Origin of the sequence: Micromonospora sp. CA-244673 (assembly GCF_050948395.1) — a bacterium.
Classification (GTDB): domain Bacteria; phylum Actinomycetota; class Actinomycetes; order Mycobacteriales; family Micromonosporaceae; genus Micromonospora.
In genome coordinates this window covers 4988031-5044155 of the sequence record NZ_CP192019.1, presented here as the reverse complement: position 1 = coordinate 5044155, position 56125 = coordinate 4988031, and the positions used below count along the sequence as shown (strand labels likewise).

The 56125-nt window shown below is 74.1% G+C and carries 53 protein-coding genes and 1 pseudogene (2 of these 54 only partly in view); 23 read left to right on the top strand and 31 right to left on the bottom strand.

Annotation, left to right across the window (positions count from 1 at the left end):
• From ACQP12_RS23015 to ACQP12_RS23005, 3 genes are all read left to right on the top strand, one after another.
• Window positions 1–371, top strand: partial view of a L,D-transpeptidase family protein gene (locus ACQP12_RS23015; protein WP_433281937.1) — the 3' portion only. Its footprint begins 268 nt before the window's first position; the window shows 371 of its 639 coding nt (coding positions 269–639); the start codon falls outside the window, past its left edge; the stop codon is at window positions 369–371.
• Window positions 372–403: 32 nt separating this feature from the next.
• The gene (locus tag ACQP12_RS23010; protein ID WP_433281935.1) at window positions 404–1336 is read left to right on the top strand and encodes a rhomboid family intramembrane serine protease; all 933 of its coding nucleotides are present in this window, start codon (window positions 404–406) and stop codon (window positions 1334–1336) included.
• 73 nt (window positions 1337–1409) lie between these two features.
• On the top strand, window positions 1410–2111 hold the full coding sequence (locus ACQP12_RS23005) for an AMIN-like domain-containing (lipo)protein (RefSeq protein WP_433281933.1): 702 nt from the start codon (window positions 1410–1412) through the stop codon (window positions 2109–2111).
• 54 nt (window positions 2112–2165) lie between these two features.
• Here the strand turns inward: ACQP12_RS23005 and ACQP12_RS23000 are convergent, their stop codons facing one another.
• The 3 genes from ACQP12_RS23000 to ACQP12_RS22990 all read right to left on the bottom strand — a co-directional run bounded on the left by ACQP12_RS23000 (window position 2166) and on the right by ACQP12_RS22990 (window position 3803).
• Entirely contained in the window at window positions 2166–2441 is a 276-nt protein-coding gene (locus ACQP12_RS23000; protein ID WP_357948198.1) for a hypothetical protein, read from the bottom strand.
• 47 nt (window positions 2442–2488) lie between these two features.
• Complete coding sequence (locus tag ACQP12_RS22995; protein WP_357948201.1) at window positions 2489–2920, bottom strand: hypothetical protein; 432 nt, start codon at window positions 2918–2920, stop codon at window positions 2489–2491.
• 181 nt (window positions 2921–3101) lie between these two features.
• Entirely contained in the window at window positions 3102–3803 is a 702-nt protein-coding gene (locus ACQP12_RS22990) for a VOC family protein (RefSeq protein ID WP_433281930.1), read from the bottom strand.
• Between the two features lie 263 nt (window positions 3804–4066).
• Between ACQP12_RS22990 and ACQP12_RS22985 the strand changes: the two genes are divergently transcribed.
• Genes ACQP12_RS22985 through ACQP12_RS22970 form a run of 4 tightly spaced genes read left to right on the top strand, consistent with a single transcriptional unit; the run spans window position 4067 to window position 8403 of the window.
• Entirely contained in the window at window positions 4067–5353 is a 1287-nt protein-coding gene (locus ACQP12_RS22985; RefSeq protein ID WP_433281928.1) for an ABC transporter substrate-binding protein, read from the top strand.
• A complete protein-coding gene (locus tag ACQP12_RS22980; protein ID WP_433281925.1) occupies window positions 5350–6345 on the top strand; it encodes a carbohydrate ABC transporter permease in 996 nt (331 codons plus the stop codon). Before ACQP12_RS22985 ends, ACQP12_RS22980 begins: the two co-directional genes overlap by 4 nt.
• 1 nt (window position 6346) lies before the next feature.
• Window positions 6347–7183 (top strand): carbohydrate ABC transporter permease, encoded by an 837-nt coding sequence (locus tag ACQP12_RS22975; RefSeq protein ID WP_433281923.1) that lies wholly within the window; start codon window positions 6347–6349, stop codon window positions 7181–7183.
• Window positions 7184–7194: 11 nt separating this feature from the next.
• Window positions 7195–8403 (top strand): ABC transporter ATP-binding protein, encoded by a 1209-nt coding sequence (locus ACQP12_RS22970; protein WP_433281921.1) that lies wholly within the window; start codon window positions 7195–7197, stop codon window positions 8401–8403.
• 52 nt (window positions 8404–8455) lie between these two features.
• Here the strand turns inward: ACQP12_RS22970 and ACQP12_RS22965 are convergent, their stop codons facing one another.
• The 3 genes from ACQP12_RS22965 to ACQP12_RS22955 are packed head-to-tail and all read right to left on the bottom strand — an operon-like array spanning window position 8456 to window position 11604.
• Entirely contained in the window at window positions 8456–9559 is a 1104-nt protein-coding gene (locus tag ACQP12_RS22965; RefSeq protein ID WP_433281919.1) for a winged helix DNA-binding domain-containing protein, read from the bottom strand.
• Between the two features lie 12 nt (window positions 9560–9571).
• A complete protein-coding gene (locus ACQP12_RS22960) occupies window positions 9572–10990 on the bottom strand; it encodes an RNA-guided endonuclease TnpB family protein (protein WP_433281918.1) in 1419 nt (472 codons plus the stop codon).
• Entirely contained in the window at window positions 10987–11604 is a 618-nt protein-coding gene (locus ACQP12_RS22955; protein ID WP_433281916.1) for an IS607 family transposase, read from the bottom strand. The genes ACQP12_RS22960 and ACQP12_RS22955 overlap by 4 nt, the downstream gene beginning before the upstream one ends.
• Window positions 11605–11794: 190 nt before the next feature.
• Here ACQP12_RS22955 and ACQP12_RS22950 point away from each other — a divergent pair, with 190 nt between their 5' ends.
• Entirely contained in the window at window positions 11795–12190 is a 396-nt protein-coding gene (locus ACQP12_RS22950; protein WP_357948219.1) for a hypothetical protein, read from the top strand.
• A gap of 192 nt (window positions 12191–12382) precedes the next feature.
• On the opposite strand, the gene ACQP12_RS22945 is transcribed toward ACQP12_RS22950, so the two are convergent.
• Window positions 12383–12874, bottom strand: coding sequence for an N-acetyltransferase family protein (locus tag ACQP12_RS22945; RefSeq protein ID WP_433281914.1), 492 nt, complete (start codon window positions 12872–12874; stop codon window positions 12383–12385).
• A gap of 96 nt (window positions 12875–12970) precedes the next feature.
• Between ACQP12_RS22945 and wrbA the strand changes: the two genes are divergently transcribed.
• Window positions 12971–13588 (top strand): NAD(P)H:quinone oxidoreductase, encoded by a 618-nt coding sequence (gene wrbA, locus ACQP12_RS22940; RefSeq protein ID WP_433281912.1) that lies wholly within the window; start codon window positions 12971–12973, stop codon window positions 13586–13588.
• Between the two features lie 72 nt (window positions 13589–13660).
• On the opposite strand, the gene ACQP12_RS22935 is transcribed toward wrbA, so the two are convergent.
• Window positions 13661–15580: a chorismate-binding protein gene (locus ACQP12_RS22935; RefSeq protein WP_433281910.1), complete on the bottom strand. Its 1920-nt coding sequence runs from the start codon at window positions 15578–15580 to the stop codon at window positions 13661–13663.
• Between the two features lie 260 nt (window positions 15581–15840).
• Between ACQP12_RS22935 and ACQP12_RS22930 the strand changes: the two genes are divergently transcribed.
• The 3 genes from ACQP12_RS22930 to ACQP12_RS22920 all read left to right on the top strand — a co-directional run bounded on the left by ACQP12_RS22930 (window position 15841) and on the right by ACQP12_RS22920 (window position 20379).
• Window positions 15841–17223 carry an FGGY family carbohydrate kinase gene (locus ACQP12_RS22930; RefSeq protein WP_433281908.1) on the top strand — a complete coding sequence of 461 codons (1383 nt, stop codon included), beginning with the start codon at window positions 15841–15843 and terminating at the stop codon, window positions 17221–17223.
• 127 nt (window positions 17224–17350) lie between these two features.
• Window positions 17351–19960, top strand: coding sequence for a nitrate- and nitrite sensing domain-containing protein (locus ACQP12_RS22925; RefSeq protein WP_433281906.1), 2610 nt, complete (start codon window positions 17351–17353; stop codon window positions 19958–19960).
• Entirely contained in the window at window positions 19957–20379 is a 423-nt protein-coding gene (locus ACQP12_RS22920; RefSeq protein WP_433281904.1) for a roadblock/LC7 domain-containing protein, read from the top strand. The genes ACQP12_RS22925 and ACQP12_RS22920 overlap by 4 nt, the downstream gene beginning before the upstream one ends.
• Before the next feature lie 46 nt (window positions 20380–20425).
• On the opposite strand, the gene ACQP12_RS22915 is transcribed toward ACQP12_RS22920, so the two are convergent.
• Window positions 20426–21919 (bottom strand): GH1 family beta-glucosidase, encoded by a 1494-nt coding sequence (locus tag ACQP12_RS22915; protein WP_433281902.1) that lies wholly within the window; start codon window positions 21917–21919, stop codon window positions 20426–20428.
• 854 nt (window positions 21920–22773) lie between these two features.
• Here ACQP12_RS22915 and ACQP12_RS22910 point away from each other — a divergent pair.
• Entirely contained in the window at window positions 22774–25671 is a 2898-nt protein-coding gene (locus ACQP12_RS22910; protein WP_357948241.1) for a glycoside hydrolase family 48 protein, read from the top strand.
• A gap of 287 nt (window positions 25672–25958) precedes the next feature.
• Here the strand turns inward: ACQP12_RS22910 and ACQP12_RS22905 are convergent, their stop codons facing one another.
• Window positions 25959–26633 carry a DUF3159 domain-containing protein gene (locus tag ACQP12_RS22905; RefSeq protein WP_433289394.1) on the bottom strand — a complete coding sequence of 225 codons (675 nt, stop codon included), beginning with the start codon at window positions 26631–26633 and terminating at the stop codon, window positions 25959–25961.
• A gap of 94 nt (window positions 26634–26727) precedes the next feature.
• Between ACQP12_RS22905 and ACQP12_RS22900 the strand changes: the two genes are divergently transcribed.
• Window positions 26728–27615 carry a phosphatase PAP2 family protein gene (locus tag ACQP12_RS22900; RefSeq protein ID WP_357948247.1) on the top strand — a complete coding sequence of 296 codons (888 nt, stop codon included), beginning with the start codon at window positions 26728–26730 and terminating at the stop codon, window positions 27613–27615.
• A gap of 34 nt (window positions 27616–27649) precedes the next feature.
• Here ACQP12_RS22900 and ACQP12_RS22895 read toward each other — a convergent pair whose 3' ends face one another.
• From ACQP12_RS22895 to ACQP12_RS22880, 4 genes are all read right to left on the bottom strand, one after another.
• Window positions 27650–28102, bottom strand: coding sequence for a YbhB/YbcL family Raf kinase inhibitor-like protein (locus ACQP12_RS22895; protein WP_357948250.1), 453 nt, complete (start codon window positions 28100–28102; stop codon window positions 27650–27652).
• Between the two features lie 164 nt (window positions 28103–28266).
• Entirely contained in the window at window positions 28267–28911 is a 645-nt protein-coding gene (locus ACQP12_RS22890; protein WP_433281899.1) for a response regulator, read from the bottom strand.
• A complete protein-coding gene (locus ACQP12_RS22885; RefSeq protein ID WP_433281897.1) occupies window positions 28902–30077 on the bottom strand; it encodes a sensor histidine kinase in 1176 nt (391 codons plus the stop codon). Before ACQP12_RS22885 ends, ACQP12_RS22890 begins: the two co-directional genes overlap by 10 nt.
• Before the next feature lie 63 nt (window positions 30078–30140).
• A complete protein-coding gene (locus tag ACQP12_RS22880; RefSeq protein WP_433281895.1) occupies window positions 30141–30956 on the bottom strand; it encodes a DedA family protein in 816 nt (271 codons plus the stop codon).
• A gap of 156 nt (window positions 30957–31112) precedes the next feature.
• On the opposite strand from ACQP12_RS22880, the gene ACQP12_RS22875 reads away from it, so the two are divergent.
• Window positions 31113–31784 carry a maleylpyruvate isomerase N-terminal domain-containing protein gene (locus ACQP12_RS22875; RefSeq protein ID WP_433281893.1) on the top strand — a complete coding sequence of 224 codons (672 nt, stop codon included), beginning with the start codon at window positions 31113–31115 and terminating at the stop codon, window positions 31782–31784.
• 28 nt (window positions 31785–31812) lie between these two features.
• Here ACQP12_RS22875 and ACQP12_RS22870 read toward each other — a convergent pair whose 3' ends face one another.
• Entirely contained in the window at window positions 31813–32262 is a 450-nt protein-coding gene (locus ACQP12_RS22870) for a hypothetical protein (RefSeq protein ID WP_433281890.1), read from the bottom strand.
• Complete coding sequence (locus ACQP12_RS22865) at window positions 32255–33571, bottom strand: molybdopterin-dependent oxidoreductase (protein ID WP_433281888.1); 1317 nt, start codon at window positions 33569–33571, stop codon at window positions 32255–32257. The genes ACQP12_RS22870 and ACQP12_RS22865 overlap by 8 nt, the downstream gene beginning before the upstream one ends.
• Window positions 33572–33740: 169 nt before the next feature.
• Here ACQP12_RS22865 and ACQP12_RS22860 point away from each other — a divergent pair, with 169 nt between their 5' ends.
• Window positions 33741–34802 (top strand): NAD-dependent epimerase/dehydratase family protein, encoded by a 1062-nt coding sequence (locus tag ACQP12_RS22860; RefSeq protein ID WP_433281886.1) that lies wholly within the window; start codon window positions 33741–33743, stop codon window positions 34800–34802.
• Between the two features lie 89 nt (window positions 34803–34891).
• Here the strand turns inward: ACQP12_RS22860 and ACQP12_RS22855 are convergent, their stop codons facing one another.
• On the bottom strand, window positions 34892–36292 hold the full coding sequence (locus tag ACQP12_RS22855; RefSeq protein ID WP_433281884.1) for a hypothetical protein: 1401 nt from the start codon (window positions 36290–36292) through the stop codon (window positions 34892–34894).
• A gap of 144 nt (window positions 36293–36436) precedes the next feature.
• Here ACQP12_RS22855 and ACQP12_RS22850 point away from each other — a divergent pair, with 144 nt between their 5' ends.
• From ACQP12_RS22850 to ACQP12_RS22840, 3 genes are read left to right on the top strand one after another with little or no spacing between them, the layout of a single operon-like run.
• A complete protein-coding gene (locus ACQP12_RS22850; RefSeq protein WP_433281882.1) occupies window positions 36437–37111 on the top strand; it encodes a glycosyltransferase family 2 protein in 675 nt (224 codons plus the stop codon).
• Window positions 37108–37794: a TIGR04282 family arsenosugar biosynthesis glycosyltransferase gene (locus ACQP12_RS22845; RefSeq protein WP_433281880.1), complete on the top strand. Its 687-nt coding sequence runs from the start codon at window positions 37108–37110 to the stop codon at window positions 37792–37794. The genes ACQP12_RS22850 and ACQP12_RS22845 overlap by 4 nt, the downstream gene beginning before the upstream one ends.
• Complete coding sequence (locus ACQP12_RS22840; protein WP_433281878.1) at window positions 37791–38462, top strand: methyltransferase domain-containing protein; 672 nt, start codon at window positions 37791–37793, stop codon at window positions 38460–38462. The genes ACQP12_RS22845 and ACQP12_RS22840 overlap by 4 nt, the downstream gene beginning before the upstream one ends.
• A gap of 38 nt (window positions 38463–38500) precedes the next feature.
• Here ACQP12_RS22840 and ACQP12_RS22835 read toward each other — a convergent pair whose 3' ends face one another.
• From ACQP12_RS22835 to ACQP12_RS22805, 7 genes are all read right to left on the bottom strand, one after another.
• Entirely contained in the window at window positions 38501–39523 is a 1023-nt protein-coding gene (locus ACQP12_RS22835) for a sensor histidine kinase (RefSeq protein ID WP_433281876.1), read from the bottom strand.
• On the bottom strand, window positions 39516–40211 hold the full coding sequence (locus ACQP12_RS22830) for a response regulator transcription factor (RefSeq protein ID WP_433289392.1): 696 nt from the start codon (window positions 40209–40211) through the stop codon (window positions 39516–39518). Before ACQP12_RS22830 ends, ACQP12_RS22835 begins: the two co-directional genes overlap by 8 nt.
• 83 nt (window positions 40212–40294) lie before the next feature.
• On the bottom strand, window positions 40295–41668 hold the full coding sequence (gene tnpB, locus ACQP12_RS22825; RefSeq protein WP_433289389.1) for an IS607 family element RNA-guided endonuclease TnpB: 1374 nt from the start codon (window positions 41666–41668) through the stop codon (window positions 40295–40297).
• Between the two features lie 5 nt (window positions 41669–41673).
• Window positions 41674–41970 (bottom strand): hypothetical protein, encoded by a 297-nt coding sequence (locus ACQP12_RS22820; RefSeq protein ID WP_433281874.1) that lies wholly within the window; start codon window positions 41968–41970, stop codon window positions 41674–41676.
• A complete protein-coding gene (locus ACQP12_RS22815) occupies window positions 41970–42548 on the bottom strand; it encodes an IS607 family transposase (RefSeq protein ID WP_433281872.1) in 579 nt (192 codons plus the stop codon). The genes ACQP12_RS22820 and ACQP12_RS22815 overlap by 1 nt, the downstream gene beginning before the upstream one ends.
• 115 nt (window positions 42549–42663) lie before the next feature.
• Complete coding sequence (locus tag ACQP12_RS22810; RefSeq protein WP_433281870.1) at window positions 42664–43515, bottom strand: DUF1028 domain-containing protein; 852 nt, start codon at window positions 43513–43515, stop codon at window positions 42664–42666.
• Window positions 43516–43569: 54 nt separating this feature from the next.
• Complete coding sequence (locus tag ACQP12_RS22805) at window positions 43570–44805, bottom strand: low temperature requirement protein A (protein ID WP_433281868.1); 1236 nt, start codon at window positions 44803–44805, stop codon at window positions 43570–43572.
• Between the two features lie 187 nt (window positions 44806–44992).
• On the opposite strand from ACQP12_RS22805, the gene ACQP12_RS22800 reads away from it, so the two are divergent.
• The 3 genes from ACQP12_RS22800 to ACQP12_RS22790 all read left to right on the top strand — a co-directional run bounded on the left by ACQP12_RS22800 (window position 44993) and on the right by ACQP12_RS22790 (window position 47556).
• Window positions 44993–45973 carry an LLM class F420-dependent oxidoreductase gene (locus tag ACQP12_RS22800; protein ID WP_433289387.1) on the top strand — a complete coding sequence of 327 codons (981 nt, stop codon included), beginning with the start codon at window positions 44993–44995 and terminating at the stop codon, window positions 45971–45973.
• Window position 45974: 1 nt separating this feature from the next.
• The gene (locus tag ACQP12_RS22795) at window positions 45975–46775 is read left to right on the top strand and encodes an SDR family oxidoreductase (RefSeq protein ID WP_357948284.1); all 801 of its coding nucleotides are present in this window, start codon (window positions 45975–45977) and stop codon (window positions 46773–46775) included.
• A 73-nt stretch (window positions 46776–46848) separates the two neighbouring features.
• On the top strand, window positions 46849–47556 hold the full coding sequence (locus ACQP12_RS22790) for a hypothetical protein (RefSeq protein ID WP_433281866.1): 708 nt from the start codon (window positions 46849–46851) through the stop codon (window positions 47554–47556).
• A gap of 744 nt (window positions 47557–48300) precedes the next feature.
• On the opposite strand, the pseudogene ACQP12_RS22785 reads toward ACQP12_RS22790, so the two are convergent.
• A pseudogene (locus ACQP12_RS22785) lies at window positions 48301–48435 on the bottom strand (hypothetical protein); the annotation flags it as partial.
• Window positions 48436–48518: 83 nt separating this feature from the next.
• On the opposite strand from ACQP12_RS22785, the gene ACQP12_RS22780 reads away from it, so the two are divergent.
• Window positions 48519–49325: an SDR family oxidoreductase gene (locus ACQP12_RS22780; RefSeq protein WP_433281864.1), complete on the top strand. Its 807-nt coding sequence runs from the start codon at window positions 48519–48521 to the stop codon at window positions 49323–49325.
• Between the two features lie 57 nt (window positions 49326–49382).
• Here the strand turns inward: ACQP12_RS22780 and ACQP12_RS22775 are convergent, their stop codons facing one another.
• The 6 genes from ACQP12_RS22775 to ACQP12_RS22750 all read right to left on the bottom strand — a co-directional run.
• A complete protein-coding gene (locus tag ACQP12_RS22775; protein WP_433281862.1) occupies window positions 49383–50258 on the bottom strand; it encodes a hypothetical protein in 876 nt (291 codons plus the stop codon).
• A complete protein-coding gene (locus tag ACQP12_RS22770; RefSeq protein WP_433281860.1) occupies window positions 50255–50764 on the bottom strand; it encodes a SigE family RNA polymerase sigma factor in 510 nt (169 codons plus the stop codon). The genes ACQP12_RS22775 and ACQP12_RS22770 overlap by 4 nt, the downstream gene beginning before the upstream one ends.
• 165 nt (window positions 50765–50929) lie before the next feature.
• Window positions 50930–53275 carry a transglutaminaseTgpA domain-containing protein gene (locus tag ACQP12_RS22765; protein ID WP_433281858.1) on the bottom strand — a complete coding sequence of 782 codons (2346 nt, stop codon included), beginning with the start codon at window positions 53273–53275 and terminating at the stop codon, window positions 50930–50932.
• On the bottom strand, window positions 53251–54447 hold the full coding sequence (locus tag ACQP12_RS22760) for a DUF58 domain-containing protein (RefSeq protein WP_433281856.1): 1197 nt from the start codon (window positions 54445–54447) through the stop codon (window positions 53251–53253). Before ACQP12_RS22760 ends, ACQP12_RS22765 begins: the two co-directional genes overlap by 25 nt.
• A 3-nt stretch (window positions 54448–54450) precedes the next feature.
• Complete coding sequence (locus ACQP12_RS22755; protein WP_433281854.1) at window positions 54451–55446, bottom strand: AAA family ATPase; 996 nt, start codon at window positions 55444–55446, stop codon at window positions 54451–54453.
• A gap of 28 nt (window positions 55447–55474) precedes the next feature.
• Window positions 55475–56125: the 3' portion of a fibronectin type III domain-containing protein gene (locus ACQP12_RS22750; RefSeq protein ID WP_433289385.1), read on the bottom strand. Its footprint extends 1920 nt past the window's final position; only the last 651 of its 2571 coding nucleotides appear in the window; its start codon lies off the right edge, out of view; the stop codon is at window positions 55475–55477.

Genomic DNA, 56125 nt, shown 5'->3' with positions numbered 1-56125 from the left:
GCGTGCGCCACCCCTACCACCGGGTGGCCGTCGACGACTGGTGGAACGCCGAGCCGGACTCCCCGCACTACAACAGCTTCCAGCGCTCCGCCGCGCGGTTGGGCGGCCAGAGCGAGGCGCTGTGGCGGGAGGACCCGGCGTACACGCACTTCGCGGTGATCACCTACAACATGCCGCCGACCGTCCCGGCCCCGGTGCCCCACGCCGGCAGCGGCATCTTCCTGCACCAGTTCGGCGGCGCCGAGGGCAACCCCACAGCCGGCTGCGTGAGCCTGTCCCACGAGCACCTGGTCGCGGTGCTCACCTGGCTCGACCCTGAGGCGGCGCCGCACGTCGTGCTCAGCCCAGCCGAGTGCCTCGACCGCTACTGACCCGCCCCCACGAGCCGCCAGGACCGCCTCCGATGGACACGATCAGCACCGGCCAGCCGCCCGCCGGGAACGCCGCCAGCACCTGCTACCGACACCCGAAGCGGGAGACGCTGCTGCGCTGCAGCCGCTGCGACCGCCACATCTGCCCGGACTGCATGCGCGAGGCGCCGGTCGGCCACCGCTGCCCCGACTGCGTCCGGGCGGACAACCGTACGGTCCGGCAGGCCCGCACGGTCTTCGGCGGCCGCCCGGTCGCCCGGCCGCTGGTGACGTACGCGCTGGTCGCCCTCATCGTGCTGGCGTACCTGGTCGAGCTGGTCCACCCGGCCGTGCTCGACCGGTTCGACAGCCTGGGGACCGGGCTGGTCGACGACGCCGGCCAGCGCTACGTCGACGACGGCGTCGCCCACCCGGGGTACGAGCCGGTCGGGATCGCGCACGGCGAGTGGTACCGCCTGCTCACGTCGTCGTTCCTGCACCTGCTGCCCACCCAGGGCGTCCTCGGCTTCCTGCACATCACCTTCAACCTGTGGTGGCTGTGGGTGCTCGGCCGGGTGGTCGAGGACCGTCTCGGGCACGCCCGGTACCTGGCCGTCTACCTGCTCTCCGCGCTGGGGGGCGGGGTCCTGGGCTTCCTGGTCTCCCCGCACCAGGCGGCGGTCGGCGCCTCCGGCGCGGTCTACGGCCTGGCCGGCTGCTACGTGGTGCTCGCCCGGCGGCTGCACCACCACCCGATCGAGCCGCAGCGGGTGCTCATCCCGTTCGTGATCTGGATGGTGCTCTCCGCCGGCTGGACCTCCTGGGAGGGGCACCTGGGTGGCCTGCTGGCCGGGGGCCTCGTCGGCCTCGGGTTCGCGTACGCCCCGGCCCGGCGGCGGACCGCCGTGCAGGTGGCGGTCACCGCGGCGGTCGCCGTGCTGCTCGTCGCGCTGGTCGTCGTGAAGTCGCTCGCCCTCACCGGCTGACCGTCGCCGGGCGCCGCCGGCGGGCGGAGAAATGGCTCTGGTGGACGGGGGCGGCCCGGCGCGACACTGAACCATGACGCCTCAGCGCGTACCACTGCTCGCCGGCCTGGTCGTGCTGCTCGCGGCGGCCTGCACGGTGACCGACCACGACGGCGCCGCCCCGACGACCGCACCGGCGGCCGGCACCACGGCCGCCGCGACCACGCCCGCCGCCACCACCCCCGCCGCCACTCCGGCCGTGACCACCAGCGCGGCGCCCGTCGAGGGCGCCTGGCGGGTGACCTACGGCTGGGACGTGCCCACGGCACCCGCCCGGGTGACGCACCAGGTCCGGGTGCCGGTCACCCCGGCGCCGGGGGAGCCCCTGCCGGTCCTGGTCGAGGTGCGGGTCGGCGACCACCCGGCCGAGGGGTTCAGCCGGATAACCTTCGCCTTCCTCGGCCCGACACCGTCCTACCAGGTCGGCTACGTCCCGCAGGTGTGGACGGAGGGTCGCGGCGCGCCCGTCGACCTGCCCGGCACGGCCTACCTGTCGGTGCGGTTCGACCCGGCGCAGGCGCACGACGCCCGCGGCGCCGGGACGGCCGCCCTGCCGCCGGCGCGGATCGGCTACCCGACGCTGCGCGGCTGGGCCGCGGCCGGCGACTTCGAGGGCCACCTCAGCTTCGGCCTCGGGCTGCGGCCACCGGCGGGCGGGACGCTGCCGGTGCGGCTGGGCGAGGCCACCCGCCCCGACGGCACCCACGTCGTCGCGGTCGACGTGCGACGTGGCTGACGCGCGCGCGGACCGACCGCGCCGCCCGGTGGCCGGCACGGTCGGGCACGTGGGTCAGCCGACCTCGCCGCGGACGATGGCCACCGCGACCCGGCAGAACTCGTCCATGTCCGGGTTGAACCCCGCGGCGATGTCCGGGTGCAGCCCGGCGCGGGTCTCGTCGAGCAGCCGACGGCAGACCTCCTCCACGGGCTCACCCGCGTAGCCGGCGCGGACCCGGTCGGCGGCCGCCTGCAGGGCCGAGGTCAGCTGATCCTCCAACGGGCCGCGCAGCTTCTGCTGCACAGGGTCGAGCCCGCTCGGATCGAGCGTGACATGTGGCTCCGACATCGGCGCTCCCTTCTTCGGCGACCGCGGTACCCCACCGCGGTCGTCGGTCAAACCATCCTCGGTACGGCCGCCACCCGGACCTGGTACGAGAAGTCCTCCGCGGGCTCCTCGACGTAGGACAACCGGCGGATCTGCCGGTCGTCGGACCAGAGAGCGACGTCGACCAGCACCCCGAGGTGGGCCAGGCCGATGTTCGCCACCCGCTTCTTGTCCTGCAGCACCGCGCAGACCCCGCCCACCAGCGTGCTGGCGTCGGAGGTGCGGTGCCCGGGCGGGCAGCGCAGGGTCACGTCCACCTCGACCGGACCGGTGAGCGGCGTCCACCCCGTGCGCTGGGCCGCCGTGCAGGCGGCCTGGAGCAGGGCGCGGACCCTCGTCGCCTGCCGGTGCCCGGCGGCGAAGATGGACAGGGCCTCGGTCTTGACCGGGGGCAGGCCGCTCACCTCGAACGTCAAGGCGAGAGCGCGGGTGTCCTGCACGACGGCACCTCCTCGTGGGGATCCTGCCCAACCGGTGGGACCGCAGAAGGGAGTTCGCGCGAGAACCAACCGATCGGACGGGCTGGGGTCGGCCGGAGGCGTATCGACTTCGACGGCGACGCGCTGGCTGCGGAGCTACGGAAACGCTAGACCACCGGAAGCACGCTGGGTAGCTCGCCGTTCACTGCTTGGGACGGGCCGGGAAGGCGCAGAACTCGTTGCCCTCCGGGTCGGCCAGCACCCACCAGGAGGTCGCCGGGGTGGGCTCGCGCAGCAGGGTGGCCCCGGCCGCGATGAGCGCGGTGACGTCCGAACCGGTCAGCTCGACGTCCCAGTGGACCCGGTTCTTCACGCGCTTGCGCTCCGGCACGGGGTCGAAGACCCAGTGGTCCCAGGGGAAGCCCGCCGCGCCGACCACCGACGCGGCACCCTCGGCGGCGGTCTCCACCCGCCCGCCGGTCACCCGCGCCCACCAGGCGGCCTGTGCGGCCGGGTCGGCGCTGTCCACCACCAGCTCGAACCCAGCCGGCCGGGCGCCCTCGCGCGGGGCGAACGCGCAGAACTGATTGCCCTCCGGGTCGGCCAGCACCCACCAGCTGATCTCGGCGTCCGGCTCGCGGACCAGGCGCGCCCCGGCGGCCAGCAGCGCGGCCGGCTGCGCGTCGGCCAGCCGCAGGTCGAGGTGGACGCGGGTCTTCCCGGTCCGCGGCTCGGGCACCGTGTTGACCCAGATGGATTCGGCGGGCGAGGCGGCGCGGGGGTCGATCCGGGCGTCGCCGTCGCCCGTGTCGACCAGTTCCCCGCCGAGGATGCCGGCCCAGAAGCCGCCGAGCCGCCGGGCGTCGCCCGCGTCCATGCAGATGTCCTTGAAGCGCGCGATCATCCGGCCATCATGCCGGCCGGGTCGGACATCCACCGGGTGCCGGGCGGCCGGGAGCGGCCGGGCCGACGCCCGTGATCCGCACCACAGCGCCGGCTGTCGAATCCGTCTCGTGACCGTCAGGTTTCGCTGCGTGGCTGCCAGGGCACTGTCTGGCCCACGAAACGTCCCGGGGCGCCCGCTCGACCATCGGCGCCCCGACCGTCTCGCCGTGCGCCGGGGCACGGGTGACTCCCCGGTTCTTCGCCGAAGAGAGGGGGAGGGCGATGACGGCAGACCCCGACAGGGCCGCCCGGAGGCGGCCGGCCCGGCGTGCGGCGGCGGCAGCCGCCGCACTCGCGTTGGTGGCCCCGCTTGCCGCCTGCGGTTCGGGCGGCGAGGGCGGCACGCCCACCATCAACCTGTACTACCCGCCCGAGCAGAACCTGCAGAAGGTCGTCGACGACTGCAACGCCCAGGCCCAGGGGCGCTACCGGATCGCCTACCGGGTGCTGCCGCGGCAGGCCGACGACCAGCGGGTGCAGATGGTGCGGCGGCTCGCGGCGCAGGACCCCGGGATGGACGTGCTCGGCCTCGACGTCACCTGGACCCAGGAGTTCGCCAGCGCCGAGTGGATCCGGGAGTGGACCGGCCAGGACAGGGCCGAGGTCGAGCAGGGCACCCTCGCCGGCCCGCTGGACACCGCCCGCTACGAGGACAAGCTCTACGCCGCGCCCAAGAACACCAACGTGCAGCTCCTCTGGTACCGCAGCGACCTCGTGCCGGAGCCGCCGAAGAGCTGGGACGAGATGATCTCCGCCGCCCAGCGGCTCAAGCAGCAGGGCAAGCCCTACCAGGTGCTCACCATGGGCGCCCAGTACGAGGGCCTCGTCGTCCTCTACAACACCCTGGCCGAGAGCGCGGGCGGCAAGGTGCTCAGCGACGACGGCAAGAAGGCCGTGATGGACGAGGGCACGGTGCGGGCGCTCGACCAGCTGAAGAAGTTCGCCACGTCGGGCGTGACCTCGCCGTCGTTCAGCAACGCCACCGAGGACCCGGTCCGGCTGGAGTTCCAGTCCGGCTCCGGCGCCTTCCAGGTCAACTGGCCGTTCGTGTATCCGGCCATGCAGGAGGCCAACCCTGAGCTGGCGCAGAAGGTGAAGTGGGCGCGGGTGCCGGGCGTCGACGCGAACACCCCGAGCAAGGTCACCATCGGCGGGGTGAACATGGCCGTCAGCTCCTACTCGAAGCACCCGACGGAGTCCTTCGAGGTGGCGAAGTGCATCCGCAACGCCGAGCACCAGAAGTTCTCCGCGGTCAACGACGGGGTGCCGCCCACCATCGAGGCGGTCTACGCCGACCCGGAGATGGACAAGGCGTACCCGATGAAGGAGACCATCCTCGAGGAGCTGAAGGAGCCGGCGGTCCGGCCGCTGACCCCGGCGTACCAGAGCATCTCCACGGTCATGTCGGCGATCCTGTCGCCGCCGTCGGCGATCCGGCCCGAGCAGACCGCCGACGAGCTGCGCGACGCCATCGCCGACGCCCTCGAATCGAAGGGGGTCCTGCCATGAGCGTCAACGCCACGCCCGCCGGCGCGGACGTCGCGGCGGACGCCGAGCGTTCCGCCGGCCGGCACGCCGCCGTGCCCGCCCAGCGGGCCCGCCGCGGGTCGAAGCCGCCGCTGAGCGAGAACAAGCGCGCCGAGCGGCGCCTCGGCTTGCTGCTCTGCGCGCCGGCCGCGCTGGTCATGGTGCTGGTCACCGCCTACCCGATCCTCTACTCGTTCTGGTTGTCGCTGCAGCGCTTCGACCTGCGCTTCCCCGATGAGCGCGAGTTCGTCGGGCTGGAGAACTACGTGACCGTGCTGACCAACCAGTTCTGGTGGACGGCGTTCGGGGTGACGGCCCTGATCACGGTGGTCACCGTGGCGATCGAGCTGGTGCTCGGCATGGGCCTGGCGCTGATCATGCACCGGACGCTGGTCGGCCGGGGCATCGTCCGCACCGCGGCGCTGATCCCGTACGGCATCGTCACGGTGGTCGCCGCCTTCTCCTGGCGGTACGCCTGGACACCCGGCACCGGCTACCTGGCCAACCTGTTCGACGGCAGCGCCCCGCTGACCGAGCGGGCCAGCTCGCTGGCGATCATCATGCTGGCCGAGATCTGGAAGACCACCCCGTTCATGGCGCTGCTGCTCATGGCCGGGCTGGCGCTCGTGCCGGAGGACCTGCTCAAGGCCGCCTCCACCGACGGCGCGACGGCCTGGCAGCGGTTCACCAAGGTGATGCTGCCGGTGATGAAGCCGGCCATCCTGGTCGCGCTGCTGTTCCGCACTCTGGACGCGTTCCGGGTGTTCGACAACATCTTCGTGCTCACGGCCGGCGGTAACGAGACCTCGTCGGTGTCGATGCTCGCCTACAACAACCTGATCCGGGGGTTGAACCTCGGCATCGGCTCCACGATGTCGGTGCTGATCTTCCTAACCGTGGCGATCATCGCGTTCGTGTTCGTGAAGCTGTTCGGCACCGCTGCCCCCGGCAGCGACGACGGGGAGAGGCGCTGACATGGCAGTCGAAACCACCACGCGGGCGAAGGTGCGCTGGGGCCTGCTGGACGTCATCGTCGTCGTCTTCGCGCTGGTCCCGGTGCTCTGGATCGCCTCGCTGTCGTTCAAGACCCCGGCCACCCTCACCGACGGGAAGTTCTGGCCGCGGGAGTGGACGCTGGACAACTACCGGACGATCTTCGAGACCGACCAGTTCGTCCGGGCCCTGGTCAACTCGATCGGCATCGCGCTGATCGCCACCCTGATCGCGGTGGTGCTGGGCGCGATGGCCGCGTACGCGATCTCGCGGCTGGACTTCCCCGGCAAGAAGCTGCTGGTCGGGGTGTCCCTGCTGATCGCCATGTTCCCGCAGGTGTCGCTGGTGTCGCCGCTGTTCGAGATCGAGCGGCAGCTCGGCATCTTCGACACCTGGCCGGGGCTGATCCTGCCGTACATCACCTTCGCGCTGCCGCTGGCGATCTACACGCTCTCGGCGTTCTTCAAGCAGATCCCGTGGGACCTGGAGAAGGCGGCGAAGATGGACGGCGCCACCCAGGGCCAGGCCTTCCGGCGGGTGATCGCCCCGCTGGCCGCGCCGGGGCTGTTCACCACGGCCATCCTGGTGTTCATCTTCTGCTGGAACGACTTCCTGTTCGCGATCTCGCTGACGTCCACCGAGCGCTCCCGCACGGTGCCGGCCGCGCTGTCGTTCTTCACCGGCGCGTCGCAGTTCGAGGACCCCACCGGGGCGATCTGCGCCGCCGCCGTGGTGATCACCGTTCCGATCATCCTGTTCGTGCTCTTCTTCCAGCGCCGCATCGTCTCCGGTCTGACCTCCGGCGCAGTCAAGGGATAGGTGGTGTTGTCATGGCCGACATCGTGCTGGACAAGGTGAGCAAGCGGTTCCCGGACGGGACGACCGCGGTGCGGGACGTCGACCTGGAGATCGCCGACGGCGAGTTCGTGATCCTGGTTGGCCCCTCCGGCTGCGGGAAGTCCACCACCCTGAACATGATCGCCGGGCTGGAGGACATCAGCTCCGGGGAACTGCGCATCGCGGGGGAGCGGGTCAACGACAAGGCCCCCCGGGACCGGGACATCGCCATGGTCTTCCAGTCCTACGCCCTTTACCCGAACATGACCGTCCGGGAGAACATGGCCTTCCCGCTGCGGCTGGCGAAGCTGGACAAGGAGACCATCCACCAGAAGGTGGAGGAGGCCGCGAAGGTCCTGGAGCTAACCCCGCTGCTGGACCGGAAGCCGGCCAACCTCTCCGGCGGGCAGCGGCAGCGGGTGGCCATGGGACGGGCGATCGTGCGCCAGCCCAAGGCGTTCCTCATGGACGAGCCGCTGTCCAACCTGGACGCGAAGCTGCGGGTGCAGATGCGTACCGTGGTGTCCCGGTTGCAGAAGCAGCTGGGCACCACCACCGTCTACGTGACCCACGACCAGACCGAGGCCATGACCCTCGGCGACCGCGTGGTGATCATGCGGGGCGGCGCGGTGCAGCAGGTCGGCCCGCCGCAGGAGCTCTACGACCACCCCCGCAACCTCTTCGTGGCCGGGTTCATCGGCTCCCCGTCGATGAACTTCCTGCACGCCGCCGTCGAGGACGGGCACCTGCGCACGGCGCTGGGCGACGTGCCGATCGGGGACCGGGTACGCCGGCAGCTCGACGGCGCCGACGCCCCGCGCGAGCTGATCCTCGGCATCCGCCCGGAGCACTTCGAGGACGCCGCGCTGATCGACGACGAGACCCGCCGCCGGGGCCTGGAGTTCGAGGCGCCGGTCGACATCGTCGAGTCGATGGGCTCGGACAAGTACGTCTACTTCACCGTCGAGGGGGAGCGGGCCAGCGCCGCCGAGCTGGAGGAACTGGCCGCCGACGCGGGCGCCGCGGACTTCACCGGGACCGGGTTGAGCCTGGTCACCCGGCTGTCGGCCGAGTCCCCGGTGCGCGAGGGCGAACCGCGGCGGGTCTGGTGCAACCTGGAGAAGATCGACCTGTTCGACCCGGCCACCGGACGGAACCTCACCCTGCACGAGGGGCGGGCGTCGGGCGCGCTGGCCGACTGAGCGGCACCCCGAGCCGGGCCGGTGGGCGTCGCTCGCCGGCCCGGCCGCCGTTTCACCAGGTCAGCCGCAGCGGCAGCCCGAGGAACTCGGCGTAACGGGTGAGGGCCGACTCGACGCGGGCCCGCAGCGCGGCGTCGAACGGCGTCAACTGCTGCACGGTCACGGTGACCGCCCGCTTGCCCACGGACCGCTTCCAGGTGCCGACCGTCCGGCCGCCGCGCACCACCGTCGCCTGGAAGATCCCGTTGTTGCCGGGGACGACGGCGTTCGCGTGCGCCGGATCGAGCATCAGCGACCGGTCCTTGTAGCCCAGCAGGTACTCGTCGAAGCCGGGCAGGGTGTGCACGTCGTCGACCGGCGCCCGGGGCGCGTCGAGCAGGGCGGCGTCGACCACGGCCGGCACGCCGTCGACCTCGACCGGGGCGAGCGCGTCGCCGGCCGCCGCGATGCCCCGGGTGGCGTCGGTGACCGTGAGGCCGCTCCACCGGGCCAGCTCGTGCCGGGTCACCGGCCCGTGGCCCCGGACGTAGCGGTGCGCGAGCAGGCCCAGCGCCTCGTCCCGCTCGGGGCGGTGCGGATCGGGCGCCCACTCATCCAGCAGCGCGAACGTCTGCTCGGTGCCGATGTGCGGGGCGATGCAGGTGACGCCGCGCTGGGCGGCGTACCAGAGCATGTGGTAGCCGCGCTGGCCGGTGGTGTCCAGGCCGGCGGCCCGCAGCGTGGCCAGGCACTCGGCCCGGCTGAGCCGGCCCCCGCCCGCGAGGGCCGCACCCAGCACCTCGGCGGCGCGGTCCGCGTCGGTCTCGGCCAGGCCGAGCTGGGCCCACCTGCCGGCCACGCCGGACAGCGCCCGGACACCGGTCACCGCCAGCATCCAGCGCGCGTCGCGGGGCGGCACCAGGTGCACCGTGCCCCGCATGGGCCAGGTGCGCAGCGCCTCGCGCCGCTCCAGCGCCGCGCGCACGTCGTCCTGGGTGCGGTCGGGCAGGCGTACGCCGAGGGACCAGAGGCCGCTCGCCGCGTCCTGGGCCTGCATGGCGCCGAACCACTCGACCACCCCGGCCACACTCTCCGGCCGCGCGGTCGGGTGCGGGCGCAGCAGCAGGCTGGTCATCCGCAGCGCCAGCCCCTCGGCCCCGGTGAGACGTACGGTCACGCTGCCTGCTTCCTACTTGTTGCTCATAGTTGAGCGGTTCGGATGGTTCGCTCTCCGCCCGGCGGTGGCTGGGCTGGAGTCCTGGACCGGCAGTCTGGTCCGGTGGCGATCGGTCCGGTCCTGCAGGATCTGCTTCACCTTGTGGTGAGGGGTGTGCAGGGCGATGTCGGGGTCGCCGGCTCGGTGCAGGATGTTGATCGCGGCGTTCACGTCGGCCTGCCACACCACCCCGCACGAGGTGCAGTGAAACCGGTCCCCACTACGTCGGCCGAAGGCGCCGCAACGGTGACAGGTTTGTGAGGTGTAGGCGGCATTGACGTGCACGAGCGCAGAACCTCTGCGCTCCGACACGTTCTTCAGGGCCTCGGCGGTGACTCCTTTGGTCCACGCGGCGAGACGCCGGTTGATGTTCTTAGGAAGCTTCTTGCGGCCGGTGAAGCGTTTGGTGAGGTCCTCGGCGATCACGGTGGCGGCCTTGTCGACGACTTCGTGCACCGCAGTGAAGATCTCCGTACGCACCAGCGCTCGGTGTCGGGCGGCCTGCCGGTCCCGCTTGATCGTGCCGAGGTTGTTGGCCTTGATCCGGTGCGCTTTCGCGTGGTCCCCACGCAGCGCGGCGTTGTTGGCGATTGAGCGTAGCTTCGCCCGGCGGCGGTTTCGTTCCTTCAACCGGTCCGATGCACTGGACAGCAGCGTGCCGAGCCCTGCACCGTGGGGCTGGCCGTCGGAGTCGGTGAGGGCTTCGGTGTAGCCCTTGTCCACGCCGATCGTCGGCTCGCCGCATGCTCGCTGTGATGAGCGCATCTGCGCCGCGTCGATCTGGTAGTGGACCTCGACCCGGCCGCCGCGCAGGATGAGCCGCAGCGTCCCGGTCGGGGCGACGGTCGTGGACAGCGGGATCTTGACCATCTTGCGGGGCTCGAGACCGGGGATCGCCAGCCACAACCGTCCCCGCCCATCGAGGGCGGTGTTGTACTTGTCGGCGCGCACCACGATCTGATCGTGCGTGCGGTTGTAGCCACGCTTCCAGTGCTTGCGCATCTGCCGGGCCAGGAACGCGTCACTGGCCCAATCGTCAGCCTTCAACGCCGTGAACATTCGCTTACGCTCGGCCGGATCGGTGGTGCGTCGGTTGATCGCCCGCCGGACCTGCACCTTGGCCGCCGCCAGGTTCGCTGCGATATCGGCCATAGCGTCGCGGACGGTTTCCTTCCACGCATTCGCCAGCACACCAAACCGCGCGTGTGTGCCGTCGGTCAGCCACCGGTCGCGCACCTGCCGGTCCCGCAGTCCGGCCCCGACACCGTTGATCGAACCGTAGCGCTGCCACACCTCACTGCGCACCCGACCCAACCGGCGGGCCTGCTCCACCAAGGCAGCGTACTTGCCCGGATTCAGGCGGGGCGAGTAGGCGATCCGGGTGACCTTCACCGGTCACCCTCCATGGTCAAGTCCGCCCTCTTCAACTCCTTCTCGTAGCGGCGCAAACCGTCCAGCCGGTGCGAGAAGGTGTGCACGACGGCCAAGAAGTCCTCGACCAACTCCTGCCGCGGGGACAGGGACTCCTGGTTGGCCACGACGATCTCGCAGCCGCCGCGCGCCGCCAGATGCTCCAGCAGGTCGAACCCGAAGCGGGCCAACCGGTCCGTGTGCGCCACCACCAGCGTGGCGACCTCACCCCGGTCCACGGCGTCCATCAACGCCAGGAATTTCTTGCGGCGAAGGTCCATCCCGCCGCCGACCTCGCTGATCCACTCGTCCACAGCCAGACCGCGAGCGAGGCAGAACTGCTGCATCGCCGCCACCTGCGAGACCAGGTCGACCTTCTGTTCCGGCGACGACACCCGGCAGTACACCACCACCTTCCGCCGGACGGCGTCGAAGCCCGGCTGCAACACCCGGCGCACATCCGAATCGTCGAAATACCGCTGCCCGGACGGCAGACGACGGGCCGTGATCCGGCCCTCCGCCTCCCACCGGCGCACCGTGCTCACCGAACGGCCCACCCGCTTAGCGAACTCACCGATCCGATACACACTACCCACGGCAGCCAATTGTGGACAGCTCTAGAAAGGAAAGCAACCACTAGTCGCTGCTCCCGTCGACGTGGACGGTCAGCATAGGCCGCGGGTGTGATGCATCCGGCCCTGCCGGCAACGCGTGGCCGCGAGGATTGAGCGCTGGCGGAGTGGGGATGCCCGCCGGGAGCCGACGCGAGGAATGCGAGGTGAAGTGATGACAGCGTCCAGTGAACCGGCCCGGGGCGCCGGGCGGGCCACCACCGCCCGGCCGGCAGGCCCGTCCGGCGGGGCGAAGACCAGCGCAGCGGCCACCTTCTCGCTGGTCTTCGGCGTGGCGGGCCTGCTCAGCGTGCTCACCGCGATCCTGGCGTCGGTGGGGCTGGTGCTCGGGATCATCGGCATCATCCTGGGCATCTTCGGGCTGAAGATGAGCCGGCGGCCCGGCGTCACGGGGCGGGGGGTGGCCATCGGAGGTCTGGTGCTCAGCGCCCTGGCGGTGCTGCTCGGGCTGGCCCTCGCCGCCGGCATCAGCACGTTCGTCAACAACGAGCAGGCGGTGAACCGGCTGGAGAAGCGGGTGACGGACCTGCGGGACAAGCTCAACGACTGAGCCTCGGTGTGCCCCTGATCGCGCTACGCCAGCCTCGTTGCCGGCGGAGCGCGATCCCCCGTTCAGGTTCCCGGTGCGGGGGCGGCGGTGGTACGCCGGCACCGGTGGCACCAGGATCCCCGGGCGCCCTCACCCGGGGAAGCGGTTTCCATCGGAACTTGCGCAAATCTTGAGCCACGGCAAGGTATCGACTCAGCTCAGTCGGCGGTACATCACGAGCAGGTCCACGTACCCCTGGTCGGGGTGCCGGAAGCCCTCCGGCACGCGGCCGACGACCTCGAAGCCCAGCGACCGCCAGAGCTCGACGGCCCGGGTGTTGGTCGCCACCACGGCGTTGAACTGCATGGCCCGGTAGCCCTCGGCGCGGGCCAGCGCCAGCACGTGCCCGGCCAGCGCCCGGCCCACGCCCCGACCGGCGGCCGCCGGGGCGACCATGAAGCTGGCGTTCGCCACGTGGTCGCCCGGGCCGGCCTGGTTGGGCAGCAGTTTGGCGGAGCCGAGCACCGTGCCGCCGGAGTCCACCGCGACCAGCGTCCGGCCCGGCGGGGCCACCAGCCACAGCTCGCGGGCCCGCGCCTCGGTGACGTCGCGGGGCCAGGTGTACGTCTCACCGGCCGCCACGATCTCGCGCAGGAACGGCCAGATCCGAGCCCAGTCGGCTGCGGTCGCCTCGCGGATCTCCACCCGCCGAGCATGCCACGCGGTGTCCCCGCCCCGCGTTTGACGTCGCAAGCGACGGGTAGTCGCCGGAGCTGATCCGAAACGAGGAGGAATCGTCTGATGGATGGCCAGGTCAAGGCCGCGGTGATCTATTACAGCGCGACCGGAATCACCTACCAGATGGCGCAGGCGGCGGTCGAGGCCGCCGGGGAGGCCGGGGCCGAGGTACGCCTGCGCAAGGTACGTGAGCTGGCGCCGGACGAGGCGATCCGCTCGAACTCGGGCTGGCAGGCGCACCGCCTGGAGACCCAGGACGTGATGGAGGCGCAGCCGGACGACCTCGCCTGGGCCGACGTCGTCATCATGGGCGCGCCCACCCGTTACGGCATGGTCGCCGCCCAGCTCAAGCAGTTCATCGACACCACCGGCCCGCTGTGGGCCCAGGGCGCGCTGGCGAACAAGGTCTACACCGGCTTCACCTCGACCGCCACGTCCCACGGCGGGCAGGAGGCGACGCTGCTGTCGCTGTACACGGTCTTCTACCACTGGGGCGGCATCGTGGTGACCCCCGGCTACACCGACCCCAGCCAGTTCGTCGCCGGCAACCCGTACGGGGCGTCGCACACCAGCAACAACGGCGAGGTGCCGCCGGACCACGTGGCCCTCGGGGCCACCGCGCTGACTGCCAAGCGCGCCGTGCAGATCGGTATGGCGCTGAAGAAGGGCATGGCGGGCTGACTCCCGACCCCGGGTGACCGGTGGTGTGGACGAGGGCTCTCGGCTCGTCCACGCCACCGGTCAACCCTCGCCCTACCCGCGTTCGGCCGGTCCATGCCCGGTCAGCGCCGGATGGGCCAGCAGGTGCCCGAGCAGGTCCGCCAGGACCACCATGCCGTCCCGGCTGAGCACCGACTCCGGGTGGAACTGCACCCCGGCGAAACCCGGCCCGCGCAGCGCGTGCACCGCGCCGTCCGCCGGGTCCCGGGACAGCTCCACCGGCCCGTACGCGGTGGCGACCCGGTCGGCGGCGGCGCGGGCGGTGAAGCTGGAGTAGAAGCCGACGCGGCGGGTCGATCCGAACACCGGCACGTCCCGCGGCAGCCCCTGGTAGGGGGCGTCCCGGCGGTGCAGCGGAAGCCCGAGCAGCCCGGCGAGCAACTGGTGACCGAGGCAGACCGCCAGGGTCGGCCGGCCCGCCGCGAGCAGCTCCGCCAGCAGCGCCCGCATGCTCGCCATCTTCGGCTCGGCGAGGTCGTTCGGGTCGCCGGGGCCGGGACCGACCACCACGAGGTCGTAGCCGTCGACCGGGCCGGCGTCGTGCCAGTCCCGGCGGGTCACGGCCAGGCCGAGGGCGCCGAGCTGGTGGGCGAGCATCCCCGTGAAGGTGTCCTCACCGTCCACGATCAACGCGCGGTGGCCGGCCAGGCCCGGCAGCGCGGTCGCCCCGGGCACGCGCTGGTCCAGCCAGAACCGGGCCAGCGGCGTGTTCCGGGCAGCCAGCGCGGCGCGCACCTGCGGGTCGTCGGCGTAGCGCAGCGCGGGCTCGGCGCCGCGGGCCGGGGCGTCCGGGCCGAGGCCGAGCGCGGCCAGCACCCCGGCCGCCTTGGCGTGCGTCTCGGCCACCTCACCCTCGGCCGTGGAGTGCCTCACCAGGGTGGCCCCGACCGGCACCCGCAGCCCGCCGTCCGGGGAGAGCTCGGCGGTGCGGATCAGGATCGGCGCGTCCAGGGTCTGCCGGCCCTGCTCGTCGCGGCCGAGCAGGGCGAGCACCCCGGCGTAGTAGCGGCGGCCCGTCCGCTCGTGGCGGGCGATCACCCGGCAGGCGTTCTCCATCGGGCTGCCGGTGACCGTGGGCGCGAACATGGTCTCCCGCAGCACCTCCCGCACGTCCCGCGAACCCCGCCCGGCCAGCAGGTACTCGGTGTGCGCGAGGTGGGCCATCTCCTTCAGGTACGGCCCGACCACCTGGCCGCCGTGCTCGGCGACGGTCGCCATCATCTTCAGCTCCTCGTCGAGCACCATGTACAGCTCCTCGACCTCCTTGGGATCGTCGAGGAAGCGCAGCAGGGCCGCCCGGTCCGCCGCCGCGCCGGTGTGCCGGAAGGTGCCGCTGATCGGGTTCATCATGACCAGGCCGTCGTCCACGCTGACGTGCCGCTCCGGGCTGGCGCCGACCAGGGTGCGGCTGCCGGTGTGCACCACGAACGTCCAGTACGCGCCCCGCTCGCGCAGCAGCAGCCGGCGCAGCGCCGCCAGGGCGGCCACCACCGGCGCGCCCTCGACCGTGGCCCGCAGGGTGCGGTGGATGACGAAGTTGGCGCCCTCGCCCCGGCCGATCTCGTCGCTCAGCACCCGGCCCACCGTGTCCGCGTACTCGGCGTCGGAGATGTCGAAGGCGGCGTCGCGGGTCACCACCGGCGCGTCCGGCAGGGCCGCCAGCACCTCGTCGAGCGGAAGCCGCCGGTGCTCGGAGACCAGCAGGTACTCCAGCGGCAGGCCGTCGTCCACGCAGGCGAAGCCGCGCTCGGCGATCTGCCGGTAGGGGACCAGGGCCAGGGTGCGCGGCCCGGGGCCGCCGTCGGGCAGCGGGAGGTCGGCGAGCCGGTCGGCCGTGCGTACCGGACCGGCGAACAGGTCGACGTGGTCGGCGCCCTCGCGGCGGACGAGCGCGAACGGGCCGGGGTCGAGGCCGGCCGCGACGGCGGCGAGCGGGTCGTGCGGGCGGGTCATCGGGTCTCCTCGGTGGGCCGGAGGCCGCCGGCGGGGCGACCCGGGATGCCGGGGAGAGACCGGCGGCCGCCTCGTCGGGCGGCCGCGTGGGGAAGCTACGCGCGGGGGTGGGCCGCCGGGTCGGCGGGCCACCAGCAGGTCAGGTGCGCGGGCATGGCGATCACTGTACGCGAGCGGGGGTGCCCGGGGAACCCGATCGCCGTGCCCGGCACGGCCGATCTTGGCTTTACGGCCGCTCCCGGCGGGTAGGTTGACCCGCGATGGACATTCTCGCTCTGGACCTGGGCACCTCCTCGGTGCGCGGGCTCGTGCTGGACGCGGACGCCGTCCCGCGCCCCGGCGCGCTGGCCCGCCGGAAGGTGCACCTGGTCACCGGGGACGACGGCTCCGGTGTCCTGGACGGCCCCCGCTACCTGGCCTGCCTCGCGGAGTGTCTGGACGAGCTGGCCGCCGGCGGGCGGCTGCGCGACGTCGAGCTGGTGGCCATTTCGGCGCAGTGGCACTCGGTGCTGCCGCTGGGCGCCGACGGCGCGCCGCTGGGCCCGGTGCTCACCTGGATGGACACCCGGCCGGAGGCCCCCGCCGGCGGCGCCGGCCCGGTCGACCCGGACGCCTTCCACCACCGCACCGGCGCCTGGTGGCACCGCTGCTACTGGACCGTGCGACTGCCCTGGCTGCGGGAGCGCTGCGGCAGCCCGATCGCCCGTTTCAGCGGGCTGGTCGAGTACGCGCTCGGCGAGCTGCTCGACGAGGCGCCGATGTCCGTGTCGATGGCCTCCGGCACCGGGTTGCTCGACCTGCGCCGGCTGGAATGGGACGCCGAGGCGTGCGACCTGGCCGGCGTACGCCCCGAGGACCTTCCGGCGCTGGCCCCGCAGCGGTGGCGCGGCCGGCTCCGGACCGAGCACGCCCAGCGCTGGCCGCAGCTCGCCGACGCCCGCTGGGCCGCCCCGGTCGGCGACGGCGCGGCGTCCAACGTGGGCTCCGGCTGCGTCGACACCTCCCGCGCCGCGGTCACCGTCGGCACCTCCGCCGCGGTACGCCTGCTCGAGGCCGTGCCGGCCGGTACGGAGTTGCCGCCCCTGCCCGAGCAGCTCTGGCGCTACCGGGTCGACCACGAGCACGTGGTGACCGGGGCGGCGTACTCCAGCGGCGGGAACCTGTTCGCCTGGGCGGCCCGCGAGCTGCGGCTGCCGCAGGGCGCCGAGCTGGAGGCCGCGCTGGATCGGGCCGGCGCGAACCTGACCCTGCTCGCCAACCCGCGGCTCGGCGGGGACCGGCCCCCCGGCGTCACCCCGGCCGGCGCCGGGGAGCTGCGGGGCCTGAGTTTCGGCACCACGGCGGTCGACATCGTCGCCGTGCTGATGACCGAGCTGTGCCGGCTGGTGGCCGCCGACCTGGCCCTGCTGGAGGACGGCGTGGGCAATCCGACCGAGGTGGTGCTCGGCGGCGGCGCGATGGCCGCCTCGGCCTGGTGGCGGGGTGCGTTCGCCGACGCGCTGGCCCCGCGTACGGTGCGCTACCAGAGCAACCCGGAGATCGGGGCGACCGGTGCCGCGCTCGTGGCGCTCGACCGGATCGCCCAGGCGGCGCACGTGGGCGGCATCGGCGGACGGACGAGCGGGATGCGCCGGACACCGTAGCCGCCCGCCCGCCGCCGGCTTTCCTGCTCGTGCGGTTGGCCGCACCGTTTGACACCGCCCGCCGGCCTGGTTGGATGGACTTCCGCTCCCCGTCCCGGTGGAGCCGAGGGGGACCGAGGAGGAACCTGTGGGCGCAGGTCCCGACCCGGCTCGCGGCGCCGCGCCGCAGCCGCGCCGGAGCCCGTCCGACGACCGGGTGGCGCCGCATCGGCGGCGGCGCTCGCGCTTCCGGTTGCGGGACTGGCGGATGGGCACGAAGCTCGCCACCGTGCTGGTGCTGCCCTCGGTGGCGTTCCTGGTGCTCGCCGGGGTGCAGACCCGGGGGCTGGTCGGGCAGACCACCGCGTTGAGCGACTTCGCCCAGCAGGTCGGCATCGGCCGGCAGATCAGCACCGCGGTGGACCGCCTCCAGCAGGAGCGGGACCGTTCCGCCGGGGAACTCGCCGCGCTGCGCAAGGCCGGTGGCGGCGCCGAGCGGGACGCGGCGGTCGCCGCGCTCAAGCCGCTCCAGGACGCCTCCGACCGGGCGATGACCGACCTGCGCGCCGCGGCCGAGCCCCTCGCCGACGCCGACGCCGCCTGGCGGGTGGCCTACTCCGAGGTGCTGGAGGCGTACGACCAGGTCGTCTACATCCGCGCCGCCGTGCCGCCGGCGGTGCTGTCCAGCGACACCGTGCTGAGCAACTACCACCGGGCCATCGCCGCCCTGCTCAACCTGCTGGCCGAGCCGTCACCGGGCGACGACCAGCGGGCGCTGACCAACGCCGTGCTGCGGTACGTGCAGCTCTCCCGGGTCAAGGAGCTGTCCTCGCGGATCCGGGCCGAGCTGTACGCCGCCGCCCGGGCCGGCCGCTACGAGGCGGACGACCAGGTCTCGCTGACCGACCTGCGCGCCCAGCAGCTCACCGCGCTGGGCGCGTTCCGGGTCGCCGCGACCACCGACCAGATCCGCCGTTACGACGAGACGTCGGTGGACCCGGCGTTCGTCTCGGCCGCCCGGCTGGAGGAGAAGACCCTGCCCAGCGGGGCCGCCGAGCCCGCGCTGCTGCCGGCGACGCAGTGGTGGGCCGCCAGCGAGCAGCGGCAGGAGCTGCTGCACCAGCTGGAGGCCGGTGTCCTCGACGACGCCGTACGCCAGGCCGACGACGCCAGCGCCCGGCAGCTGCGGGACACCCTGCTGGTGGTCGGCGGCATCGTCGGCGTGCTCCTGGTGGCGGTGCTGATCTCGTTGCTGGTCGGCCGGTCGGTGGCGCGCTCGATCCGGCAGCTGCGCGGCCAGGCGCTGCGGATCGCGCAGGTGGAGCTGCCGCACGCCCTGGACCGGTTGCGGGCCGTGGACCGCCCGGTGGTCGCGATCGACGTGCCGCCTTCGGTGATCGACTCGCAGGACGAGATCGGCGAGCTGGCCGAGGCGTTCGTGGCGGTGCACCGCAGCGCGGTCGACGTCGCGGTCGAGCAGGCGATGATGCGGCGCAACGTCAACGCGATGTTCGTCAACCTGGCCCGGCGCAGTCAGGTGCTGGTCGAGCGGCAGCTCGAACTCCTCGACGAGCTGGAACGCGAGGAGAGCGACCCGGACCAGCTGGAGAACCTGTTCAAGCTCGACCATCTCGCCGCCCGGATGCGCCGCAACGACGAGAGCCTGCTGGTGCTCGCGGGCACCGAGTCCAGCCGGCGGTGGAACCGGCCGGTGGGCCTCGGCGCGGTGCTGCTGGCGGCCAGCGCCGAGATCGAGCAGTACCAGCGGGTGCGCCACGACTCCCGGTCCGACCTGCACGTCGTCGGGCACGCGGTGGGCGACCTGGTGCACCTCTTCGCCGAGCTGCTGGAGAACGCCACCGCCTTCTCCCGGCCGGACACCGTGGTGCGCGTCGTCGCCGGTGCGGACGGCAGGGGCGCGTTCGTGGAGATCGTCGACCAGGGGCTCGGGATGAGCCCGGCCGCGCTGGCCGAGGCGAACGCGGTGCTGGCCGAGCCGCCGGCGGCCGACGTGGCCGCCTCCGAGCGGATGGGCCTGTTCGTGGTGAGCCACCTGGGTGCCCGGCACGGCGTCCAGGTGCGGCTGCGGGGCGGCCAGGAGGGCCTGGTCGCCCGGGTCCGGATCCCGGCCGAGCTGCTGGCCGCGGCGCCCGCGCCCGGGCTGGACCAGCCGGCCGCGCCACGGATGCTGACCAGCCAGGTGGCCGCCGCCTCCCGCCTGTCGTCCGGCGCCGCCCGGCTCGGCACGCCGACCGCCGAGCTGCCGGTGGCCGGACGCCGCCCGCCGGCGCCCCCGGCGGAGCTGCCGGTGTCGCCGTTGACGGGACTTCCGCTCGGCGCGGCGTTGCCCGGCACGGAGGCGGCGCTGCCGCGTCCGGCCGGCGCGCCCGTGCCCAGGCCGCGTCCCGTGCCGGGCCGGGCCGAGGACGTGCTCGCCCCGTCGGCCGGGTCGCCGGCCGGCGGCGGCTGGTTCAGCCGCCAGGGCCCGTCGGCCGCGGTGCTCGGTGTGACGCCGCCGCCCGCCGCGACGCCGGTCACCGGAGGCACCAACGAGCGGGGCCTGCCGGTACGCGTACCGATGGCCCAGCTCACCTCGGTCACCCGGCCCACGGCCCCGGACCGCTCCGGGCGCGATGAGCCGGACCCGGAGGCGGTCGGCGGCATGCTCTCGCGCTACTACAGCGGGGTGCGGCGGGCGGAGGCCGAGGAGACCACCGAGATGTACCTGCCGCGCGATGAAGGGGGAGTACGACAGTGACGACGTTGAGCCAGGAGGCACGGGACCTGAGCTGGCTGGTGAACGCGTTCGCGGAGCGGGTGCCGGGGGTGGCGCACGCGGTGGTGGTCTCCACCGACGGCCTGCTCGTGGCGATCTCCGCGCACCTGCCCCGCGACCACGCGGACAAGCTCGCGGCGGTGACCTCGGGCCTGATGAGCATCACCGCCGGCGCGGCCCAGATGTTCGACGGCGACATCGTCAAGCAGACCGTGGTCGAGATGGGCCGGGGCTACTTCCTGGTCATGCAGATCCGGGACGGCTCGATCCTGGCCACGCTGGCCGGGGCCGACGCCGACATCGGCGTGGTCGGTTACGAGATGGCGCGGCTGGCCAAGCAGGCCGGCGAGATGCTCACCCCGGCGCTGCGGGCCGAACTCCAGCAGGCGCTGCCCCGCTGAGCGGGAGGCGGGCCCGGCCGGTGGCGCGCCGGCCGGGCCGCCCCGCCTACAGCCCGTTGCGGCGGATCACGTCGCGGTACCAGTGGGCGCTGCGCTTGAGCACCCGGCGCTGGGTCGGGTAGTCGACGTAGACCAGGCCCCAGCGCTGCTCGTACCCCTCGTTCCATTCGAAGTTGTCCAGCAGCGACCAGACGTGGTAGCTCTCCAGCGGCACCCCGTCCCGGACGGCCCGGTGGGCGGCCGCGAAGTGGTCGCGGAGGAAGTCGATGCGGGCGGTGTCGTCGACGGTGCCGTCCGCGGCGAGGGTGTCCGGGCAGGGCAGGCCGTTCTCGGTGATGGTGATCGGCACCCGGCCGTAGTCCCGGGTGACCCGGGTCAGGATGTCGTACATCCCCTCTGGGTAGATCTGCTGCCACTCCGCCTCCGACGTCGGCCACCGGCGGACCGTGTCGCCCTGGCCGGTGACGTAGATCGGCGTGTAGTACTGCACCGCCAGCAGGTCGACCGGGCTGGAGATGATCTCCAGGTCGCCGTCGCGCACGCCGCGCACCATCCGGCTCTCCGGGCCGAGGTCGGCCAGCACGTCCGCCGGGTACGCGCCCTTGAAGATCGAGTCGAGGTAGAGCCGGTTCTCGTAGCCGTCGTACAGCCGGGTCGCGGCGGCCGCCTCGGCGGTCTCGTCGGCGGGGTAGCAGGGGTGCAGGTTGAGCGCCGGGCCGATCCGCCCCTCGACGCCGGTGGCGCGCAGCGCGCGGACGGCGAGGCCGTGGGCGAGCTGGAGGTGGTGGGCGACCAGGTACGCCGCCGCCGGGTCCTGCCGGCCGGGCGCGTGGTGCCCCCCGAGGTAGCCGTTCTGCACCACGGTCTTCGGCTCGTTGACGGTCAGCCAGACGGGCACCCGGTCGCCGAGGGCGCGGAAGACCAGGTCGGCGTAGTCGGCGAAGCGCTCGGCGGTGTCCCGGTTCTCCCAGCCGCCGGCGTCCTGGAGGGCCTGGGGGAGGTCCCAGTGGAACAGGGTGGCCATCGGCGCGATGCCGCGCTCGTGCAGCCCGTCCACCAGCCGGCGGTAGAAGTCCAGGCCGCGCTGGTTGGGCCGCCCGGACCCGTCGGCCTGGATCCGGGGCCAGGAGATGGAGAACCGGTAGCTGCGCAGCCCGAGGTCGCGCATGAGGTCGAGGTCCTGGGGGTACCGGTGGTAGTGGTCGGCCGCGACGTCGCCGGTGTCGCCGTTGCGCGTGCGGCCCGGGGTGTGGCTGAAGGTGTCCCAGACGGACTCGCCCCGCCCGTCCTCCTTGGCCGCACCCTCGATCTGGTACGCCGAGGTGGCCGCGCCCCAGCCGAAGCCGGGCGGGAAGCGCAGCGCCCCGTCGGGGTCCGCCTCGCCGTCGGGATCGGGCGTGCCGTCGCAGCCGGCGACGGTGGTCGCGGACGCGACGGTGCCCGCGGCGGCGGCGCCGGCCAGCCCGTTGCGGGCCGCTCCGGCGGCGGTCGCGGAGAGGGCGGCACGGCGGAGCAGGCGCCGTCTGGTGAGTAGCGACATGGGCGTTCTCCTCGGAGTGACTGGCCGCCCCGAGAGGCCGGGAGCGCTCCCAGCATAGGCCAGGCGCGACCGGCCGCGTCCCCGAGGGCGGACCGCGGCAGAGGGGCGGCCCGGCCGGCGGGCGGCCGGAGGTGTGCGTGGGTGGGTGTCGCTCGGGCGGCGGGGGCGAGCGGCGATGGGGCGGTGCGGATAGCGAAGAAGGCCGTCCGGGCGGCGTGTCGCGCCTGTCCCGTCGGCCTCTTTTCCCGTCGACAACGGGGGTTTAGTGTGGGGACGGGGGAGGGCAACCCCCGTCCCCACCTGTGATGCACACACGCACGAGTGGAATTGGCGTCCGGTCGTGCGTGTCGCGCGGGAGCCGGGCCACGCGAGTGGCTCTGGTTCCACCTCCCTCCATGTCGGTGGGTGATGGCTGACGGCGGCGTCCGGGCTGGCCCGCCGTCAGCCCCTGGGGCTGGGTGCCGGGCACGTCAGGTCCCCGGCGATCTCTTACTTGCATCTCCGTCGATGGAAGCGCTCCCATCGGCGATGCTTGCGACTGTAACGCCCGTCACGGCTTTGTGAAAGCCCCAAAACGAGATCGAAACATCGACGTGGGTGTCTGCGCTGGCCGTTGTGGTGGGAGCGCTTCCATGGCACACTCTCCACCACCACGCGGAGCCAGCTCGCGCGAGTGCGGGCCGCCGAGGGCACCCGGTGACACCGGTGCGGCGCCCGAATCCCCGGCACGGCCGGGTCGACCACCTTTCCGGGCGCCTCCGTCCCCCCGCGTACGCCACGTCGACGCGAGGAGGCGCCCCGCCGGGGCCCCGCGTCCCGGCCCGGTCCGAGGAGACACCGCGCACATGAGACTCATGGCCAGACGTCGCCGAACGGCGATGCTCGCCGCCACCGCCCTCGCCATCGGCGGGGTGGCCCTGCCGGCGGGCGCCGCGCAGGCCGCCCCGGCCTGCGACGTGACCTATGTGACCAGTGACTGGAACAACGGCTTCACCGCCAACGTCACCATCAAGAACCTGGGCGACGCGCTCAACGGCTGGACGCTGAAGTTCGCCTTCCCCAACAGCGGCCAGAAGCTCACCCAGGGCTGGTCGGCCCGATGGAGCCAGTCCGGCAGCGAGGTGACCGCGACGAACGAGTCGTGGAACGGCAGCCTGCCCACCGGCGCGTCCACCACCATCGGCTTCAACGGCGCACACACCGGCAGCAACCCGAAGCCCACCGCCTTCACCCTCAACGGGGTCGCCTGCAACGGCGCGCCCACCAACCAGTCGCCCACCGTCTCGCTTGGCCTGCCGAACGGGCCGTTCGAGGCGCCGGCCGACGTCCCGCTGACCGCCACCGCGGCCGACCCGGACGGCACGATCGCCAAGGTCGAGTTCTACCGCAACGGCCTGCTGGTCAACACCGACACCACGGCACCGTACGGATACACCCTGGAGGACCTGCCCGCCGGCAGCTACACCGTGCAGGCCAAGGCGTACGACAACGCCAACGCCACCGCGGTCGCCGAGAAGTCCTTCACGGTCAGCCCCGCCACCGGCCCGGTGCTGGTGGCGACCCCGTCGGCCGTGAGCGTCAGCGAGGGCGGCACCTCCCCGGTGAAGTTCACCCTGAGCGCCGCCCCGACCGCCAACGTCCCGGTGACCCTCGCCGTCACCGGCGACAGCGACGTGACCGTGTCGCCCACGACGCTGACCCTGACCCCGAGCAACTGGAACACCGGGGTCACGGCCACGGTCGCGGCCGCGGAGGACGCCGACACCCTCGGCGGCACCGCGACGATCACCGCCTCGGCCACCGGCTTCGCGCCCGTCGCGGTCACCGCCACCGAGGTCGACAACGACACCCCGGGCGGGGACAACGCGTACATCAAGAAGTTCCTCGACCAGTACGGCAAGATCAAGAACTCGGGCTACTTCAGCCCCGAGGGCGTGCCGTACCACTCCGTCGAGACGCTCATCGTCGAGGCGCCCGACCACGGCCACGAGACCACCTCGGAGGCGTTCAGCTTCTGGCTCTGGCTGGAGGCGCAGTACGGCCGGGTCACCCAGAACTGGGCCCCGTTCAACAACGCCTGGACGGTGATGGAGAAGTACATCATCCCGTCGCACGCCGACCAGCCCACCGCCGGCGCCCCGGGCACCCCCCAGTACGCCGCCGAGCACAACCTGCCCAGCCAGTACCCGTCGGCGCTGGAGCCCAACGTCCCGGTCGGCCAGGACCCGCTCCGCTCGGAACTCCAGTCGACCTACGGCACCGGCGACATCTACGGCATGCACTGGCTGCTGGACGTCGACAACACCTACGGCTACGGCCGCTGCGGCGACGGCACCAGCCGCCCGGCCTACATCAACACCTTCCAGCGCGGCACCCAGGAATCGGTCTGGGAGACCGTGCCGCAGCCGTCCTGCGACACGTTCAAGCACGGCGGCCAGTACGGCTACCTCGACCTGTTCGTCAAGGAGTCCAGCGCCCCGGCGAAGCAGTGGAAGTACACCAACGCCCCGGACGCCGACGCGCGCGCCGTGCAGGCCGCCTACTGGGCGCTGACCTGGGCCAAGGCACAGGGCCGGGAGGCCGACGTCGCGGCCACCGTGGCGAAGGCCGCCAAGATGGGTGACTACCTGCGCTACGCGATGTTCGACAAGTACTTCAAGAAGATCGGCAACTGCGTCGGCGCGTCCACCTGCCCGGCCGGCAGCGGCCGCGACTCGGCGCACTACCTGCTCTCCTGGTACTACGCCTGGGGCGGCGCGTACGACACCGCGCAGAACTGGTCCTGGCGGATCGGCTCCAGCCACAACCACTTCGGCTACCAGAACCCGTTCGCGGCCTGGGCGCTGACCAACGTGCCGGAGCTCAAGCCCAAGTCGGCGACCGCAACCGCGGACTGGCAGAAGAGCTTCGACCGGCAGCTGGAGTTCTACACCTGGCTCCAGTCCGCCGAGGGCGGCATCGCGGGTGGCGCCACCAACAGCTGGGACGGCAGCTACGCCCAGCCGCCGGCCGGCACCGCCACCTTCTACGGCATGTTCTACGACGTCGACCCGGTCTACAACGACCCGCCGTCGAACCAGTGGTTCGGCATGCAGGCCTGGTCGATGCAGCGGATCGCCGAGCTGTACCTGCAGACCGGCAACGCCAAGGCCAAGGCGCTGCTGGACAAGTGGGTGCCGTGGGCCATCGCCAACACCACGGTGGGCGCCAACTGGTCGATCCCCTCGGACATGAAGTGGACCGGCCAGCCCGCCAACTGGAACCCGACCAGCCCGCAGCCGAACACCAACCTGCACGTCGAGGTGACGGTGAAGGGCCAGGACGTCGGCGTCGCCGCCGCCTACGCCCGGACCCTCATCGCCTACGCGGCCAAGTCCGGCAACGCCGCGGCGAAGACCACCGCCAAGGGCCTGCTGGACGCGCTGTCGGCCGCCGCCGACACCAGGGGCGTCTCGATGCCGGAGAAGCGCGGCGACTACAAGCGCTTCGACGACGTCTACAACGCCGCGGACGGCCAGGGCCTCTACATCCCCTCCGGCTGGACCGGGAAGATGCCCAACGGCGACGCCATCGCCGCCGGCAAGAGCTTCCTGGACATCCGCTCGTTCTACAAGAACGACCCGGACTGGCCGAAGGTGCAGGCGTACCTCAACGGGGGCGCCGAGCCGGTCTTCAACTACCACCGGTTCTGGGCCCAGGCGGACGTCGCCATGGCGTACGCCGACTACGGCACCTACTTCCCGGCGGGGTGAGTTGACCACTCCTGCGCGGGGCGGGCCCGCCCGCCCCGCGCAGGAGGCCGACCGGGCCGAAGGGGGAACGGAGCGGCCCGGTCGGCGGGCGGCCCGATTCCCACGGTCGGGCCGGGTGGGCCGGCCGTCCGGCCGACGCAGCGGACGGACCGGCCCACCCATCCGCCCGGAGACGAACTTGCCGCAAAAAAGACCGGGAAAATCGGCGCTCCACGGGATCACACCACCGCCGTGGACGGAGTACCGTATTTCACGGAGAGGCCGCTCCCCCCGTGGCGGCCTCTCTTTTACTTCACCGGAGCGGCGTCCGCATCGGACGGCGTGACCGGATGCCGCAGCCCCGGGTGATCCGCCGGAAGCGACCGCCGGATCACCAGCCAGCTCACCGCCAGCGCCGCCGCGACGAGCGGCCAGGTCAGCGCCACCCGTGCCACCACCAGGGCGACCACCTGCCCGCCGAGCCACAGCGGCACGAACACCGCCACCCGCAGCAGATAGGTGGCGGCCCAGACCCAGCTGCCCCGCCCGTAGGCCCGCAGCAGCGCCGGATCGCGCCGCCAGCGGCCGCGCTGGCCCAGCGCCACGCCGACCAGCACACCGAGCAGCGGCCAGCGCACCACGATGCTGACCATCCAGGCCAGCGCGCTCGCCGCGTTGGAGACGAGCTGCAGCAGGAAGAAGTCGGTGGCGCGGCCCGTCCGCAGCGCGACCAGCGCGGCCACGCAGACGGCGAGCAACCCGATCAGCACCGACCGCGGCCGGTCCCCGCGCCGCCACCGCCAACCCGCCACCGCCGACCCGGCCAGCACCGCGGCGACCACCCCGCCCCACAGCCCGGCGGCCAGCCAGCCGACGGCGAACGCCACCGGCGGCACGGTGGCGTCGACCGCGCCCCGTCGGCCACCGAGGAGGTCGGCCAGCGACTCCGGCCGGTCCCCGGACGGCCGCTCCGGCTCCGGCATGCTGGTCACCCGCCACCTCCTCCCGTCGCGTCCCCAACCTAACCCGGCGGTCGCGGGGCTCCGACGAGCGCCGGACCGCGCGGGCCGTTAAGTTGTGCGGGTGCGCGAGACGGCAAGGGGTTGGACGGCGGTCTGGTTGGTCGTACTGGCCCTGGCCCAGACAGCGGCGTTCCTGATGGTGTGGCGCTTCGCCGTGCACACCGAGCTGGGCCAGTGGCTCGACACCGTCGCCCTGACCGGCAACCGCATCGGCCAGGACCGCATCGACGGCCCGGTCAACCGCATCCTCAACGCCATGTCGGTGGTGTCGCTGCTGGCCGCCACCGCCATGATCGGCTTCATCGCGCTGATCCGCGGTCGCAAGGCACTCGCCGTCACCGCCACCCTGCTCATCGCCGGCGCCAACATCAGCACCCAACTGCTCAAGCGCTACCTGGACCGCCCCGACTTCGGCATCGACCCGGAGCGGGCCGCGGCCGGCAACAGCCTGCCCAGCGGCCACACCGCCGTGGCCGCGTCCGTGGCGGTCGCGCTGATCCTCGTGCTGCCGCCGAAGCTGCGGGTGGCCGGCGCGTTCCTCGGCGCCGGCTACGCGGCCGCCGCCGGGGTGGCGACCCTCTCCGCCGGCTGGCACCGGCCCAGCGACGCCGTCGCCGCGTTCCTGGTGGTCGGCGCCTGGGCCGCGGTCGCCGGCCTGGTGCTCCTGTTCTTCCAGCGCGAACAGGCCCAGGTCTCGCCGGCCGACTCCCACCGGGTCGCGGCCGCCGTGCTCGGCCTCGGCGGCGCCCTCGCCCTGGTCGTCTCGGCGCTCGCCCTGTCCTGGCTGGTCGACCGTTCCACCACCCCCGTCGAGGCGCTCACCCGGCGTCCGCTCTTCATCGGGTACGCGGGCAGCGCGGCCGGCATCGCCGGCACGATCGCCGTGGTGGCCGCGCTGGTGCTCGCGGTGGTGCACCGCCTCGTGCCCCGCTGGAAGGGCTGACCGGCCGGGATCCCCGGCCGGTCCCCGGAGCGGGTCAGCGGTAGTAGGTGCCGATCGTGGTGCCGCTGGCGATCTCCCGGCCCTTGAGCGCGCGGTGCACCTCGGTGGCCTGCGGCGCGCCGGACAGGTCCAGCGGCCGGTTCAGCGCGTAGAGGCGGAAGAAGTAGCGGTGCGCCTCCTCACCCCGCGGCGGCAGCGGACCGCTCCAGCCGGTCTCGCCGAAGCTGTTCGGCCACTCCCGGCCGCCCGGCGGTATCCCGCCCTCGGGCACCTCGGCGGTCTGCGGCGAGATCCCGGTGACCAGCCAGTGCAGGAACGGCTCCTTGCCCGCGTCCGGGTCCTCGACGAGCAGGACCAGCTCCTCGGTGGAGTCCGGCACGTCCGACCACTGCAACGGCGGTGAGACGTTGTCGCCGTCCTTGGCGAACCGCCCGGGCAGCAGGTCGTGGTCGGTGAACGCGGTGCTGCGCAGCATGATGCCGGCCATTCGGCGCCCCCTTTCTCGTCCACCGGCGCGTACCCGGCGGGTGGGCGACGAAACGACGGTGGGAGGAGGTGCGCAGGCCGAAGCGGGAACCGGTCTTCGGGATCGGTTACCGGAACTGGAGGACGAACGGCGTTGCCAGGCGATCTCGACGCGTTCGTCCTCGGCTATGAGCCGAGGTAGCGCAGGATCGCGAGGATCCGGCGGCTGTAGCCGGTGACGTGGGTCAGGTCGAGCTTGTCGAAGATGGTGTTGACGTGCTTCTCGATCGCGCTCTGGGAGACGTGCAGCCGCTCGGCGATGGCGGCGTTGGTGTGCCCCTGAGCCATGTGGTGCAGCACGTCGCGCTCCCGCGGGGTGAGGCGGCCGAGCGGGTCGGTGTGGCTGGTCGAGGACATGAGCTGCCGGACGACCTCGGGGTCGAGCGCGGTGGAGCAGGCGGCGACGCGGTTGAGCGCGTCGAGGAAGTCCTCGACCTGGGCGACGCGGTCCTTCAGGACGTAGCCGACGCCTTCGGACCGGTCGGCGAGGAGCTTCGCAGCGTAGCGCCGCTCGACGTACTGGGAGAGGACCAGCACGGCGGTGTCCGGCCAGCGGCGCCGGATCTCCAGCGCCGCCCGGAGCCCGTCGTCGGTGTTGGTGGGCGGCATGCGGACGTCGGTGACGACGACGTCCGGTCGGTGCTGCTCGACGGCGGCGACGAGCTGCTCGGCGTCGGCGGTGGCGGCGACCACCTGGTGCCCCTCGTCGGCGAGGAGGCGGGCCAGCCCCTCGCGGAGCAGCGTGGAGTCCTCGGCGAGCACTACGCGCATGGCACCTGAACCCGGATCGTCGTCGGGCCGCCGGGTGGGCTGTGCAGGTCGAACTGTCCGTCCAGTGCGGTGACCCGGCGGGCGAGCCCCTGAAGGCCGCTGCCGTGCGGGTCGGCGCCCCCGATGCCGTCGTCGCGCACCCGCATCTCGATTCCCGCGTCCCGCGTCTCGATCTCGATGGTGATCAGGGTAGCTCCCGCGTGTTTGGTGCTGTTGGTGATCGCTTCGCAGGCGACGAAGTAGAGCACGGTCTCGATCGGTCGGGCCGGCCGGACGGGCACGTCGTAGCTGATCCGGACGGGAATCGATGACCGTTGCGCCACCATGCCCAGCACCTCGTCCAGGGTGGTGTGCTCGAGTGCCGAGGGATAGACCCGCCAGGCCACCTCCCGCAGCTCGTCGATGGCGCGCTGGGTGTCCTCGTGGGCCTGCACGAGGAGTTCGCGCGCCCGGTCGGGGTCGCGGCTGCGGCGCGCCCGCCCGAGCAGCATTCCGAGTGCGACGAGGTGCTGCTGCAGCCCGTCGTGGAGGTCGCGTTCGATGCGCTGGCGTTCCGCGTCGACCGCGGCCAGCACGCCGGCCCGGCTGACGGTCAGCTCGCTGATCCGCAGTTGCAGCGCCTCGCGGCTGCTGGATTCGAGCAGCCCGCGCGCCAACCACCGGTCCAGCGTCGCCACGCTCGCCGTCGCCTGGAGGTTCAGCAGCAGCAGGGCGGACCCGATGAACGCCTGGAGGAGGAGGTCGGCCACGGTCATGGCGCCCGCGACGAAGGAGCGCACCACGATGGCGGCGAGCACGGCGCCGACCACGAGCAGGCCGCCGGTGAGCAGGCCGAGCGCGGCCGGCAGGAGACGGGCGGCGAGATAGCCGAGTACGCGCGGTCCGCTCACCCGCAGCGGTGGCGGCGGTGGTTCCGAGGCGACGACCGCGAGGCGGCGCCGCTCCCAGTCGGCGATGCGCCGGGCGTACCGGAGGGTGGTGGCCGCCACGCGGCGCCGGGCCGCCGGGACCGGTGCGACCGTGACCACGGCGAGCCCGGCGAGGAGGAGGAACAGCACCTCGGCCGCGGCGGTGAGGACGCCGAGCGCCACACCGGCCACGGGCCGGGCCCACCGGGCCGCCGTGCCGACCCACGACCGAGCGTGCCGCACGCGCTTCGCCACCATGCCGTCCCTCCCCAGCTCGTGCCGTCCCGGATCCCGGCCGGCCACCGACCCTCTCGCCACCGGTCAGCGGAGGCCGTGACGACCCGCCTCGGACCGGCGGGGGGTGCCGTACAGGGTGCCGCGCACGGCGGGGTCCGCACGATCCGGCCCGCGGTTCCCGTGTGATCCGACACGCGGGCCCGGTGCCTGCTCGCCGTCGACGGCCGAACGCCTCCGTCGCTGCCCGATCAGGCGCGACACCACGAAGAACCCCACGGCGAGCGCGCAGACCGCGATGACCACGTTCTGGAACGTCCCCACGTACGGCTCGACGGCACGCCAGTTGTCCCCGAGCACGTAACCGGCCATCACGAACACGGTGTTCCAGACCAGGCTGCCCAGCGTGGTGTAGAGCAGGAACGTGCCGAACGGCATCCGCTGCACACCGGCCGGGATCGAGATCAGGCTCCGGAAGATCGGGATCATCCGCCCGAAGAAGACGGTCTTCACCCCGTGCCGGGCGAACCACGCCTCGGTCCGGTCGAGGTCACTCAACTTGATCAGCGGCAGCCGCGCCGCGATCGCGCGGACCCGGTCCCGTCCGAGGGCCACGCCGACGGCGTACAGCGCCACCGCGCCCACTACCGAGCCGATCGTGGTCCAGGCGATCGCGGCGAACAGGTTCATCCGGCCCTGGCCGGCGGCGAAGCCCGCCAGCGGCAGGATGACCTCACTGGGGATCGGTGGGAACAGGTTCTCCAACGCGACCGCCAGGCCGGCTCCGGGCGCGCCGAGTCGCTCCACCAGGCCGGTCACCAACCCGACCAGGCCGCCTGATGGCGGATCAGCATCCTGAGCCCACGAGCCGGCGTGCGTCGCCGCGTTCCACAAGAAGATCATGCCCACGACGCTAGGAACTCACCGCGGTCCGGACCATGAGGTCGACCGCCGACTCCGGAAGGTCGACCCCAGCGGGCCGGGGTGCGGAAAACCGCACCCGGGCAGGACCGAATACTCTTACCCGCTCCACCAGGAGCGGGAAGGCAGGCGCGGCGGATGGACACGGTACGGGCGGGGTTCCGCGACGAGTGCGCACGGCTGGAAGGGGTGCTGCGCGGCCTCGACGCGGCGGACCTGGACCGGCCCACGCCCTGCCCGCCCTGGGCGGTCCGGGACCTGCTGGCGCACGTGCGCACCGGCGCCGGAAGGCTGGTCGGCATGCTCGCCGCGCCGGCCCCCGAGCGCGCCGAGGTGGATGCCGCCGGCTACTTCGGGGCGGCCAAGTTCGCGCCCGAGGTCGACCGGGACCGGATCGACGGCGCCCGGCGGGAGGCCCGGGAGCTGCCCGGCGTACCCGAGGTGGCGGAGGGCTTCGCGCGGGCCTGGCGGGCCGCCGACGCGGCGGTGGCCGCCGAGCCGCCGGGGCGGCTGGTCCGCACCAGGCACGGCGACGCGATGGCGCTGACGGAGTTCCTGCGTACCCGGGTGGTGGAGGTCGCGGTGCACGGCCTGGACCTGGCCGACGCGCTGGACCGGCGGCCGTGGCTGACCCCGACCGCGGCGGCCGTGGTGGCCGACCTGCTGGCCCATGGCCGGCCCGCCCCCGACGGGCTCGGCTGGGACGCGCTCACCCTGGTGCGCAAGGCCACCGGCCGGGAGCCGCTGACCGGCGCGGAGCGGGCGGTGCTGGACGGGACCGGGTGGCGCTGGCTCTCCTTCGGCGGCTGACCGGCCCGGCTCGGCGACCGGCCCGGTCTCACGGTCTGCGGCGGCCGAGCCGGCGTGCCGCGTAGATCAGCGCGCTGACGGCGAAGAGCACGCCGCTGACCACCAGCCACCGGCCGAGCATGACCCGGGGCGCCAGGCCGGTCGCCGAGGCGTAGGTGCCGTCGCCGAGTCCGAGGATCCCGGGCAGGTAGACCAGGAACAGGAGGCCGGCGCCGAGCGCCGGGACCCGGACGTGGTTCAGCGGCGACGGGATGCCGCCCCGGGCCAGGGCGCGGCGCGCCACCCGGTCGAGTGACGCGTACACCGGGAAGAGGACCAGGTCGTGGGCGATCACCGCGCCGAGGAACCACAGCAGCATCCGGCCGGCCGACGCCTCACCGGCCAGCCGCAGCGCGATCCACCCGGTGACCGCGAAGCAGCCGGCCAGGAGCAGCGGGTGCCAGGGCGCGGCGCCGTAGGCGCGCCGGAGGTCAGCCATCGAACACGATCTCCGCCACCCATTTGGTGCAGTGCACCCCGGGCAACGCGGGCACGATGATCCGCGCCGGGAAGCCGTGGTCGGGGCTGAGGTCGACGCCGTTGACCCGCAGGGCGAGCAGCGCGTCCGGGTCGGTCACCTGGCCGCCGTGCAGGACGGCCTCGCGGAACAGGCCGGCCGGTTCCAGCGACCGCACCCGCGCGGTCGCCGGATCGGCCGCCCCGACCAGCCCGGCGAGGTCACGCAGCCGGACGCCGGTCCAGGTCTGCGAGGTCGACCAGCCCTCCACGCAGGCGATCGGCAGGGTTGCCGTGTGCTGCGCCATGCCGAGCAGCCGGGGCCGGTCCAGCGCAGCCGTGCGGTTCCCCGCGCGCAGCGTGAGCCGCCACCGCGGCCCGGTCTGCTCGGGGGTCACGCCGGCCGCGACCACGCTGCGGTTGACCGGGAAGCCGGTCGGCCCGCCGTCGAATTTGCGGCCGCGTGGCAGGAGCAGCGCGGTACGCCGCAGCGCGTCGACGCTCTGCCCGACGGTCAGCGCCGCCAGCAGCAGCGACCCGCCGCCCACCAGGGCGAGCACACCGCGCCGGCTCATCGTCGCCGGCCCGGGCCGCCGGGCCACGAGGCCGTCCGGATCCGCCGGCTCCGGCCGGGTCCGCCCCAGCGGGGTACGCGCGAACCCCGGTCCCCGCAGCGCGGTGACCATCCGGGGCAGCTTGATCGCCACGTGGGTGACCAACGCGGCCGTGAAGATCCAGGCGCCGTACCAGTGCGCCGTGTAGAAGTCGAAGCCGAACAGGTACGCGTACTGGATGTTCAGCAGGCCGGTGGCCGTCTGGAAGAGGATGCCGCCGACCAGCAGCAGCAGCGACAGCCGCTCCAGCACCTGGGCGGCCGAGCGGGCCGGCGGCCAGTCGAAGAGCTTCGGCACCACCGACCAGAGCTTGCCCAGCACCACCGGCACCAGCACGATCCCGAGGGTCACGTGCAGCCCCTGGGTGACGCGGAACAGCCAGGCGGGCCGGGTGGGCCAGTCGAACACCGGCGGGTGCAGCCAGCCCACGTCCCGGGGGAACGCCTGGTCGAGGCGGGGCCCGTAGGCGATCCAGTCGAGCAGCCCGGTGACGATCACCAGGGGCAGGGCGGCCAGCAGCACGGCGCCGAGCACCGACGTGAGCCAGGGCCCGCGGACCGGGCTGCGCCAGGCCCGATCGAGGGCGTCGACCCCGGGCGGCCGGTGCCGGGCCAGCCCGCGCCACAGTCCCGCCGGGACGGCGGACGGTGGGTCGTGCGGACCTGGACCAGCGGACACGTCTCCTCCTCGCCCGTGGGGCTTCCGTTCCCAGCCAGACGCTAGACGCGGCACCCGCCGGCCGGTCCGGTTTGCCGCATTACCGAACGCTTACGCTCATCCCTTACGGACCGCTGACGTCCACCCCGAACCGGCCAGGCCCGACCCCGCAGTGCCCTAGCCTGGCCGCATGCGGGTACTGGTCACCGGCGCTGCCGGCTTCATCGGATCGCAGATCGCCGACCTGCTGGCCGCCGAGGGCCACCAGCCGGTCTGCCTGGACGCGCTGCTGCCCCAGGCGCACGGCGGCGCGCCGCCGGAGTGGTCCCGGCCGCACGACCTGGTCGTCGGCGACGTCCGTGACGCCGCACTGCTGGACCGGCTGCTGTCCGGGGTGGACGCGGTCTGTCACCAAGCGGCCATGGTGGGGCACGGGGTCGACCCGTCCGACGCCCCCGACTACGCCGCCCACAACGATCACGGCACGGCGGTGCTGCTCGCCGCCATGCACCGGGCCGGGGTGTCCCGGCTGGTGCTGGCCAGCTCGATGGTGGTCTACGGCGAGGGGCGTTACACCTGCGCCCGGCACGGCGTGGTCCGGCCCGCCCCGCGCCGGCCCGCCGACCTCGCCGCCGGCCGGTACGACCCGACCTGCCCGGCCTGCGGGGCCAGCCTCGACCCGGCCCTGGTGCCCGAGGACGCCCCGCTGGAGCCGCGCAGCACGTACGCGGCCAGCAAGCTCGCGCAGGAGCACTACGCGGTGGCCTGGGCCCGGCAGACCGGGGGAGGGGTGTGGGCGCTGCGCTACCACAACGTCTACGGCCCCCGGATGCCCCGCGACACGCCCTACGCGGGGGTCGCGTCGCTGTTCCGCTCGGCGTTGGCCGCCGGCCGGCCGCCCCGGGTGTACGAGGACGGCCGGCAGCGGCGCGACTTCGTGCACGTCACCGACGTGGCCCGGGCCAACCTGCTGGCGCTCACCGCGCCAACACCCGACGGCCTGGTCCCGGTGAACGTCTGCTCCGGCGAGCCGCACACCGTCGGCGACCTGGCGGCCGCGCTGGCCCGGGCCATGGGCGGGCCCGAGCCCGAGGTGCTCGGCGGCGCGCGGGCCGCCGACGTCCGGCACGTCGTGGCCGACCCGACCCGGGCCCGCGACCTGCTCGCCTACACCGCCCGGGTCAGCTTCGTCGACGGCGTGACCGCCTTCGCCACCGACCCGCTGCGCGAACCCGCCGCCCTGGTCGGCTGACCCGTCGAGCATCTGTCGGCGGCGCGATCCGTCCGGTTCAGGATGATCACCGCGGCGGGCATCAACCACCGTCCGCCACCGGTGTGCGCCTAGGAGACCGTGAGGAGCAGGTGGTTGACGGCGAGGGCGGTGAGCGCCTGGGCGGCCAGCCACCAGCGGCGGGCCGGCGCGGGCAGGTGTGCCGCGGCGACCAGCAACCAGACCGCGAACGGCAGCCAGATCCGCTCCACCTCGGCCTTGCTCATCCCGGACAGGTCGGCGGCGGCAACGGCGAGTGCGGCGGCGGCCGGTAGCAGGACGGTCGGCCCGAGCGCGATCACCCGCGCGACCGGCCCCCCGCCGCCACCCGGGGCTCCGGCCCCGCTCAGGTGCACGCGGGCCGCCAGCACCGCGCGGCGCAGCGCCGGCCCGAGTGCCGGCCCTGCGGAGAGCAGCAGAGCTGCCAGGTTCGCCCAGACCCAGTAGGCGTACGGGCGGTCGGTCGCCCAGCCCTGGTAGTAGCGCTCGACGACCCGGTCGTACCCCTCCCACCAGCGGAAACCGGCCAGCACGAACAGCGCCGTGACGGCCGCGACGCCGGCCGTCGCGGCGAGCAGCGCGGCCCGGCGGCGGTCGCGGCGCAGGGCCAGCACGGCCAGCGCCAGCGCTCCCACCAGCACGAACCCGTAGGACAGGTGCAGCGCGAAGCCGAGCAGGAGCCCGCCGGCCAGGGCCGCGAGTGGCCCGCGCACCGCCAGCAGCGCCAGTCCGGCGGCGACCACGCCGGTGAAGACGGCGTCGCCGGAGGCGCCCAGCCAGACCGCGCCGGGCAGCAGCACCAGGAACGGCAGCACCGCGCGGGCTGCCTCGGCGGCGCCCAGCGCGCGCAGGGTGACCGGCACCGAGACCGCGGCGGTCGCGCCGACCAGCACGCAGCAGAGCGCGGCCGCGGCGCCGCCGCCCAGGCCGATCCGGTCCAGCCAGACGAAGACCAGCAGCGCGCCCGGCGGGTGCCCCGCCGTGTGGGTGGACCAGGAGTCGGGCTGGAAGTCCAGGATCCGGTCGGTGAAGCCGGCCAGCATCCGGGGGATGTCGCCGACGCCGGGCACCTCGTGCAGGTACTCGGCCTGCGCGGTGAGCCGCCGGGCCAGCCCGGCCGACCAGCCGTCGATCAGCGCCAGCGACAGCGTCCAGGCCACCGCGGCCAGCCAGCCGGCCGCCAGCAGCGGACCCCACCGGGCGGTCCGCGCCCAGCGCAGGCCCGGCCCGAGCACGACCACGGCGACCAGCACCGCCAGCGGCGTGCCCCACCCGAGGTGGGGCCGCCAGGTCGCGTAGAGCGGGGCGGCGTCCGCGTGCAGCCCCACGTCGCGCCGGTTGAGCACGAGCCCCACCGCGACGGCGGCGCCGAGCAGCATCGCCTCGACGGCCAGCACGAGCAGGTCGCCCCGGTCCTTCGGGATGGCCCGGGAGGTGACGGGGGGCCGGCGCACGGCGGCTTCGGGTCTCATGACGACCGGACGATACTGCCTGCCCGAGGGCCGTCACGGTGGAACCGCCGGCCGTCACCGGACGGTAAGAATTGCCTGCTCGGTAAGGGTTCCGTAAGCACGATCGGGGCCATCGGTAGTGCCCGCGGGCCTAGCGTCGGTGGCATGCGGACACAGATCGACGTGGTGCTGCCGTGCCTGGACGAGGCCGCCGCCCTGCCCGGCGTGCTGACCGCCCTGCCGCCCGGCTACCGGGCCATCGTGGTGGACAACGGGTCCCGGGACGGCTCGCCCGAGGTGGCCGCCCGGCACGGCGCCCGGGTGGTCCGCGAAGCCCGCCGCGGCTACGGCGCGGCCGTGCACACCGGCCTGGAACACGCCGAGAGCGATCTGGTCTGCGTCCTCGACGCCGACGGCTCGTTCGACCCGGGCGAGCTTCCCGCCCTGGTCGCCCCGGTGGCGGCCGGCACCGCCGACCTCGCGGTGGGCCGGCGCCGGCCGGTGTCCGCCGGGGTCTGGCCGTGGCACGCCCGCGCCGGCACGGCGCTGGTCGCCGCGCTCCTGCGACAGCGCGGGGTGCCGCTGCGGGACCTCAGCCCCATCCGGGTGGCCCGGCGGGAGGCCCTGCTCGCCCTCGGGGTCGCCGACCGTGGCTTCGGCTACCCACTGGAGCTGATGATCCGGGCCGCCGGCGCCGGCTGGCGCATCCACGAGCGCGACGTCCGCTACGCGCCGCGCGCCGCCGGCACCCGCTCCAAGGTCTCCGGCTCGGTCCGCGGCACCGTACGCGCCACCCGCGACTTCCTGACGGTGCTGCGCAGCGTGGACGGCCGGCGGTGACCGTCCTGCTGGTGGTGGCCAAGGCGCCCGTGGCCGGGGCGGTCAAGACGCGGCTCTGCCCGCCCGCCGAGCCCGCGCAGGCGGCCCGGATCGCCGCCGCCGCGCTGCGCGACACCCTCGACGCCGTCGCCGCCACCCCGGGCGTCGTCCCGGTGCTGGCGCTGGCCGGCCGGTTCGCCGACGCCGAGGACGGGCCGGACCTCGCCGCCGCGGTTGCCGGCTGGCCGGTGCTGCCCCAGCGGGGCGACGACCTCGCCCATCGGCTCGCCCACGCGTACGCCGACGTGGCCGCCGCGTACCCGGGGCGGCCGGTGCTCCAGATCGGCATGGACACCCCGCAGCTCACCGCGGCAGGGCTGGCCGCCGCCGTACGCCGGCTGGTGGCGCCCCGGACCGACGCGGTGCTCGGCCCTGCCGCGGACGGCGGCTGGTGGGCGCTGGGCCTGCGCGACCCCCGGCAGGCGGCGGCGCTGCGCGAGGTGCCGATGTCCACCCCCGACACCGGGCGGCTCACCCGGGCCGCGCTGGCCGGCCGCGGCCTGCGTGTCGGGACGCTGCCGGTGCTGCGCGACGTGGACGACTGGACCGACGCGCTCGCGGTTGCCGACCTGGTCCCGGCGGGCCGTTTCGCCCGGGAGATCGCCGCGCTCCGGCGCACCCCGGTTGCCGGGGGCCGGCAGTGACCGATCTCGCCGCGCGGTCGGCCGGCGGCCCGCTCGACCCGGACAGCAACGGTTTCGGCGCCGTGCTGCGCCACCGCGACGTCGACGCGCACTGGCTGGTGCACGCCGACGGCACCCGCCGCCGGCTGCCGGTGGAGCGGTGGCACGGGCCGGCCGAGCCGGCGGCCGCCGCGGTGGTGGCCCGCTGCGCCGGCCCGACGCTGGACCTGGGCTGCGGCCCGGGCCGGGTCACCCTGGCGCTCACCCGCGCCGGAGTGACCACGCTCGGCGTCGACGTCTCGGCCCGGGCGGTCGCGCTGACCCGGGCCCGCGGCGCCGTCGCCGTCCGGGCCGACCTGTTCGCGCCGTTGCCGGCCGAAGGCAGGTGGCAGCACGTGGTGCTGCTGGACGGCAACATCGGCATCGGCGGGAATCCCGGGAAGCTGCTGCGCCGGTGTCGGCGGCTGCTGCGCCCGGCCGGCACGGTGCTGGTCGAGGTCGAGCCGCCCGGGGCCGGGACCTGGCAGGGGCGGGTGCACGTGGTGTCCGGCCGCTACCGGGGACCAAGCTTCCGCTGGGCGTGGCTGGACGCTCTGGCGGTGCACGCCCCCGCCGCCGCGGCCGGGCTCGCCGTCCGCGAGGTGTTTCCTGCCGGCCACCGCTGGTTCGCCGAGCTCACCACCTCGTAGGCTCCGATCCCCGCCGCGTCCGCCCCGGGCCGAGCAGCTCAGGCCGCGACGGGCAGCCGGACGACGAACCGGCAACCGCCGGTCACGTTGTGCACCTCCACGCGGCCGCCGTGCGCCTTGACGAGGCCGTGCACGATCGCCAGCCCCAACCCGCCCGAGCTCTCCGCGCCGCCGTCGCCCGACCGGGTACGGGCCGGCTCGCCGCGAAAGGCCACGTCGAACAGACGTGGCAGGTCCGCCTCCGGGATCCCGCCGCAGGTGTCGGCGACGGCCAACCAGGCGTCGGCGCCGCTGCGTCCGGCGTCGACCCGGACGGTGCCATCCTCGGGGGTGTAACGAATCGCGTTGAGCAGCAGGTTGCGAACCACCCGAGCCAGCTCAGGCTCGCTCGCGGTGACCACCGGCCAGCCGGAGTCGGCGGCGACCAGGCGGATCCGGCGGGCTTCCGCCAGCGGCGCGGCCCCGGCCAGGGCGTCGGAGACCACCTCGCCCAGAGGCACCGCCGACAGCGACAGCCGCAGTGCCCCGGCGTCGATCCGCGACAGCTCGAACAGGTCGTCGACCAGCCGGGTCATCCGGTCGGCCTCGACCCGTATCCGGCGGTGGTACTCGCCGACCGTGGCCACGTCGGCGACCACCCGGTCCTCCAGCGCCTCGGCCATCGCCCGCAGCCCGGCCAACGGCGTGCGCAGGTCGTGCGACACCCAGGCGATCAGATCCCGGCGTCCCTTCTCGATCCGCCGTTCCCGGTCGCGGGCCTGGTCGGCCCAGACCGCCGCGGCGGCGAGCCGCCGTCCGAACAGCCAGCCGACCGCGAGGGAGACCGCCGCGGCCGCGCAGACCGTGATGAGAACGACCTCCAGGTCGTGCGGAGAGAGGAACATCGCCTCGGCGACCACCGACACGCCCGCCGCGACCGCGGCGACGGTCATCGCCAGCAGAACCGCGATGTGGGACGTGATCGACCGGACGCGCAGCAGCCGCAGCGCGCCGGCGCCCACCAGCGCGACGCCACCGGCCGCACCGAGCGCCACGCCGAAGATCAGGGCGACGTCACCCATCGACCGGCTCGTACCGGTAGCCGACGCCCCAGACCGTGACGATCCGCCGTGGATCGGCGGGGTCTGCTTCGATCTTCTCCCGCAGCCGGCGCACATGGACGGTGACGGTGGACTGGTCGCCGAAATGCCAGCCCCACACCTGCTCCAGCAGCTCCGCCCGCCCCAGCGCCCGTGCCGGGTGGCGCATGAGGTGCGCCAGCAGGTCGAACTCGCGCAGCGTGAGCGCCAACTGCCGGCCGTGCAGCCGGGCCACCCGGGGACCGGTCTGCACGACCAGACCGCCGTCGGCGAGCACCTCGGCCGCCGAGGCCGGAGCTCCACCGCCGGCCCGGCGCAGCACCGAGGCCACCCGCAGCACCAGCTCACGCGGCGAGAAGGGCTTACTCACATAGTCGTCCGCGCCCAGCTGCAGGCCCAGGATCCGATCGGCTTCGTCACCGCGGGCGGTCAGCATCACGATCGGCACGGGGTTGGGCCGCTGCCGCAACCGCCGGCACACCTCGAGCCCGCCCAGCACCGGCAGCATGACGTCGAGCACCACCAGGTGCGGCGGCGCGGCGGCGACCGCGGCGAGGGCGGCGGCGCCGTCCCCGACGTGGTCGACCTGGTAGCCGGCGTGCTCCAGATAGCGGCACACCACGTCGCTGATCGTCCGGTCGTCGTCAACGACCAGCACCCGATGCGCCACCGACACGCCTCCCTCCCCGCGTGCCAGCGTAGCCGCGCACCGGACGGGCGACGACGCGCGAGACCTTGCGAAGCCGTTGCCTTTCATGAAGCGCTGGTAGGCGCATGATCGGCAGTCCCGCCTTGCGGTGGGGCGGTCCCGGTCTGACCCGCCGAGGCGGTGCCGGGTAGACGCTTCACAGCCACCGGCCCGCCGGGGCGGGTCTTACGGTCGGCTCCACGTCCGTTTACAGTCTCCGAGCCACTCCCGGCGACCACGAGTTGTGCGAGGTTGCGTGCGGCGTTGAGATCCCGGTCCAGGACCAGAAGACACGCCTGGCAGGTGAAGGTCCGGATCCGCAGCGGCAGTTTGGGTTTCACCGCGCCGCAGCCCGAACAGGTCTTGGAGGATGGATACCACCGGTCGGCGGTCACGAGCTGGCCGCCGTTCCAGACGGTCTTGTACGCGAGTTGCCGGCGGATCTCCCCGAACCCGGCGTCGCTGATGACCCTGGCCAGGCGACGGTTGCGCACCATCCCGGCCACGTTGAGGTCTTCGACCACGATCGTGGCGTACTCACCGGCCAACCGCGTGGTGAGTTTGTGCAGTCCGTCGCGGCGCAGGTTCGCCACCCGGGCATGTTGTCGGGACAGCCGCTTCGATGTCCGCTCCCAGCGGCGGGAGGCGGTGATCCGGGTGCGGGTGGCCGGGTCGTAAGGGCCGCGTTTGCGGGCCATGGCGCGTCCGAGGCGGCGAAGGCTTCGCTGGGCGGCATCCAGGTGGCGGGGGTTGGGTTCGACGTCCCCGGTGGACAACACCGCCAGACGGTGGATGCCGACGTCGACACCGACCACCCCCGTCGGTCTGCTCGGCTTACGATCTGATCGTTCGACCTCGCAGGTGAACGCCACGTGCCAGCGGCCCGCCTCGCGCCGCACCGTGGCGGACAGGATGCGGGCGGTGCCGGCCTCGAGCCGGCGGGCCAGCTTGCGGGCGGACTCGTGTAGCTTGATCGTTCCCAACCGGGGCAGGGTCACATGCTTGCGGTCGGGCGCGACGCGGATGACCCCGGTGGTGAATCGCACGGACGGGGTCGTGCGGCGCTTCGACTTGCGCCGCGGGAAACCGACCAGCCTACCGGCGCGCTTGCCGCAGCGGGAGTCGGACCAGTTCTTCAACGCGCGGGCGAGCGCATCCAGGCCGGTGTTGTACGCCTCCTTCGAGCACTCCCGCCACCACGGCGCCACCTCGTCCTTGACTTGGTTCCACTCACGGCGCAGCGCCGGTAGCGTCCAACCAACGGCCGGGGTGAGCTGATCGTCGCCGATGCCGTAGGAACGTTCGGCGGCGCGCTGCGCCATCACCGCCTTCACCCGGTCCAGGGCCCAGTTGTGAGCCTTCCTTGCCGCACCAGCGTGACGGGCCAGGTCCCGCTCCTGACCGGGGGTTAGGTCCAGGGCGAAGCGGTAGGCCTGCATCACCTTCACGCGATGCCACCCACGGCCTCGTCGACGATCTGCTTGGCCTGGCCGAGAGCCATGATCGCTCGAGCACGACCGATGGCGTCCATGTCCTCCTGGGTCGGCACGACGTCACGCCAACCCCAAAATCCGCCGGCAGCGTTGATGATCTGCTCACGTACCAGCCCTGGGGGCTGGTCATCCTTCGGCCCGCGCTCGGGTGTGCAGTAGTAGCCGTCACACGGCTCGATCCTGGACGGTCTGAGCGTCTGCGTCTTCGCGCAGCCGTTGCACCTCACCACGGCCTTCCCTGCGGCCATCAGCGCGCGCCCGCTGCGGTGACGGCCTGAACTGCACGGCGGGCACGGTCCGCCGCCGCACGACGCCCGTACAGGCGGGCGCCGAGGCTGGTCAGAATCTCGGTCACGTCCCGGACCAGGTCGTCGTCAACCTCCGCGGTGTCGACAACCAAGAGACGCCGCCCCTGCGCAGCCAGCGCCGCCTCGACATACTCGGCACCGAAGCGAGCGAACCTGCCGCGATGTTCCACCACGATCGTGGTCACCGACGCATCACGCAGCAGGGCGAGGAACTTCTTCCGGTGTCCATTGAGCGCGGAACCGACCTCGGTCACCACACGCGACACCACCAGCCCTTGCCCAGTGGCCCACCCGGTCACCCGGGCAACCTGGCGGTCCAGGTCGGCGCGCTGCTCCGCCGAGGACACCCGCGCATACACAACGACCGACTCCGCCACGGGCTCCGTCGAGCCCGACACCTCCACCAGGATCAGCCGTCCGACCTTGCGAGCGGGGACGGGTAGCCGGCCTTCCCGGAACCACCGGTATGCGGTGACGTGATGCACGCCCTCGCGCTCCGCCCACTGCTTCAAGTTCACTCACGCATCATAAAGCATCATCGATGGACGGCTGTTGACAGCCCTTACGGTTCACCTCGCGCCGCGATCCCGCGCCGCACCGGCCGGCGGTCCGGCGCGGATTGTCCGGCGGCGATCAGGCGCCGGTGGCCGGCGCGGTGATGCGGCGCAGGTGGTCCAGGACGACGGGATCGATCCGGCCGGGGACGATGCGCTCCTCCAGGTTCTCGACGCCGGCCCAGGCGTCGAGCGCCTCCTCCACCCCGGCGGGGCCGACCGGGTGGCCGGCGGCGGCCAGCAGCGCCGTCACCTCGTCGGCGACCGGCCCGGTGAGGTCGAGCAGGGTGGCCGGGTCGGGCTTGCCGAAGAGCAGCGTGTGGATGGCGAGCAGCCGCCCCAGCTCGCCGACCGGGTCGCGGTGGTCGTCGACCCGCAGGTCGACCAGCTCGTCGCCGGTGCCGGCGTAGCCGCCGTGCCGCTGCACCACGAACAGGGCGGCGCTCTGCCGCCCCCGCCGGTCGCCGCCGGCCCGGTCACCGGCGGCGAGGGCCGCCAGCAGCCGCTGCGGAAACGGCAGGTCGGCCCCGCCCAGCCAGGTGTCCCGGAGCGCGTCGATGACCTCCGGGCCGGCCAGGATGTTGCCCTGCGCCGCCCAGCCGTCGCCGGACTGGCCGCCCGCCCAGGGGTGGCAGCGCGGCCCGGTCCACGTGGCGCCGTCGCCCTTCGCTCCCACCACACCGAGCTGCCGGTCGTCGCGGCCCGGGTCGGCGGCGATCAGGCCGGCCACGACGTCGGCCGCGGGCACGCCGGTGCGCAGCATGGTGAGCCCCTGCGCGCGGTACGCCAGGTTCGCGTGGGCCTGGCTGGCGATCGCGCCGACCTCGGCCTCGGCGGCCGGCACCAGCGCCCCGGCGGCGAGGAACTTGCTGGCCACGGCGATGCCGTGCAGGAGCCCGTCGGCGGAGCGCGCCACGATCGAGAAGGTCACCCGCGGATGGTATCGCCGGGGCGAGGCCGCCAGCGGCCCACGACGGGGTCGTGGTCAGAACGGCGGGGCGGCCTCCTCCGGTGGGCGGCCCCAGGCGCGGCGGGCGTCGGCGATCGCCACCCCGAGCAGCACCAGCGGGGCGGCGAACGCCGCGACCAGCGGCGTGGCGATCGCCGCGGTCAGCGGCAGGGCGGGCTTGAGCACCGGCATGAGCAGCACCAGCACGAGGACGGCCACCCAGCGCGACGGGGACACCCGGCCGAACACCTCGTACTCGAAGCGCGCCCGCCCGAGCAGGAAGAACGCCGGACCGCCGAGGATCATGGCGAGCCACCCGACCTCGTTGTGGCCGGTCGGGTGCTCGTTGACCAGCTCGTAGCCGATCGCGGTGGACACCACGCCGATCACCATCACCAGGTGGGTGTCGGCGGCGGAGCGGCCGATGGTGGCCGGGTGCGCGGCCCGGGTCACGGCCTCGCCCAGGATCCGCCCGGCCCGCTGCACGTAGATCCGCCAGAGCAGCACCGAGGTGAGCAGCGCCGCGGCGAACGCGGCGGTGCGGGTGGCGCTGTTCGGTGCCCGGCTGTACGCCAGCCCGGCGATCAGGATCGTCTCGCCGAGCGCGACCAGGAAGAACTGCTGGTAACGCTCGGCCAGGTGCTCCCCGTGGATGTCCCAACGGGAGACGGTCGACCGGCCGAGCCCGGGCACCGGCCAGCCGAACCGGGACGCCAGGTACTCCAGCAGGAGCGCGAGCGTCCAGAGCGTCACCCGTGTGTTGACGGGCAGCAGTGCGCCGGCCAGCCAGAGCACCCCGGTCACGCTGAACGTGATCAGCATGCGCTTCTTCAGCTGGCGGTGCTGGATCCGACCGAGGGTCAGCAGCAGAATCCCCGGCCGGGTCACCTGCACCACCACGTACGCGACGGCGAGGGCCAGGCCGGTGCTGCTGAAGGCACGGGGGATCGCGACCGCCATCACCATGCTGCCCACCAGCGCGATGACCACGATGACCTGGAGCCAGATGTGGTACGGGTCGTAGCGGCTGGTGGTCCAGGCGGTGCCCTGCCAGACAGCCCAGAGCGCGAGGAACAACAGCAGCGTCTTGCCGCCCCCGGTCAGCGCCGTCCAGCCGGTCTTGCCCCCTTCCAGCGCCAGGTCCTCGAAGGCGCGGGCGGAGATCCGGGTCAGCGCGAAGACGAACACCAGGTCGAAGAACAGCTCCAGGAACGTCGCCCGGTTCGGGCCGCCGTCCGGCCGGAGCAGGGCGGCCGGCTCCGGAATCCTCACCGCCGCTTCCCGACCCCGGTCCACCCCATCTGGCAGTCGTAGCACTCTTTCCGGGTGGTAGCGCCGCGTACCGGCCGCATCACCCCTGCGACTGCGCGCGTCGCGCCGCGGCCGGGAACCGCCGGTCGGGATCTTGCCCCGGACGGCGGCCACCGGGCACGATCGACCGGTGACGAATCGATGGGGCATGACCGTGCCGCTGGCCGGCGTCACGCTCGCCGACCACGCCACGGTCTACGCGGCGCTCGACCGGGCCGGCTTCACCGACGTCTGGTCGTCGGAGGTCGCCGGCACCGACGCGTTCACCCCCCTCGCGCTCGCCGCCGCCTGGCAACCGCGGCTGCGCCTGGGCACCGCGATCGCCCCGGTGTTCACTCGGGGGCCCGGGCTGCTCGCGATGAGCGCCGCCGCCCTCGCCGAGGCCGCGCCGGGCCGCTTCGCGCTGGGCATCGGCGCCTCCTCGCCGGTGCTCGTCCGGGACTGGAACGCGGTGCGCTTCGACGAGCCGTTCGCGCGGACCCGGGACGTGCTGCGCTTCCTGCGCGCCGCGCTGCGCGGGGAGACCGTCGACGAGGTGTACGACACCTTCACCGTCCGGCGGTTCACCCTGGAACGCCCGCCGTCGGTGCCGCCGCCCGTGCTGCTGGCCGCCCTGCGGCCGGGCATGCTGCGGCTCGCCGCCGCCGAGGCCGACGGGGTTATCCTCAACTGGCTGGCCGCCGACGACGTGCCCACCGCCCTGGCCGAGCTGGGCGAGCGCCGCCCGGGTTTCGAGGTCGCCGCCCGGATCTTCGTCTGCCCCACCGAGGACGCCGCGTACGCGCGGGCGCTGGGCCGCCGGCTGATCACCGGCTACCTCACCGTGCCGGCGTACGCGGCCTTCCACCGGTGGCTGGGGCGCCAGGACAGCCTCGGCCCGATGTGGGAGGCGTGGGCCGCCGGGGACCGGCGGGGCGCCTCGGCGGCGGTGCCGGACGAGGTGGTCGACGCGTTGATCCTGCACGGCTCGCCCGAGGAGTGCGTCGCCCAGGCTCGCCGGTACGCCGACCACGGCGTGGACGTGCCGGTGCTGGCGCTGCTGCCCACCCCGGAGCTGGCCGCCGGCGGGGCGGCGGCCTGGGCCGGTCTGCTTCCGCGGCTCGGTGTGACCGGCGGGGAGGCGGGCTGAGATGAACCTGACCGACCGGGTGGCCGTGATCACCGGCGGGGCGGGCGGCATCGGGGCGGCGCTCGGCCGCCGGTTCGCCGCCGAGGGTGCCGCCGCCGTCGTCTTGGCCGACCTCGACGCCGGGGCCGCGCGTGCCGTGGCCGAGGGCATCGGGCCGGTGGCGCACGGCGTCGGCCTCGACGTCACCGACGAGGCGCAGGTGCGGGCGCTGGTCGACGAGACCGAGCGCCGCTACGGCCGCATCGACCTGTTCTGCGCCAACGCCGGGGTGTCCACCGGCGGGGGAGTGGACGCGCCCGACGCCGACTGGGAACGCGCCTGGCGGGTCAACGTGCTGGGGCACGTGCACAGCGCCCGGGCGGCGCTGCCGTCGATGCTCCGGCGCGGCCAGGGCTACCTGCTCTTCACCTGCTCGGCGGCGGGCGTGCTGACCGCGGTGGGCGACGCCCCGTACACGGCGACGAAGCACGCGGCCGTCGGCCTCGCCGAATGGCTTGCCATCACCTACCGGGACGCCGGCGTTCGGGTCAGCGCGCTCTGTCCGCAGGGCGTGGACACGCCGATGCTCGCCGGTGGCCTGGCCGAGGGCCACCTGGGTGCCCGCGTGATCGCCGCCTCCGGCGCGATCCTCACCCCCGACCAGGTCGCCGATGCCACCATCGCCGGGCTGGCCGAGGAGCGGTTCCTCATCCTGCCGCACCCGGAGGTCGCCGGCTACGCCCGCCGCCGCGCCGAGGACCCCGACGGCTGGCAGGCCGGCCTGCGCAAACTCGTCCGCAAGCTGCGCGCCGCGGAACGGTAGGAGGAGCTGTCGTGGTGATCGGGGGCGCGTGGTTCCAGGCGGGTCTCAATATCGAGACCGCCGGGGCGGCCCGGTGAATCCCCAAGAGACGGCCCCTCGGGTCGTGACGGAAGAGGACTTCGCCGCCTTCACGGCCGGTCAGCTTCTGGACGTGATGAAAGCCCTCACGATGATCCTGACTCTGCCCCAGTCAGCTGCCGACCACGTCGAGGCGCTCGTCGTCGCCACCGGTCAGGGTGAAGATTGGCGTCTCACCCATGCGATCCGCTGCTGGGAGGCGAACCCGGGGTTCCGCCACCTGCTGGTCGCGAACGGGAATCCGACCGAAGAAACCTACGCCGAGATCACCTTCGACCACCTGCGGAGTCTCGGCCTTCGTCGCCTCAGTGGGGTCTGTCTCCAAGCCGAGCCGGCTCCCAACACCGGCCTGCAGGCCGCATGGATCGCCGACGAGGTCCGCGCACGCGGGATCACCAGCCTCGCGCTCGCCGTCTCTCCCTACCACCTGACCCGCGCCTACCTCACAGTCCTCAAGGCATTCGCCAGGAGTGGAACGCGCCTTCCGATCATTCCGTTGCCCGTGGCCATTCCCCCGGACACACCCGTCCCGGAAACGGGAGCAACCGCCTACGAGCTCGTGCCCGGTGAGGTCAAGCGCATCCTCACCTACGTGGGCAACGGTTGGCTCGCCACAGCGGCGGAACTGCAGGAGTACCTGCGGTGGCTCTGGAGCCATCACACGGCACTCCTCGTGCCGAGCCCGGCCGACAGCGGCAGGTGAACGGCCCGGCAGGGCGAACAGGGCGAGGGTCAGCGCGGAGAGTCGCCACGGTCGGGCGCTGGTCAGCGGCGCCAGCGCAGCGGGCCGGGGTGGACGGTCCACAGGAGGCGGCGCCAGCGGGAGCGGGTGCCGCGGGAGGGCGGTGACGTAGCCGGTGGCGAGGGCCGCCGCCCGGTCGGGCTGCGCCGGGGTGGCCGTGCCGGGAGCGAAGGCCACCTGATTGAGCAGACCAGCCAGTTCGTCCACCTCGCCACCCACCGGAACCTGCCCGGCCTGTGCCTCGGCGAGGTTGCGGCGGGCCCGGTCGGCCACCTCCGCCGCCGTGAGGTCCGCGCCGGCCGGGTGGCCGGCCAGCCGCAGCGCGTCGGTCAGCTCCCGCCAGGCGCCCGCGATCCGGCGGCCTGGGTCGCCGTCGGCCAGCCGGCCGCGGGTCAGGTTGCGGCGCAGCGCGGCCAGGGTCAGCAGCGGCGCCCCGAGCAGCAGCAGCAGGCCGCCGGCGCTGCCGCCGACCAGCACCGGCGTACCCGGTCCGGCCTGGCCGCCACGCCGGTCGGGGGCGGCCGCCGCCGGTGGCGTGGCCGTGGGTTCCACGGTCGGTGCGGGCACCTCGGACGGCGGCGGGTCCTCCGGCTTCGGCCGGAAGTCCTCCTCCACGGGGCGCGGCTCCTCGTCCGGACGTGGCATGGGGTCGAACGGCACCCACCCGACGCCCTCGAACAGCACCTCCGGCCAGGCGTACGCGTCCGCCGCCCGGACCGGGGTGCCGGACGAGGTGGTCGACGCGTTGATCCTGCACGGCTCGCCCGAGGAGTGCGTCGCCCAGGCCCGCCGGTACGCCGACCACGGCGTGGACGTGCCCGTGCTGGCGCTGCTGCCCACCCCGGAGCTGACCGCCGGCGGCGCGGCGGCCTGGGCCGGTCTGCTTCCGCGGCTCGGCGTGACCGGCGGGGAGGCGGGCTGAGATGAACCTGACCGACCGGGTGGCCGTGATCACCGGCGGGGCCGGCGGCATCGGGGCGGCGCTCGGCCGCCGGTTCGCCGCCGAGGGCGCCGCCGCCGTCGTCTTGGCCGACCTCGACGCCGGGGCCGCGCGCGCCGTGGCCGAGGGCATCGGGCCGGTGGCCCACGGCGTCGGCCTCGACGTCACCGACGAGGCGCAGGTGCGGGCGCTGGTCGACGAGACCGAGCGCCGCTACGGCCGCATCGACCTGTTCTGCGCCAACGCCGGGGTGTCCACCGGCGGGGGAGTGGACGCGCCCGACGCCGACTGGGAACGCGCCTGGCGGGTCAACGTGCTGGGGCACGTGCACAGCGCCCGGGCGGCGCTGCCGTCGATGCTCCGGCGCGGCCAGGGCTACCTGCTCTTCACCTGCTCGGCGGCGGGCGTGCTGACCGCAGTGGGCGACGCCCCGTACACGGCGACGAAGCACGCGGCCGTCGGCCTCGCCGAATGGCTTGCCATCACCTACCGGGACGCCGGCGTTCGGGTCAGCGCGCTCTGCCCGCAGGGCGTGGACACCCCGATGCTCGCCGGTGGCCTGGCCGAGGGCCACCTGGGCGCCCGCGTGATCGCCGCCTCCGGCGCGATCCTCACCCCCGACCAGGTTGCCGACGCCACCATCGCCGGGCTGGCCGAGGAGCGGTTCCTCATCCTGCCGCACCCGGAGGTCGCCGGCTACGCCCGCCGCCGCGCCGAGGACCCCGACGGCTGGCAGGCCGGCCTGCGCAAACTCGTCCGCAAGCTGCGCGCCGCCGGGCCGGTTAGCTGAGCGGCCGCGACGGACCGGGCCCGGCCGGTGGGTTCTCGGCCGGGCCACGACGCCTGATCACTGCAGGTGGAACCGATCGTCCATGGCGAGGGCCGCGAGCTGCGGCACGGTGAACGGCATTTTCGCCAGTCCGTGCTGAGGGCTGCCGAAGTTCGGGGTCTGCGCGACGAAGGTGACCACGCCGTCCGGGTGCCGGTAGGCCGACCACTGCTCGAACCGTCGGTCGACGGTGGGGCGGACGACCACCCCGACCTTCGCGTCGCCGACGGTCACCACCTGGCATTCGCCCTGCATACCCCAGAACTGCCGGGTCAGGGCACACGGCTCGGTCGGCAGCCTGTTCCCGCGGGTGTACACCTCGACGAGTACGCGCCCCGTCCGGTCTCCCTGGGTCACGGTGGCGGTGGACGTGTAGCGCCACACGTCGACGCCCTCCACCCTGTCCTCGAACTCGGCCTGGCTGCCGCGCGGCGGGTCGTCGTCCGCGGGCTGGTTCGGCCGGTTCTCCGGCACGACGTATCCGGCCGGCACCGCGGAGATCAACTCGTTGAGCAGCCGGACCGCCTGGTCGTACCGGTTGCCTGCCCTCGCGGTCCGGTCCTCCTGCGGGCGGCCGTCCGGGCCGGTCGGCCACGCCGACGCGGTCTCCGGCGCCGACGGAGCCGGGCTGGGCTTCGTCCCGGACGCCGACGGGCTCAACCCGCCGGGACCGGCGGTGCCGGTGCCCGGGACACCCGCCCCCGTGGTGCCGACCGCCGCGACGCCGGCGACCGCCAGCACCACCGCCGCAGACCCGGCGCAGGCCCAGCCGGTACGCCGTCGCGCCCGGGTACGCCGTGCCGCGCCGAGCGCGGTCGTGGCGTCCAGCGGCGGCGGTGGTACGACGCCGGCCATCTCGTGACGCAGCGCCTCGCGCAGCTCTTCCCCGTTCATCCGTGCCCCCTCTCGATCGCGCTGTACGCGGGCAGCACCAGCTCCCGCAGGTTCTCCAGACCCCGGGCGGCTTGGCTCTTCACCGTTCCGGCCGAGCACCCCAACATTGCGGCGGTGTCCTCGACGGACAGGTCCTCCCAGTAGCGGAGCACCAGGACCGCCCGCTGGCGCGGCGCCACGGCGGCGAGCGCCTGGAGCAGCACCATGCGGTTCTCCGGGGACTCCGGCGGTGTCGGCCGTTCCACGCCCTCCCCGCCGACCCGCTCCCGTCGCCACCAGCCGCGCCGCCTCTCGTCCAGGAAGGTCCGGACCAGGATCTGTCGTACGTAGGCGTCGAGCACCTCGTGCCGGGAGACCCGGTTCCAGACCAGGTAGAGCTTCGTGAACGCGCTCTGGACCAGGTCCTCCGCCCGGTGCCAGTCGCCGCAGAGCAGGTACGCCGTACCACGCATCGCATCCGATCTCGCCGCGAAGTACTCCGCGAACGCCGCGTCGCGGTCACCCATGCCAGCCTCCGATTCCCTTGTCGGGGATAGTCACGCCCGGTCGGGCGCCGAGGGTTGCGCCGCCGGGGCCAGGACTTTCCTGGCGCGACGCCCGACCCGGGCCGGGCGGGCGGGAAGGCGTCGGTTCCGGGACGAGGCTCGCTGGTCCGCGTCAGTCCCCGCGGGTCAGCGATGCCAGCGCAGCGGACCGGGGTGCACCCGCCACAGCAGCCGCCGCCACCGGGCGCGGGCGCCGCGCAGGGCTGACACGTACCCCCCGGCCAGGGTCGCGGCCCGCTCCGCCTGCTCGGTGGTCACGCTGCCCGGCGCGAACCCCACCTGGTTGAGCAGCCCGGCCAGCTCGTCGACCGCCCCGCCCGGCCGGTCCGCGGTCACGTCCGCCGGACCGCCGTCGGCCGCTTGAGCCTCGGCGAGGGTACGCCGGGCGAACGCGGCGACCTCCGCCGCCGTGAGGTCCGCGCCGGCCGGGTGGCCGGCGAGCCGTAGCGCGTCGGTGAGCTCCCGCCAGGCGCCCGCGATCCGGCGGCCCGGGTCGCCCTGCGCCAGCCGGCTGCGGGTCAGGTTGCGGCGCAGCGCGGCCAGGGTCAGCAGCAGCGCCCCGAGCAGCAGCACCAGGCCGCCGGCGCCGCCGCCGACCAGCACCGGCGTACCCGGTCCGGCCTGGCCGCCGCGCGGGTCGGGGGCGGCCGCCGCCGGTGGCGTGGCCGTGGGTTCCACGGTCGGCGCGGGCACCTCGGACGGCGGCGGGTCCTCCGGCTTCGGCCGGAAGTCCTCCTCCACGGGGCGCGGCTCCTCGTCCGGGCGCGGCATGGGGTCGAACGGCACCCACCCGACGCCCTCGAACAGCACCTCCGGCCAGGCGTACGCGTCCGCCGCCCGGACCGGGCCGTCGGCCTTGGGCTCGAAGCCCACCACGACCCGGGTGGGCAGGCCGGCCAGCCGGCCCAGCACCGCGAACGACGCCGCGAACTGCTCGGACGTGCCGCGCTGCCCGCCGCCGTTGCGCGGCCCGAACAGGAAGAACGCCAGGTTCGGGTACGCGTGCCCGCTCGGCGCGTCCGCGGTCACCCGGTAGTGCTCGGCGAGGAAGTCCGCGATCGCGGCACCCCGGGCGTACGGGGCGCCGTTCTCCTCGGCGAGCTGGGTGGCCAGCCGGCGCATCTGCTCCGGGGCACCGTCGGCGACCCGCAGGACCCGGGCCACCGCGTCGCCGGCCGGCACGTTCGCCGTGCTGAGCAGGTTCACGTCCGGCTGCTCCCGGACCGAGGCGACCGTGTACCGCAGCCCCGGCGCCAGCCCTTCCGGCCGGATCAGCGTCCCGGTCGCCGGGTCGTACGCCACCCGCGCGCCGCTCACCTCACGCGGGGTCGGCACGGCGGGCAGCAGCCGCCCGGTCAGGTCGGCCACCGTGATCTCCTGGCGTACCGGGTCGGTGGCGGTGCCGCCCGCCGGCTCGGCGGCCGGCAGGATCCGCCCCGCGTTCCGGTAGGTGGCGCCCACCCGCCAGGTCACCCCGTCGTAGTCGCTGAGCACCGCCAGCCGGATCCGCGGCGGCCCGGCCTGCGTGGCGCCCGCCTCGGTGCGCACGTCGAGCAGCTTCTGGTCGGGGTTCAGCGCCCACCCGGAGATCCGGATGAGCGGGTTCTCGTCCAGCGACTCCACCTGCGGCGGCTCGACGTAGCGGCGCGGGTCGACCGGCCGGTCGTCCACCTGGCCGGCCACCACCGGGGCGAGCAGCGCGGCGAGGGCCACCACCACCGCCACGCCGGCCGCGCCGGCCGCGACCAGCCGCAGCCGCACCGCCGCGCGCACCGCCGGGGCGAGACCGGCCACCGGGTCCGCGCCGGCCGGGTCGGCCCGCCCGCCGGGCGCCGCCAGGCCGATGGCGGCGACCGCCGCGAACAGCACCGTCGGCCCGACCGCCGGGCCCGCGTTCGGGCCGACCACGTAGAGCGCGCCGGCGTAGAGCAGCACCGGCGGCAGGTAGCCGAGCAGGACCCGGCCGGCCCGCAGCGCCACCTCGGCGGCGGCCAGCCCGGCGAGCCAGGCGGCGACCACCGGGACGAGCACGGTGTCCGGGGCCGGCTCCACCGGGATCATCGCGGTGAGCAGCCGGGGGATGGCGTTGCGGGCGGCGTCCGCCGCCACCTCGCCGAGGCCGCCGGGCAGCGCCGCGTGGGCGGCGGCCAGCCGCAGCGACAGCAGCGCCCAGCCGGCCAGCGCGGCCACCGACAGCGGCGCCACCAGCCAGGACGGCAGCCGCCGGGTGGCGACGCTCACCAGCACGGAGCCGACCGCCGCGCCGGCTGTCAGGCGGGTCAGCAGCGGGTCCGCGTAGACCCGGCCCAGCACCACACCGGCCAGCGCGATCATGACGATCAGCGCCAGCGGCACCGGCACGGCCCGCAGCACCCGCGCCACGGGACCCGGCCCGCCGCCGGCCGGCCCGGCCGGCGCGTCGACCGCCGGGCGCGGCGGCGTCACGGTCACCACCGGCGGATCCCGTCCCACTCGGCGGCGAACCCGGCGCCGTCCGCCGCGTCCACCACCACCAGGCCCGCCGCGCCGGCCGCCGTCGGCTCGGCCGCCCCGAACATTCCGACCACCACCGACGGGTACGCGCGGCGCAGCGCGCCGACGTGCCCCAGGTCGCCACGGGCGCCCGGCCCGGTGAGGAAGACGAGTGTGTCGCCGAGCCGTTCCTGCCGCAGCCGGCCCAGCGCGGTACGCAGCACGTCCTCCCCGCCGTCGGCCAGCTCCGCCGCGGCGAGCCGGTCCAGCGGGCCGTGCGACACGGCCAGCTCGGCGTGCCGGACACCGCGCGACGACCCGGAGCCGTCGGCAGCCTCGGCGGGGGGCGCGACCAGCAGCAGGGTCACCGGCAGGTCCTCCCGGGTCGCGGCGGCCACCACGGACGCCGCCGCCTCGCACCCCGACTCGAACGACTCGGCCGTGCCGGCGTCCCGGTCCGGGTGGGCGGCCGCCCGGTTGTCCAGCACCACCACGAGCCGGGGCAGGCTGGTGTCCACGTTCTCCCGCACCATCAGCTCGCCGACCTTGGCGCTGGTCCGCCAGTGCACCCGGCGTAGCTCGTCGCCGACCACGTACTCGCGCAGCGAGTCGAAGGTGATCGAGCCGTGCGGCACGCTGTCGGTGCGCCCGTCCAGGCTGCGGCCCGCGCCCGTCGGCACCGCCGACAGCGGATGGATGCGCGGGTGCACCCACACCGGCACGGGCTCCCCGTACGCGCGGGCCAGCGACACCAGCCCGAGCGGATCGCGCCGGGTCACCCGCAGCGGCCCGACCGGCACCACACCCCGGCGCCGGGTCGGCACCGGATAGCGCACCTCGGTGTCCCGCCCCGGACGCAACCGCAGCAGCGGCACCGGCACCAGCCGGCCGCCGCACCGGTCCTCGGCCACCAGGTTCGCCGCCCGCAGCCGGCCGGTGTTGCGCACGGTCAGCACCATGGCCGCCGGCTCACCCCGGGCCACCCGGTCCGGGTCGGCCACCCGCTCGACCGTCAGCCGGGGCCGCCAGGCGGCCGTGACCAGCGCGTACCCGACGGCGACGCCGGCCGCCGCGCCGAGCACGGTCAGCTCCGGGTACGCGTACTGGAAGCCGACCCCGAGCAGCACCACGGCGGCGACGAGCAGCCCGACACCACGGGCGGTGATCCCCACCGCTCAGCCGTGGACCGCGGCGGGCTGGCCCGACGGCAGCGGCACCGGCACCGACGCGACCGCCTGGCGCAGCACGTCGGCGGGGGTCACGCCGCGCACCTGCGCGTCGGGGGTGAGCAGCAACCGGTGCGCGAATACCGGCTCGACGAGCGTCTTCAGGTCCTCCGGCATGATCCAGCCCCGCCCGTCGATCAGCGCGTACGCGCACGCCGCCCGGGTCAGCGCGATCACGCCCCGGGGGCTGACCCCGACCCGCACCTGCGGGTGGGTGCGGGTCGCCGCGGCCAGCCGCACCGCGTACGTGTAGAGCGGCTCGGCGATGTGCACCCGCCGGGCCATCTTCACCATCTCCCCGACGGTGGCCGTGTCGGTCACCGCGGTGAGCGAGTCGGGAGAGCGGAGCGTGGCGCCGCGCAGCACCTCCACCTCGACGGCCTCGTCCGGATAGCCGACGGAGAGCTTCACCAGGAACCGGTCGAGCTGGGCCTCGGGCAGCCGGTAGGTGCCGTCCATCTCCACCGGGTTCTGGGTCGCCACCACCAGGAACGGTTGCGGCACCGGGTGGCGTACGCCGTCCACGGTGACCGTTCGCTCCTCCATCACCTCCAGCAGCGCCGACTGGGTCTTCGGCGAGGCCCGGTTGATCTCGTCGGCGATGACGATGTTGGCGAAGACCGGCCCCGGGTGGAACTCGAAACCCCGGCTGGCCTGGTTGAAGATCGTCACCCCGGACACGTCCGAGGGGAGCAGGTCCGGCGTGAACTGGATGCGCCGCCACTGGCCCTTGACGGTCGCCGCGACCGCCCGGGCCAGGGTGGTCTTGCCCACCCCGGGCACGTCCTCCAGCAGCACGTGCCCCTGGGCGAAGAGGGCGGTCAGCGCCAGCCGGACCACCTGCGGCTTGCCCAGCACGACCGCGTTGACGTTCTCGGCCAGCCGGGCGGCCAGGGCGGCGAAGCCCTGCACCTCCGGCTGGGTGAGCGGTTCGTGGGTGTTCACGTGCGCGGTGCTCCTCGGTGTGGCGCGGTCAGCAGGTGGGCAGGAGGTTGATGTTGTCGCCACCCTCCAGGTTCAGCCAGGCCCACGGGATGTAGTCGCGGCCCCGGCTGTGGTCGACCCGGATCCACCAGGTGCTGCGCTTGTCGTTGTTGTAGATGTACGCGTAGACCTCTTCGCCCTGCTTCTTGCAGTACGCCTTGAGCCGGGCGCCGTTGGGCTCCCAACCCGCCTGGTTCGCGTTGTCCTGCCGGGTCACCGAGAAGATCTCGTTGCCGTTGCGGTCGCCCGGAACGTCCCGGGTGCAGTAGGACGCCTCGGCGCCGGAGGAGCCGTTGCGGCAGGTCGCGATGCCGTAGAGGGCGTCGGTGCTCTGCGCCCGGCTGCCGGTGCCCTTGCCGGCCGCGTTGCTGGCGGTCACCGTCACCGTGTACGCGGTCCCCGGCGTCAGACCGGTCACCCGCAGGCTGGAGCAGCTCCCGCTGGCGGTCTTGCCGCCGGTGGCGGCCGTGCAGGTCGCCCGGCCACCGCCGGCGTCGACGGTGAACGTCACCGTCACCGAGGTGGCGTCGGCCGACGAGCCGGTCATGGTGACCCGGGGCGCGGCCACCGTGCGGGCCGTGGTGCTGGCCTCCGCGCCCGGGCCGGCCTCGTTGACCGCCTTCACCTTCACCGTGACGTT

Excerpts from the sequence above, each read along its gene's own strand:
- ACQP12_RS23010 (WP_433281935.1), top strand. The coding sequence starts at position 404 with ATGGACACGATCAGCACCGGCCAGCCGCCCGCCGGGAACGCCGCCAGC.
- ACQP12_RS23005 (WP_433281933.1), top strand. The coding sequence starts at position 1,410 with ATGACGCCTCAGCGCGTACCACTGCTCGCCGGCCTGGTCGTGCTGCTC.
- ACQP12_RS23000 (WP_357948198.1), bottom strand. The coding sequence starts at position 2,441 with ATGTCGGAGCCACATGTCACGCTCGATCCGAGCGGGCTCGACCCTGTG.
- ACQP12_RS22990 (WP_433281930.1), bottom strand. The coding sequence starts at position 3,803 with ATGATCGCGCGCTTCAAGGACATCTGCATGGACGCGGGCGACGCCCGG.
- ACQP12_RS22985 (WP_433281928.1), top strand. The coding sequence starts at position 4,067 with ATGACGGCAGACCCCGACAGGGCCGCCCGGAGGCGGCCGGCCCGGCGT.
- ACQP12_RS22980 (WP_433281925.1), top strand. The coding sequence starts at position 5,350 with ATGAGCGTCAACGCCACGCCCGCCGGCGCGGACGTCGCGGCGGACGCC.
- ACQP12_RS22975 (WP_433281923.1), top strand. The coding sequence starts at position 6,347 with ATGGCAGTCGAAACCACCACGCGGGCGAAGGTGCGCTGGGGCCTGCTG.
- ACQP12_RS22970 (WP_433281921.1), top strand. The coding sequence starts at position 7,195 with ATGGCCGACATCGTGCTGGACAAGGTGAGCAAGCGGTTCCCGGACGGG.
- ACQP12_RS22950 (WP_357948219.1), top strand. The coding sequence starts at position 11,795 with ATGACAGCGTCCAGTGAACCGGCCCGGGGCGCCGGGCGGGCCACCACC.
- wrbA (WP_433281912.1), top strand. The coding sequence starts at position 12,971 with ATGGATGGCCAGGTCAAGGCCGCGGTGATCTATTACAGCGCGACCGGA.
- ACQP12_RS22935 (WP_433281910.1), bottom strand. The coding sequence starts at position 15,580 with ATGACCCGCCCGCACGACCCGCTCGCCGCCGTCGCGGCCGGCCTCGAC.
- ACQP12_RS22930 (WP_433281908.1), top strand. The coding sequence starts at position 15,841 with ATGGACATTCTCGCTCTGGACCTGGGCACCTCCTCGGTGCGCGGGCTC.
- ACQP12_RS22915 (WP_433281902.1), bottom strand. The coding sequence starts at position 21,919 with ATGTCGCTACTCACCAGACGGCGCCTGCTCCGCCGTGCCGCCCTCTCC.
- ACQP12_RS22910 (WP_357948241.1), top strand. The coding sequence starts at position 22,774 with ATGGCCAGACGTCGCCGAACGGCGATGCTCGCCGCCACCGCCCTCGCC.
- ACQP12_RS22905 (WP_433289394.1), bottom strand. The coding sequence starts at position 26,633 with ATGCCGGAGCCGGAGCGGCCGTCCGGGGACCGGCCGGAGTCGCTGGCC.
- ACQP12_RS22895 (WP_357948250.1), bottom strand. The coding sequence starts at position 28,102 with ATGGCCGGCATCATGCTGCGCAGCACCGCGTTCACCGACCACGACCTG.
- ACQP12_RS22890 (WP_433281899.1), bottom strand. The coding sequence starts at position 28,911 with ATGCGCGTAGTGCTCGCCGAGGACTCCACGCTGCTCCGCGAGGGGCTG.
- ACQP12_RS22885 (WP_433281897.1), bottom strand. The coding sequence starts at position 30,077 with ATGGTGGCGAAGCGCGTGCGGCACGCTCGGTCGTGGGTCGGCACGGCG.
- ACQP12_RS22880 (WP_433281895.1), bottom strand. The coding sequence starts at position 30,956 with ATGATCTTCTTGTGGAACGCGGCGACGCACGCCGGCTCGTGGGCTCAG.
- ACQP12_RS22875 (WP_433281893.1), top strand. The coding sequence starts at position 31,113 with ATGGACACGGTACGGGCGGGGTTCCGCGACGAGTGCGCACGGCTGGAA.
- ACQP12_RS22870 (WP_433281890.1), bottom strand. The coding sequence starts at position 32,262 with ATGGCTGACCTCCGGCGCGCCTACGGCGCCGCGCCCTGGCACCCGCTG.
- ACQP12_RS22860 (WP_433281886.1), top strand. The coding sequence starts at position 33,741 with ATGCGGGTACTGGTCACCGGCGCTGCCGGCTTCATCGGATCGCAGATC.
- ACQP12_RS22855 (WP_433281884.1), bottom strand. The coding sequence starts at position 36,292 with ATGAGACCCGAAGCCGCCGTGCGCCGGCCCCCCGTCACCTCCCGGGCC.
- ACQP12_RS22850 (WP_433281882.1), top strand. The coding sequence starts at position 36,437 with ATGCGGACACAGATCGACGTGGTGCTGCCGTGCCTGGACGAGGCCGCC.
- ACQP12_RS22835 (WP_433281876.1), bottom strand. The coding sequence starts at position 39,523 with ATGGGTGACGTCGCCCTGATCTTCGGCGTGGCGCTCGGTGCGGCCGGT.
- tnpB (WP_433289389.1), bottom strand. The coding sequence starts at position 41,668 with ATGCAGGCCTACCGCTTCGCCCTGGACCTAACCCCCGGTCAGGAGCGG.
- ACQP12_RS22820 (WP_433281874.1), bottom strand. The coding sequence starts at position 41,970 with ATGGCCGCAGGGAAGGCCGTGGTGAGGTGCAACGGCTGCGCGAAGACG.
- ACQP12_RS22800 (WP_433289387.1), top strand. The coding sequence starts at position 44,993 with ATGACCGTGCCGCTGGCCGGCGTCACGCTCGCCGACCACGCCACGGTC.
- ACQP12_RS22795 (WP_357948284.1), top strand. The coding sequence starts at position 45,975 with ATGAACCTGACCGACCGGGTGGCCGTGATCACCGGCGGGGCGGGCGGC.
- ACQP12_RS22780 (WP_433281864.1), top strand. The coding sequence starts at position 48,519 with ATGAACCTGACCGACCGGGTGGCCGTGATCACCGGCGGGGCCGGCGGC.
- ACQP12_RS22775 (WP_433281862.1), bottom strand. The coding sequence starts at position 50,258 with ATGAACGGGGAAGAGCTGCGCGAGGCGCTGCGTCACGAGATGGCCGGC.
- ACQP12_RS22770 (WP_433281860.1), bottom strand. The coding sequence starts at position 50,764 with ATGGGTGACCGCGACGCGGCGTTCGCGGAGTACTTCGCGGCGAGATCG.